At 61.1% G+C, this 56281-nt stretch carries 54 protein-coding genes and 1 tRNA gene (1 of these 55 only partly in view); 33 read left to right on the plus strand and 22 right to left on the minus strand.

The features are described 5' to 3' along the window. The 5 genes in view from ACLBXN_RS03025 to ACLBXN_RS03045 are tightly spaced (at most 14 nt apart) and all read right to left on the minus strand, a layout consistent with a single transcriptional unit that may run on beyond the window. Positions 1–611, minus strand: partial view of a pilus assembly protein gene (locus tag ACLBXN_RS03025; RefSeq protein WP_447611088.1) — the beginning only. 2776 nt of this gene lie to the left of the window's left edge; only the first 611 of its 3387 coding nucleotides appear in the window; its start codon is at positions 609–611; the stop codon falls past the left edge of the window. Between the two features lies 1 nt (position 612). Continuing rightward, on the minus strand, positions 613–1356 hold the full coding sequence (locus ACLBXN_RS03030) for a pilus assembly PilX family protein (protein WP_447611089.1): 744 nt from the start codon (positions 1354–1356) through the stop codon (positions 613–615). Between the two features lie 2 nt (positions 1357–1358). Next, positions 1359–2213, minus strand: a complete 855-nt coding sequence (locus ACLBXN_RS03035; RefSeq protein ID WP_447611091.1) for a PilW family protein — start codon at positions 2211–2213, stop codon at positions 1359–1361. 14 nt (positions 2214–2227) lie between these two features. Continuing rightward, positions 2228–2836: a type IV pilus modification protein PilV gene (gene pilV / locus ACLBXN_RS03040; RefSeq protein ID WP_447611092.1), complete on the minus strand. Its 609-nt coding sequence runs from the start codon at positions 2834–2836 to the stop codon at positions 2228–2230. After that, positions 2827–3321 (minus strand): GspH/FimT family pseudopilin, encoded by a 495-nt coding sequence (locus tag ACLBXN_RS03045; RefSeq protein WP_249334304.1) that lies wholly within the window; start codon positions 3319–3321, stop codon positions 2827–2829. Before ACLBXN_RS03045 ends, pilV begins: the two co-directional genes overlap by 10 nt. Before the next feature lie 665 nt (positions 3322–3986). Here ACLBXN_RS03045 and rpsO point away from each other — a divergent pair. From rpsO to ACLBXN_RS03155, 22 genes are all read left to right on the plus strand, one after another. Beyond that, positions 3987–4253, plus strand: a complete 267-nt coding sequence (gene rpsO / locus ACLBXN_RS03050; RefSeq protein ID WP_003057844.1) for a 30S ribosomal protein S15 — start codon at positions 3987–3989, stop codon at positions 4251–4253. A gap of 205 nt (positions 4254–4458) precedes the next feature. Continuing rightward, a complete protein-coding gene (gene pnp, locus ACLBXN_RS03055; RefSeq protein ID WP_447611093.1) occupies positions 4459–6702 on the plus strand; it encodes a polyribonucleotide nucleotidyltransferase in 2244 nt (747 codons plus the stop codon). 131 nt (positions 6703–6833) lie between these two features. After that, on the plus strand, positions 6834–7841 hold the full coding sequence (locus tag ACLBXN_RS03060) for an NAD(P)H-quinone oxidoreductase (RefSeq protein ID WP_447611094.1): 1008 nt from the start codon (positions 6834–6836) through the stop codon (positions 7839–7841). Further along, positions 7838–8584, plus strand: coding sequence for a triose-phosphate isomerase (gene tpiA, locus ACLBXN_RS03065; RefSeq protein ID WP_447611095.1), 747 nt, complete (start codon positions 7838–7840; stop codon positions 8582–8584). Before ACLBXN_RS03060 ends, tpiA begins: the two co-directional genes overlap by 4 nt. Before the next feature lie 57 nt (positions 8585–8641). Then, positions 8642–9025 (plus strand): preprotein translocase subunit SecG, encoded by a 384-nt coding sequence (gene secG / locus ACLBXN_RS03070; protein WP_447611096.1) that lies wholly within the window; start codon positions 8642–8644, stop codon positions 9023–9025. 119 nt (positions 9026–9144) lie between these two features. Beyond that, positions 9145–9229 (plus strand) — tRNA-Leu (locus tag ACLBXN_RS03075). A gap of 74 nt (positions 9230–9303) precedes the next feature. Further along, on the plus strand, positions 9304–9663 hold the full coding sequence (locus ACLBXN_RS03080) for an NADH-quinone oxidoreductase subunit A (protein WP_003057834.1): 360 nt from the start codon (positions 9304–9306) through the stop codon (positions 9661–9663). Positions 9664–9685: 22 nt separating this feature from the next. Next, positions 9686–10165, plus strand: a complete 480-nt coding sequence (locus tag ACLBXN_RS03085) for a NuoB/complex I 20 kDa subunit family protein (RefSeq protein ID WP_003057832.1) — start codon at positions 9686–9688, stop codon at positions 10163–10165. 9 nt (positions 10166–10174) lie between these two features. Then, entirely contained in the window at positions 10175–10786 is a 612-nt protein-coding gene (locus ACLBXN_RS03090) for an NADH-quinone oxidoreductase subunit C (RefSeq protein WP_003057831.1), read from the plus strand. 29 nt (positions 10787–10815) lie between these two features. Then, entirely contained in the window at positions 10816–12069 is a 1254-nt protein-coding gene (locus tag ACLBXN_RS03095; protein WP_003076498.1) for an NADH-quinone oxidoreductase subunit D, read from the plus strand. After that, entirely contained in the window at positions 12066–12557 is a 492-nt protein-coding gene (gene nuoE / locus ACLBXN_RS03100; protein ID WP_003057829.1) for an NADH-quinone oxidoreductase subunit NuoE, read from the plus strand. Before ACLBXN_RS03095 ends, nuoE begins: the two co-directional genes overlap by 4 nt. Further along, entirely contained in the window at positions 12554–13918 is a 1365-nt protein-coding gene (gene nuoF / locus ACLBXN_RS03105; protein ID WP_003057828.1) for an NADH-quinone oxidoreductase subunit NuoF, read from the plus strand. Before nuoE ends, nuoF begins: the two co-directional genes overlap by 4 nt. Positions 13919–13941: 23 nt before the next feature. Next, entirely contained in the window at positions 13942–16059 is a 2118-nt protein-coding gene (nuoG, locus tag ACLBXN_RS03110; RefSeq protein WP_447611097.1) for an NADH-quinone oxidoreductase subunit NuoG, read from the plus strand. Continuing rightward, on the plus strand, positions 16056–17132 hold the full coding sequence (gene nuoH, locus ACLBXN_RS03115) for an NADH-quinone oxidoreductase subunit NuoH (protein ID WP_447611099.1): 1077 nt from the start codon (positions 16056–16058) through the stop codon (positions 17130–17132). The genes nuoG and nuoH overlap by 4 nt, the downstream gene beginning before the upstream one ends. 11 nt (positions 17133–17143) lie before the next feature. Beyond that, the gene (gene nuoI / locus ACLBXN_RS03120) at positions 17144–17653 is read left to right on the plus strand and encodes an NADH-quinone oxidoreductase subunit NuoI (protein WP_003057824.1); all 510 of its coding nucleotides are present in this window, start codon (positions 17144–17146) and stop codon (positions 17651–17653) included. A 34-nt stretch (positions 17654–17687) separates the two neighbouring features. Further along, entirely contained in the window at positions 17688–18368 is a 681-nt protein-coding gene (locus ACLBXN_RS03125) for an NADH-quinone oxidoreductase subunit J (RefSeq protein WP_003057823.1), read from the plus strand. Beyond that, positions 18365–18673: an NADH-quinone oxidoreductase subunit NuoK gene (nuoK, locus tag ACLBXN_RS03130; RefSeq protein WP_003057821.1), complete on the plus strand. Its 309-nt coding sequence runs from the start codon at positions 18365–18367 to the stop codon at positions 18671–18673. The genes ACLBXN_RS03125 and nuoK overlap by 4 nt, the downstream gene beginning before the upstream one ends. Positions 18674–18703: 30 nt before the next feature. Continuing rightward, the gene (gene nuoL, locus ACLBXN_RS03135) at positions 18704–20740 is read left to right on the plus strand and encodes an NADH-quinone oxidoreductase subunit L (protein ID WP_003057818.1); all 2037 of its coding nucleotides are present in this window, start codon (positions 18704–18706) and stop codon (positions 20738–20740) included. A gap of 16 nt (positions 20741–20756) precedes the next feature. Continuing rightward, positions 20757–22232: an NADH-quinone oxidoreductase subunit M gene (locus tag ACLBXN_RS03140; RefSeq protein WP_019043772.1), complete on the plus strand. Its 1476-nt coding sequence runs from the start codon at positions 20757–20759 to the stop codon at positions 22230–22232. Positions 22233–22256: 24 nt separating this feature from the next. Beyond that, positions 22257–23750: an NADH-quinone oxidoreductase subunit NuoN gene (gene nuoN, locus ACLBXN_RS03145; protein WP_003057815.1), complete on the plus strand. Its 1494-nt coding sequence runs from the start codon at positions 22257–22259 to the stop codon at positions 23748–23750. Positions 23751–23806: 56 nt separating this feature from the next. Then, positions 23807–24112 (plus strand): DUF2818 family protein, encoded by a 306-nt coding sequence (locus ACLBXN_RS03150; protein ID WP_003057814.1) that lies wholly within the window; start codon positions 23807–23809, stop codon positions 24110–24112. A gap of 8 nt (positions 24113–24120) precedes the next feature. After that, positions 24121–24633 (plus strand): DUF1178 family protein, encoded by a 513-nt coding sequence (locus ACLBXN_RS03155; RefSeq protein WP_447611100.1) that lies wholly within the window; start codon positions 24121–24123, stop codon positions 24631–24633. A 33-nt stretch (positions 24634–24666) separates the two neighbouring features. Here ACLBXN_RS03155 and ACLBXN_RS03160 read toward each other — a convergent pair whose 3' ends face one another. From ACLBXN_RS03160 to ACLBXN_RS03170, 3 genes are read right to left on the minus strand one after another with little or no spacing between them, the layout of a single operon-like run. After that, positions 24667–25455, minus strand: a complete 789-nt coding sequence (locus ACLBXN_RS03160) for an anti-sigma factor family protein (protein WP_447611101.1) — start codon at positions 25453–25455, stop codon at positions 24667–24669. 11 nt (positions 25456–25466) lie between these two features. Then, positions 25467–25994, minus strand: a complete 528-nt coding sequence (locus tag ACLBXN_RS03165) for an RNA polymerase sigma factor (RefSeq protein WP_447611103.1) — start codon at positions 25992–25994, stop codon at positions 25467–25469. Next, positions 25995–26384 carry a COG4315 family predicted lipoprotein gene (locus ACLBXN_RS03170; protein WP_050872264.1) on the minus strand — a complete coding sequence of 130 codons (390 nt, stop codon included), beginning with the start codon at positions 26382–26384 and terminating at the stop codon, positions 25995–25997. A 319-nt stretch (positions 26385–26703) separates the two neighbouring features. Between ACLBXN_RS03170 and ACLBXN_RS03175 the strand changes: the two genes are divergently transcribed. From ACLBXN_RS03175 to ACLBXN_RS03210, 8 genes are all read left to right on the plus strand, one after another. Next, positions 26704–26907 (plus strand): hypothetical protein, encoded by a 204-nt coding sequence (locus ACLBXN_RS03175; RefSeq protein WP_447611104.1) that lies wholly within the window; start codon positions 26704–26706, stop codon positions 26905–26907. A gap of 195 nt (positions 26908–27102) precedes the next feature. After that, positions 27103–27873 (plus strand): ABC transporter ATP-binding protein, encoded by a 771-nt coding sequence (locus ACLBXN_RS03180; protein WP_447611105.1) that lies wholly within the window; start codon positions 27103–27105, stop codon positions 27871–27873. A 115-nt stretch (positions 27874–27988) separates the two neighbouring features. After that, positions 27989–28708, plus strand: coding sequence for an ABC transporter ATP-binding protein (locus ACLBXN_RS03185; protein WP_003064410.1), 720 nt, complete (start codon positions 27989–27991; stop codon positions 28706–28708). A 55-nt stretch (positions 28709–28763) separates the two neighbouring features. Continuing rightward, positions 28764–29960 (plus strand): ABC transporter substrate-binding protein, encoded by a 1197-nt coding sequence (locus ACLBXN_RS03190; protein WP_003064413.1) that lies wholly within the window; start codon positions 28764–28766, stop codon positions 29958–29960. A gap of 48 nt (positions 29961–30008) precedes the next feature. Continuing rightward, complete coding sequence (locus ACLBXN_RS03195; protein WP_003057801.1) at positions 30009–30893, plus strand: branched-chain amino acid ABC transporter permease; 885 nt, start codon at positions 30009–30011, stop codon at positions 30891–30893. 12 nt (positions 30894–30905) lie between these two features. Further along, complete coding sequence (locus ACLBXN_RS03200; RefSeq protein ID WP_447611107.1) at positions 30906–31898, plus strand: branched-chain amino acid ABC transporter permease; 993 nt, start codon at positions 30906–30908, stop codon at positions 31896–31898. Between the two features lie 222 nt (positions 31899–32120). Then, on the plus strand, positions 32121–34565 hold the full coding sequence (locus ACLBXN_RS03205; protein ID WP_447611108.1) for a membrane-bound PQQ-dependent dehydrogenase, glucose/quinate/shikimate family: 2445 nt from the start codon (positions 32121–32123) through the stop codon (positions 34563–34565). Positions 34566–34744: 179 nt separating this feature from the next. Then, positions 34745–35425, plus strand: coding sequence for a TetR/AcrR family transcriptional regulator (locus ACLBXN_RS03210; protein WP_050872276.1), 681 nt, complete (start codon positions 34745–34747; stop codon positions 35423–35425). On the opposite strand, the gene ACLBXN_RS03215 is transcribed toward ACLBXN_RS03210, so the two are convergent. The 9 genes from ACLBXN_RS03215 to ACLBXN_RS03255 form a co-directional block, all read right to left on the minus strand. Next, the gene (locus tag ACLBXN_RS03215; protein WP_447611109.1) at positions 35414–36586 is read right to left on the minus strand and encodes a lipocalin-like domain-containing protein; all 1173 of its coding nucleotides are present in this window, start codon (positions 36584–36586) and stop codon (positions 35414–35416) included. The two genes, ACLBXN_RS03210 and ACLBXN_RS03215, sit on opposite strands and share 12 nt — an antisense overlap. A 63-nt stretch (positions 36587–36649) precedes the next feature. Further along, positions 36650–37090 (minus strand): VOC family protein, encoded by a 441-nt coding sequence (locus ACLBXN_RS03220; RefSeq protein ID WP_043006309.1) that lies wholly within the window; start codon positions 37088–37090, stop codon positions 36650–36652. A gap of 87 nt (positions 37091–37177) precedes the next feature. Further along, positions 37178–39826: an FtsX-like permease family protein gene (locus ACLBXN_RS03225; protein ID WP_447611110.1), complete on the minus strand. Its 2649-nt coding sequence runs from the start codon at positions 39824–39826 to the stop codon at positions 37178–37180. Then, entirely contained in the window at positions 39823–40557 is a 735-nt protein-coding gene (locus ACLBXN_RS03230) for an ABC transporter ATP-binding protein (RefSeq protein WP_447611111.1), read from the minus strand. The genes ACLBXN_RS03225 and ACLBXN_RS03230 overlap by 4 nt, the downstream gene beginning before the upstream one ends. A 38-nt stretch (positions 40558–40595) precedes the next feature. Continuing rightward, positions 40596–41603, minus strand: a complete 1008-nt coding sequence (gene miaA / locus ACLBXN_RS03235) for a tRNA (adenosine(37)-N6)-dimethylallyltransferase MiaA (RefSeq protein WP_447611113.1) — start codon at positions 41601–41603, stop codon at positions 40596–40598. A 126-nt stretch (positions 41604–41729) separates the two neighbouring features. Continuing rightward, positions 41730–43052 (minus strand): sulfatase family protein, encoded by a 1323-nt coding sequence (locus tag ACLBXN_RS03240; protein WP_447611114.1) that lies wholly within the window; start codon positions 43050–43052, stop codon positions 41730–41732. A 16-nt stretch (positions 43053–43068) separates the two neighbouring features. Next, positions 43069–44067: a tripartite tricarboxylate transporter substrate-binding protein gene (locus ACLBXN_RS03245; protein WP_447611115.1), complete on the minus strand. Its 999-nt coding sequence runs from the start codon at positions 44065–44067 to the stop codon at positions 43069–43071. 116 nt (positions 44068–44183) lie between these two features. Continuing rightward, positions 44184–45359, minus strand: coding sequence for a multidrug effflux MFS transporter (locus ACLBXN_RS03250; protein WP_275054121.1), 1176 nt, complete (start codon positions 45357–45359; stop codon positions 44184–44186). A gap of 158 nt (positions 45360–45517) precedes the next feature. Next, positions 45518–46381: an alpha/beta hydrolase gene (locus ACLBXN_RS03255; protein ID WP_447611116.1), complete on the minus strand. Its 864-nt coding sequence runs from the start codon at positions 46379–46381 to the stop codon at positions 45518–45520. A 183-nt stretch (positions 46382–46564) separates the two neighbouring features. Here ACLBXN_RS03255 and ACLBXN_RS03260 point away from each other — a divergent pair, with 183 nt between their 5' ends. After that, positions 46565–47440: a methylglyoxal synthase gene (locus tag ACLBXN_RS03260; RefSeq protein WP_003057776.1), complete on the plus strand. Its 876-nt coding sequence runs from the start codon at positions 46565–46567 to the stop codon at positions 47438–47440. A gap of 16 nt (positions 47441–47456) precedes the next feature. On the opposite strand, the gene ACLBXN_RS03265 is transcribed toward ACLBXN_RS03260, so the two are convergent. The 4 genes from ACLBXN_RS03265 to ACLBXN_RS03280 form a co-directional block, all read right to left on the minus strand. Further along, positions 47457–47822, minus strand: coding sequence for a DUF5329 domain-containing protein (locus ACLBXN_RS03265; RefSeq protein ID WP_447611117.1), 366 nt, complete (start codon positions 47820–47822; stop codon positions 47457–47459). 125 nt (positions 47823–47947) lie between these two features. After that, positions 47948–49111: a GGDEF domain-containing protein gene (locus tag ACLBXN_RS03270; RefSeq protein ID WP_447611118.1), complete on the minus strand. Its 1164-nt coding sequence runs from the start codon at positions 49109–49111 to the stop codon at positions 47948–47950. A gap of 437 nt (positions 49112–49548) precedes the next feature. Next, the gene (locus tag ACLBXN_RS03275; RefSeq protein ID WP_447611119.1) at positions 49549–50001 is read right to left on the minus strand and encodes a cupin domain-containing protein; all 453 of its coding nucleotides are present in this window, start codon (positions 49999–50001) and stop codon (positions 49549–49551) included. A 178-nt stretch (positions 50002–50179) separates the two neighbouring features. Further along, positions 50180–51172: a Bug family tripartite tricarboxylate transporter substrate binding protein gene (locus ACLBXN_RS03280; RefSeq protein WP_447611120.1), complete on the minus strand. Its 993-nt coding sequence runs from the start codon at positions 51170–51172 to the stop codon at positions 50180–50182. Positions 51173–51238: 66 nt separating this feature from the next. On the opposite strand from ACLBXN_RS03280, the gene ACLBXN_RS03285 reads away from it, so the two are divergent. Further along, on the plus strand, positions 51239–51586 hold the full coding sequence (locus tag ACLBXN_RS03285) for a hypothetical protein (protein WP_447611122.1): 348 nt from the start codon (positions 51239–51241) through the stop codon (positions 51584–51586). Positions 51587–51604: 18 nt separating this feature from the next. After that, positions 51605–54310: an HAD-IC family P-type ATPase gene (locus ACLBXN_RS03290; RefSeq protein ID WP_447611123.1), complete on the plus strand. Its 2706-nt coding sequence runs from the start codon at positions 51605–51607 to the stop codon at positions 54308–54310. Between the two features lie 104 nt (positions 54311–54414). Here ACLBXN_RS03290 and gdhA read toward each other — a convergent pair whose 3' ends face one another. Further along, positions 54415–55761 (minus strand): NADP-specific glutamate dehydrogenase, encoded by a 1347-nt coding sequence (gene gdhA / locus ACLBXN_RS03295; protein ID WP_003076433.1) that lies wholly within the window; start codon positions 55759–55761, stop codon positions 54415–54417. Between the last annotated feature and the right edge of the window lie 520 nt (positions 55762–56281).

The raw sequence follows: 56281 nt of genomic DNA on the forward strand, positions 1-56281 counted from the left end.
CCCGTCAGGTTTCTGTCTCCATCAATATTTGTATTTGTGTTGCTGGTGGAGCTGTTCCAGCCACCATCCGTCATGAAAATATGGAAGGATTTCCGGCAAGAGAGTACATTGCCCAACCGGGTTCCGGGCACTTCTGCCCACGGGGAATCACTATTCAACGGTGTATTTTTTAAATAATCTCCGGCATTTCTTACCATCTGATGAGATGGAGTTCCATCCTTTGCAGTAAGCGTATCGACCCAAGTCAAGAAATTGGTGCGATGTGTTCCCTCCAGAACTTTCATGGAATTCCTGCTGCCACAAGATGTGCTGTTGCTAGGGATGCCATTGCATCGATTCATGGATTGCCATGCAATACGGAGTCTTTTATCTGGAATATTGCTTGCTGCAAATGTATCCTTTAATGCAGTTTTGAGTGCACTAATGCCAGAATCGCCCATACTTCCAGAGTCGTCAACCGAAATGATGACATTGGGTGCAGGTTCTATGCTTGCGCTGCCTGCTGGGTAGGTTGCAAAATTGAGTGGCGCTGCATTTGTGTAAATATGTGTGACAAGACCTGCGACTGCCAAAGAATAGGCGAGTTTCTTGATAATTATTTTTCTTTTCATATTATTCACCTTTAATCACAGGCATGGAGATGACTGTCTGGATTACAGCCATGGTAGGGGAATGGTCGCTAAAATCAGTGCTGCTGCTCGATCCCTTGATGCCAAAGGCCAGGGCTGTAATTCTGAAAATCATTTCTGCGTTTGTCGCTGGTGTTGCTGTGCCTTGCACTATTTTTCCGATATTCCCGCCGGGACTTAATCCAAGTGTCCCATATGGCATTGGCTCTATCCAATACCAAGCTCCCTTATTGGCGTCGGTCAATGCCAAAATTGGATTGGGAGGCGTAATCGTTTCCGAGCCGCTTTGGTTGGCTCCTGAAAATTGGCCATATCTCGCCCCTAGGCTAAGCATGGCTTGCAAGGTACTGGGGTCATTCCAGAAATCTTCTGCGATGGTTCGCCTCAAGCAAATGGCATTCTTGCATTGATTGGTTTGAGCTGCAAGGCTGTCACTCCAGGGTCCAAAAAAAACATCTTGGCTTCCAGGGAACTGCTGGGTGCTACCCGTTCTTAATGAGGTTTTGGTGCTGTCGTAAAGATGCCGATATATATCATCCTGAGCATCCTGAACCATTGCTTGTGCGGATTCCATGGCTCTTTGGTAATCAGCATCATTGCCAGCTACCAATTCATTGAAAATTGCTGAGCGAGAAGCCCAAAGAGCAACGAGCATGGATAATAGGATAAAAATTACAACAATATAGAGAGCGGCTCCATGTTGCAAATTTTTGTTTGATATCTTCATATTTAGCTGCTTGTTGGCCAGGCATGGCTACGAGAACGGAAAGTGTTTCTGAATACCATGCGTAAGCGATTTCCACGGGATACCGTTTCATTGCTGCAGTTGATATAGTTGGTGCCAACAGTGTCAATGTTGTCAGATCCCTCCAATTCAATACACACCTCTACCGACTGAACTTTTGACCAGGCCGTGTTGTCGGTGAATGCAGATGCGTTGGAGTAAGAAAATGTCGGATTGGTATAGCCTTGCTGGCTCACATAACGAACAATGAAATCCTTGACCTTTATATCGCTCGCCTGAGAGCCTCCAATAATGGGTTGTTTGGAGCTTGTTCCGGCGCAATAAAGAATATTGCTGTCCAGTTTGAATGCGCTTTGAAGAGCCTCTGGTGGAGAGTTGGATGGATTTTCTCCCAAGCAATTCCTCAGTAGCGAGCCTGTGCTTGCAGTTCCGTCTGCTGCAAGTGGATAAATTTTATCAATCGGAGCATTTTGATAGGTGACAGTCAATTTATATTCATTGCTTCCGGGGCTGTCCTTTCCTGAGATAGGCGGATAGCTTGCTATAGCTAGGTTATTGCGAAAATATGCGGATTCCAGATAGCTGGTGGATGGCTCCAAGGAGAGGCTGCCTGCTTGTCGAATCTGTTGTCCAATCACACGAAATGCATAAGCCGCTTGCTGCTGCATTGTTGTGCTGTCGCTGGTGGATATGCTTGCATTTTTTGAAGCCAGTAATGCGCCAATTGCAACTGCGACAGTTAGAAGTCCAATTGCAATACCTACCATCAACTCAACAAGAGTCACGCCTTGCTGTTGCAGGCGATTGGAGGTCCTAAAGAAATGAGGATCTTTCTGCATATCAATATTGGTGACTATTGTGAGCAGTAGGCTGTAGAGCCAACGGTTTGGCAGCGTTCATCAAGGCTGATATATTGCAGATGGCAACTCATATAAGGGCTCTGCGAGTTATTGGCATCGATCTTTGGGCATTGAACGGCTGTGCCGGTCGAGTCCGTGGCACTGGTTGATGAAGAAACCCCAGCAGCATCTTCATTGGAGCGCCAGGCAAGCATCACTCCTAGAGACTTCCCATCGGCGGTGGCGAAAATCCTTGCTTTCCCCAGCGGGAGTGCATTCTTTGCTGAGTTTAGCCAAATGTATTTGTCGTAAAGGGCGAGCTGTGTAGCTGTGCAAGAGGCCCCGCTCGAGGAGCAGTCCACCGATGGCGCCGTAATTGATTGAGTAAGGTCTGTCCAGGTGGTTGTGTATTGGCTGGAATTGGCTATGCCGCTGGTTTGATTCTTTATTCTTTCACTTAAATCATTGACCAAACGATTGCTTTGGGTTCTTCGCATGGTGTCTTGAGTGTTGGAAAGTGTGCGCATCTGAACACCCAATATGCCTAATATTCCAAGTGCCGTTAATAGGATTGCTATTAATGACTCAAGTAAGGTGAAGCCATTTTGTTTATTCAAGCGCATGGAGGGTCCCCGATTACTTGAATTCTGCCCCCGGAACTTGTGCATATGCCTTGAGCGGGTGGATTTAAGTTTCCTCCTGCAGGAAGTATGTATATGCCTTTTGCGTTAATTCCGCTCATCTTTCCCCAGCGATCTAAAGAGATAGTTCCACTACTGCTTTTTACTGTTACTTCTATCCCCTTTGGCGGGGGTATATTTTTAATGCTAATTGAGTTTCCTGCCGAGTCAGCATAAAAAATGCTCCAGCCGCATCCCCAGTCTTCGTTGGTGCTGGCGACCGTACAGCCATCGGTATTATTTGGGGTTTTCTTTATGGTGACCCCCCCGCCGCGTTTTATGGCTTCTGTGCGGGCCAAATACAATGTGCTCACCATGCTTTCAGTAGTCGATTTGACATTCCATCGCTGAATCATGGGTGTAAAACTGGGTGCGACAACTGCGGTAAGCACGGCCAGCACGGCAATCACGGTCAACAGTTCGATCAAGGTGAAGCCATGGGCTTGCCTTCGTAGGCGGGGGGGCTGACCTGAAAAATACGAAGAAAGGTGCATGCTTGCATGGTAGATTGATGCAGCACTTTGTAACCATGGGCGGGACTGACGGTTGATTTTGCTAGACCTGCGGTGCCTATCAGCGCCTTCCGGGTGGTGGTCTCTGTGTAAACCCCGCACATGCCCCGGAGTTAGGCCTTCCCTGGCATTCCCGGTACAGCCGTCTGTCGCGTTCGGCGGTGGTCTCCTGCGAACTGCTGCGGATGTTTTGGATCTTGACCTTGCCGCTTTGCTTTTTGGCTGCCTTGTGGCTGCGCTCACCGGATGCATTGGCGGCTAGCACTGGCAGGTTGGCAAATGCGACGGCTGTCAGGGCTGCGGTGCAGAGTTGGGCAAGCGAACGGCGTCTCAGAAATCTGGCCATGGCGCGTCCTTGGCTGGAGTGGATGGGCAGATTGTCCGGGTCAGCTTCAGGCATGGGCAAGCGGGTTTGCCTGCCTTGATCCAAAGGCTTGCCCTGCGGTTGTATCGGGAATAAATCGCCTCTTGATATAATCGCTAGGTTTTGCATGGTGCAAGACGCACGCTGAGGCCTTTCCAGTCTTGGCGCAAGTAACCAAGGTGCTCCTCGTCGAGTGCCAAATCCTAAGGAAAACAAAATGATCGCTGCCGATAAGAAGGCTGAAGTTGTCAAGGCCAATGCCCGTTCCGAAAACGACACTGGTAGCCCCGAAGTGCAAGTGGCTCTGCTGACAGCTCGCATCAACGAACTGACTCCCCACTTCAAGGCTAACGCCAAGGACCACCACGGTCGTCGCGGTCTGCTGCGCATGGTGAGCCGTCGCCGCAAGCTGCTGGACTACCTGAAGTCCAAGGACGCTGACCGCTACACAGCACTGATCGCCAAGCTGGGCCTGCGCAAGTAAGCACGGTGAAAGATCGAAACGCCTGAGTTAGATTACCTAGCTCAGGCGTTTTTTACTTCGGAGTTCGCAAAACAGAGCGAAGCTGTGTCATTCCAATGCTGCACTATTTGTAGCGCGTAGCGCAGCACTGGAATGGCATCGTGTTCTGTTTGCACTCCAAATCAAGACTGGATAAGCGCATCCAGCTATTCATAAAGGAGTCAATATGACCATGTTCAACAAAGTTACCAAGACCTTCCAGTGGGGCCAGCATACGGTCACCATGGAAACCGGCGAAATCGCCCGCCAGGCCTCCGGCGCCGTGCTGGTCAACATCGACGACACCGTGGTGCTGGCCACTGTCGTGGGTTCCAAGATCGCCAAGGCCGGCCAGGACTTCTTCCCCCTGACCGTTGACTACATCGAGAAGACTTATGCAGCCGGCAAGATCCCCGGCAGCTTCTTCAAGCGCGAAGCCAAGCCTTCCGAGCTGGAGACGCTGACCTCGCGTCTGATCGACCGTCCCATTCGTCCCCTGTTCCCCGAAGGCTTCTACAACGATGTGCATGTGGTCATCCACACCATCTCGTTGAATCCCGAAGTCGACGCCGACATCGCCGCCATGATCGCTGTCTCCGCTGCCTTGGCAGTGTCGGGCCTGCCTTTCAACGGCCCTATCGGTGCAGCCCGCGTGGGTTACATCAACGGCGAATACGTGCTGAACCCCGGTCAGACCCAGCGCAAGGATTCGCAGATGGATCTGGTCGTTGCCGGTACCGAATCCGCCGTGCTGATGGTCGAATCCGAAGCCCTGCAACTGCCTGAAGAAGTGATGCTGGGCGCCGTGGTGTTTGGCCACGAGCAAGGCAAGATCGCCATCGACGCCATCCATGATCTGGTGCGCGAAGGCGGCAAGCCCGCATGGGACTGGACTGCTCCCGCCAAGGACGAAGCGCTGATCGCCAAGGTGGTCGAGCTGGGCGAAGCCAAGCTGCGCGCCGCTTACCAGGAGCGTAACAAGCAGGTGCGTACCCTGGCTTGCCGCACGGCCTACGCCGATGTCAAGGCCGCCTTGACCGAGCAGGGCGTGGCGTTCGACGGCGTCAAGGTTGAAGGCATGCTGTTCGACATCGAAGCCGGCATCGTGCGTTCGCAGATCCTGGCGGGCGAGCCCCGTATCGACGGCCGCGACACCCGTACCGTGCGCCCCATCGAGATCCGCAACTCCGTGCTGCCCCGCACTCACGGATCCGCGCTGTTCACGCGTGGTGAAACCCAGGCCCTGGTGATCTCTACGCTGGGTACCGAGCGCGACGCTCAGAAGATCGACGCACTGGCTGGCGAGTTCGAAGACCGCTTCCTGTTCCACTACAACATGCCTCCCTTTGCCACCGGTGAAGTGGGCCGCATGGGCTCGACCAAGCGCCGTGAAATCGGCCACGGCCGTCTGGCCAAGCGCGCCCTGGCCGCTTGCCTGCCGACCAAGGAAGAATTCCCCTACACCATCCGCGTGGTGTCGGAAATCACCGAGTCCAATGGCTCCTCGTCCATGGCTTCGGTCTGCGGCGGCTGCCTGTCCATGATGGACGCCGGCGTGCCCATGAAGGCGCATGTGGCCGGTATCGCTATGGGTCTGATCAAGGAAGACAACAAGTTCGCCGTGCTGACCGACATCCTGGGTGACGAAGATCACCTGGGTGACATGGACTTCAAGGTGGCCGGTACCACCAACGGCATCACCGCCCTGCAGATGGACATCAAGATCCAGGGCATCACCAAGGAAATCATGCAGGTTGCCCTGGCTCAGGCCAAGGAAGCGCGCATGCACATCCTGGGCAAGATGCAGGAAGCCATGGGCGAAGCCAAGACCGAAGTCTCCAGCTTCGCGCCCAAGCTCTACACCATGAAGATCAACCCCGAAAAGATCCGTGACGTGATCGGCAAGGGTGGCGCCACCATCCGTGCGCTGACCGAAGAGACCGGCACCCAGATCAACATCGAGGAAGACGGCACCATCACCATTGCTGCCACCGACGGCGCCAAGGCTGAAGCTGCCAAGCTGCGCATCGAGCAGATCACGGCCGAAGTCGAGATCGGCAAGATCTACGAAGGCCCCATCGTCAAGATCCTGGAATTCGGTGCCCTGGTCAACCTGCTGCCCGGCAAGGACGGTCTGCTGCATATCAGCCAGATCGCCCACGAGCGCGTGGAGAAGGTCACTGACTACCTGCAAGAAGGTCAAGTGGTCAAGGTCAAGGTTCTGGAAACCGACGACAAGGGTCGTGTCAAGCTGTCCATGAAGGCGCTGACCGAGCGTCCCGCCGGCATGCCCGAGCGCGAGCCGCGTGAACCCCGTGGCGATCGCGAGTACCGCGAACGTGCTCCTCGTCAGAATCGCGAACCCCGCGAAAGCCGCGAGCCGCGCGAGAACCGCGCAGCCGCTGACGAGCAGCAACAACAGCAGCAGTAATGGCTGAGCAGGAGGTCGTCGTGAGGCGGTCTCCTGCTTTGTTGTTTGCTGGCTGATCCTGATTTTGTAGCTGCCAGCGCTTTCTGCATAAGCGTTCAAGCCTGATTTCTTTGATAGAGCAAAGCCTGACTATGGAAGCCAACACAATGCGAGCGGTGGAAATCACCAGCTATGGCGCGCCAGACGTGCTGCGCATGGGTGTACGTCCCATGCCGGTGGCGGCTGAGGGGGAGGTGCTGATTTGCGTTGCCGCGAGCGGCATCAATCGCCCCGATGTGCTGCAGCGCAAAGGTCATTACGCACCACCTCCCGGTGCCTCCGATCTTCCGGGGCTTGAGGTGGCGGGTGTGATCGTGGCGGGCGACGAGGCGGCCATGCGCAAGGCGGGCTTCAAGCTCGGCGACCGTGTCTGCGCGCTGGTGGCTGGTGGCGGCTATGCGAGTTTCTGCGCTGCGCCCGTGGACCAGTGTCTGCAGGTGCCGGAGGGCTTCAGCGACGTGCAGGCGGCGGCCTTGCCCGAGACCTTTTTCACGGTCTGGAGCAATGTGTTTGACCGGGGGGCTCTGCAGCCCGGCGAAACCTTGCTGGTGCAGGGCGGCAGCAGCGGCATTGGCGTGACGGCGATTCAGCTGGCCAAGGCCTGGGGGGCGACGGTCATTGTCACGGCTGGCAGTGATGCCAAGTGCGATGACTGCCTCAAGCTCGGAGCCGATCACGCCATCAACTACAAGACGCAGGATTTTGCGGCAGAGGTGCTGCGCATCACGTCGGGCGAAGGCGTCAACGTCATCCTCGACATGGTCGCCGGCAGCTATGTGGCGCGCGAAGTCCAGTGTCTGGCTCCTGATGGCCGCCTGGTCATCATCGCGGTGCAGGGCGGCGTCAAGGCCGAGTTCGATGCCGGTCTGGTGCTGCGCAAGCGCCTGACCGTGACCGGCTCCACGCTGCGCCCGCGCTCCGTGGCCTTCAAGGCGGCGATCGCCGAGGCGCTCAAGCGCAATGTCTGGCCCCTGCTGGAGTCCGGCAAGGTGCGCCCAGCCATTTATCGTGAATTCGATGCTGCTGACGCAGCGCAGGCTCATGCGCTGATGGAATCCAGCCAGCACACCGGAAAAATCGTTTTGACTTGGGAAACATGAAGCAAAAACTCATTGTTGGCAACTGGAAGATGAACGGCGGCCTGGCTGCCAATGCTGCTTTGCTGCAGGCCATCAAGCAGGGCTTGCCTGCGGACAACAAGGCGGGTGTAGCCGTGGCTGCTCCTGCTCCCTATCTGGCTCAGGTCCAGGCGGAACTTGCGGGTACTTCCATCGGTGTGGGCGCGCAGGATGTGTCCCTGCACGAGCAGGGTGCATTCACGGGCGAGGTTTCGGCCACCATGCTCAAGGAGTTCGGCGTGCGCTATGCGCTGGTCGGTCACTCCGAGCGTCGTCAGTATCATGGCGAGACTGATGCAGTGGTTGCCGCCAAGGCTCAAGCTGCCTTGGGCAAGGGCATCACGCCCATCGTCTGCGTGGGCGAGACCCTGGCGGAGCGTGAAGCCGGTCAGACCGAAGCCGTGGTCAAGCGTCAGCTGGCAGCCGTGATTCATCAGGTTGGCCACTGCGTGAGCGAGCTGGTCGTGGCCTACGAGCCCGTCTGGGCCATAGGCACCGGCAAGACCGCCTCGCCCGAGCAGGCCCAGCAGGTGCATGCCGTTCTGCGTGCGCAACTGGCTGCTGCCAGCGACAAGGCCGCTCGCGTGCCTGTGCTTTACGGCGGCAGCATGAATGCAGGCAATGCGGCACAGTTGCTGGCTCAGGCCGATATTGATGGTGGCCTGATCGGTGGCGCGGCTCTCAAGGCTCCGGATTTCCTCACCATTATTGCGGCAGCGCAATAATTCGTCTGCGCCGCACTCCGGTGCGGTGCGCAATGATTCAGACTTTTAGGTTTTGATATGAACGTCTTTTCCAGCGTCATTCTCGCGGTCCAGATGCTGGCCGCTCTGGGCATGATCGGCCTCATCCTCATGCAGCACGGCAAGGGTGCCGATATGGGGGCTTCCTTTGGCAGTGGCTCGTCGGGCAGCCTGTTTGGCGCCTCGGGCAGTGCCAACTTCCTGTCGCGTTCCACGGCGGCTCTGGCCACGGTGTTCTTTGTGGCGACATTGGCACTGGCTTATCTGGGCAATGCCCGTCCGGTGAGCTCGGGCAGCGTGCTCGAGGGCGCTCCTGTTTCGGCTCCTGCGCCTGCTGCCGCTGTGCCGCCTGCAACTACCGGTGATACCGCCGTACCTCCTGCTGCTCCTGCAGAGGGTGCAGCCCAGATTCCAACAAAATAAATTAAGAAAATCCTGAAGAACCCCGAAGAGTGGGGTTTTTCAGGCTAGAATCTAGGGATTGTCTGGGGATCAGAATCTTTGCAACGAAGGTTCCAGAGATTGCCAGACTTTGAGACGAAGCCGTCGTGGTGGAATTGGTAGACACGCTATCTTGAGGGGGTAGTGGCGAAAGCTGTGCGAGTTCGAGTCTCGCCGACGGCACCAACACATAACTAAAAACCTGCCCTGCTGATCAGGCAGTGATCGGTGAGGCATGTTTTCATAACAAGGCCCACTCGATGAACATCGATCAGTACCTTCCCGTTCTTCTGTTCATTCTTATTGGCATGGCTGTGGGTGTAGTACCCCTGGCTCTCGGCTACGTGCTGGGTCCCAACCGCCCTGATGCCGCCAAGAACTCTCCCTACGAATGCGGTTTCGAGGCGTTTGACGACGCTCGAATGAAATTCGATGTGCGCTATTACCTGGTCGCCATCCTGTTCATTCTGTTTGACTTGGAAATCGCATTTCTGCTGCCCTGGGCTGTCGCACTCAAAGATGTTGGCGGCGTGGGTTTTGTTGCTGTCCTGATTTTCCTGGCCATTCTGGTCGTGGGCTTTGCCTACGAGTGGAAAAAAGGCGCCCTGGATTGGGAATAAGCAGCTTTTCTGAGGAAACACGATGATCGAAGGCGTGATGAAGGAAGGCTTCGTCACCACCAGTTATGACACGGTGGTGAACTGGGCCAAGACAGGGTCGATCTGGCCCATGACGTTTGGCCTGGCCTGCTGTGCGGTGGAGATGATGCACGCAGCTGCTGCCCGCTATGACATCGGTCGCTTCGGCTCCGAAGTGTTCCGTGCCAGCCCCCGCCACTCTGACCTGATGATTGTTGCCGGCACGCTGTGCAACAAGATGGCTCCCGCGATGCGCAAGGTCTATGACCAGATGTCCGAGCCGCGCTGGGTCATCTCCATGGGCTCCTGTGCCAATGGTGGTGGTTACTATCACTACAGCTACTCGGTGGTGCGCGGTTGCGATCGCATTGTTCCCGTCGACGTCTATGTGCCTGGTTGCCCTCCGACAGCGGAAGCGCTGATCTACGGCATCATCCAGCTGCAGCAGAAGATTCGTCGTACCCACACCATCGCTCGCGTTTAAAGGGCTGAGATGACTGCAATTGCTATTCACCCCGAAAAGCTTCGGGATGTGGTTACGGCTGCCTTGGGTGACAAGGTGCGCTCTGTCACTCTGGCCTACGGCGAAGTGACGGTGGAAGTGTCTGCTGGCCAGTATCTGGACGTGATGCAGATCCTGCGCAATGCGCCGGACTGCCAGTTCGAGATGCTGCTGGATCTGTGCGGCGTGGACTACTCCACTTATGCGGAAGTCGGTAAGGACGGTCCGCGTTTTGCCGTGGTGTCTCACCTGATGTCCCTGACGCTGAACCAGCGTCTGCGTGTGCGCGTGTACTGTGCCGATGACGATTTCCCCGTGGTGGCTTCGATCAACCCGATCTGGAATTCGGCCAACTGGTTCGAGCGCGAAGCGTTCGATCTGTTCGGCATCGTGTTCGAAGGTCACGAGGACCTGCGCCGCATCCTGACCGACTATGGCTTCATCGGCCATCCGTTCCGCAAGGATTTCCCCCTGTCCGGTCACGTGGAAATGCGCTACGACGCCGAACAGCAACGTGTGGTGTACCAGCCCGTCACGATCGAGCCGCGCGAAATCACGCCGCGCATCATTCGTGAAGAAAACTACGGCGGAGGCCTGCACTAAAGGCGCACGTCGCCTTTTGACGGAAGACCATGGCTGAAATCAAGAACTATTCCCTGAACTTTGGTCCGCAGCACCCGGCAGCGCACGGTGTGCTGCGTCTGGTGTTAGAGCTCGATGGCGAAGTGGTGCAGCGCGCCGACCCGCACATCGGTCTGCTGCACCGCGCGACCGAAAAACTGGCCGAAAGCAAGACCTACATCCAGTCGCTGCCCTATATGGACCGCCTGGACTACTGCTCGATGATGAGCAACGAGCATGCTTACTGCCTGGCTATTGAAAAACTGATGGGCATCGAAGTGCCTATTCGCGCCCAGTACATCCGCGTGATGTTCTCGGAAATCACCCGCATCATGAATCACCTGATGTGGCTGGGTTCCTCGGGTAACGATGCTGGCAGCTCGACCATCCTGATCTACAGCTTCCGTGAGCGTGAAGCGCTGATGGACATGTACGAAGCGGTGTCGGGTGCGCGCATGCACGCGGCCTACTTCCGTCCCGGTGGCGTGTACCGCGATCTGCCGGACAGCATGCCCCAGTACAAGGCCAGCAAGGTGCGCAATGTGCGCTCCATGGAGGCCATGAACGAAGACCGCAAGGGCTCGCTGCTGGACTTCATCGATGCTTTCACGCAGCGCTTCCCCAAGTGCGCGGACGAGTACGAAACCCTGCTGACCGACAACCGTATCTGGAAGCAGCGTAATGTCGGCATCGGTGTGGTGTCTGCAGAGCGTGCCATCAATCTGGGCCTGACCGGTCCCATGCTGCGCGCTTCGGGCCTGCCCTGGGACATGCGCAAGACCCAGCCCTACGAGGTCTACGACAAGCTGGACTTCGATATTCCTGTGGGTGCGACGGGCGACTGCTACGACCGCTATCTGGTGCGCATGGCCGAGATGCGCGAGTCCAACAAGATCATCAAGCAATGCGTGGACTGGCTGCGTGTCAATCCCGGCCCGGTGATCACGGACAATCACAAGGTTGCGCCCGCCAGCCGTGAAGCCATGAAGTCCAACATGGAAGAGCTGATTCACCACTTCAAGCTCTTTACCGAAGGCTTCAAGGTTCCCGAAGGCGAGGCTTACGCTTCCGTCGAGCATCCCAAGGGTGAGTTCGGCATTTATTTGATCAGCGATGGCGCCAACAAGCCCTATCGACTGAAGATTCGTCCACCAGGATTTGCGCACATGGCTGCTCTCGATGAACTGAGCCGTGGCCATATGCTGGCTGACGCCGTGATGGTGCTCAGTACCCTGGACATCGTGTTTGGAGACGTTGACCGATGATTACCGAAGCGACCAGAGAACGCTTTGCGCGTGAGGTGGCAAAGTATCCGGCTGACCAGAAACAGTCTGCCGTCATGGCTTGCCTGTCTATCGTGCAGCAGGAGCAGGGCTGGGTCAGCCAGGAAAGCGAGGCAGTGATTGCCGAAGTCCTGGGCATGGCCGAGATTGCGGTGCACGAAGTCACCACTTTCTACAACATGTACAACCAGCAACCCGTTGGCAAGTACAAGTTGAATGTCTGCACCAATCTGCCATGCCAGTTGCGCGACGGCTACAAGGCCTTGCATCACCTGGAGCACAAGCTGGGCATCAAGATGGGCGAGACCACCAAGGATGGCCTGTTCACGCTGCAACAGTCCGAGTGCCTGGGCGCCTGCGCCGATTCACCCGTGATGCTGGTCAATGACCGTTGCATGTGCAGCTTCATGAGCAACGAAAAGCTCGACGAGCTGGTCGACGGTCTGCGCGCAGCGGAGGGCAAGGCATGAGCACGATTCTGAACAATCCTGCCGCCAATGCCGTGCTGGCCAAGTTCGCATCGACCGGCAACGAAACCTGCTTCCACGACCGTCACATCAACCCCCAGATCTATGCGGATCTGAACGGCAGCAACTGGTCCATCAAGGACTACGAAGCACGCGGCGGCTATCAAGCCCTGCGCAAGCTGCTGGGCAAGGATGGAGGCGAAGGCCTGACGCAGGATCAGGTCATCGCGACGCTCAAGGAATCCGGTCTGCGCGGCCGTGGCGGTGCGGGCTTCCCCACGGGTCTGAAGTGGAGCTTCATGCCCCGCCAGTTCCCCGGTCAGAAGCATCTGGTCTGCAACTCGGATGAGGGCGAACCCGGCACCTGCAAGGACCGCGACATCCTGATGTTCAACCCGCACATCGTGATCGAAGGCATGATCATTGCCGCTTTCGCGATGGGCATCAGCATCGGCTACAACTACATCCACGGTGAAATCTTCGAAGTCTATGATCGCTTCGAGGCGGCCCTGGAAGAAGCCCGTGCTGCCGGCTACCTGGGTGACAACATCCTGGGCAGCAGCTTCAGCTTCCAGCTGCATGCCCACCATGGCTTTGGCGCCTACATCTGCGGCGAGGAAACCGCGCTGCTGGAATCGCTGGAAGGCAAGAAGGGCCAGCCCCGCTTCAAGCCGCCGTTCCCCGCCAGCTTTGGTCTGTACGGCAAGCCCACGACCATCAACAACACCGAGACTTTCGCGGCCGTTCCCTGGATCATCCGCAACGGTGGCCAGGCCTATCTGGAATGCGGCAAGCCCAACAACGGCGGCACCAAGATCTTCTCGGTCAGCGGCGACGTGAACCTGCCCGGCAACTACGAAGTTCCCATGGGTACGCCTTTCAGCAAGTTGCTGGAACTGGCGGGCGGCGTGCGCACCGGTCGCAAGCTCAAGGCAGTGATCCCTGGCGGCTCTTCGTCGCCCGTGCTGCCTGCCGACATCATCATGGACTGCACGATGGACTATGACTCCATCTCCAAGGCGGGTTCCATGCTGGGTTCGGGCGCCGTGATCGTGATGGATGATTCGCGCGACATGGTCGAGTGCCTGCTGCGTCTGTCGTACTTCTATTCGCACGAGTCCTGCGGCCAGTGCACGCCCTGCCGTGAAGGCACGGGCTGGCTGTGGCGCGTGGTGAACCGTATTCAGCACGGCGAAGGCCGTCCGGAAGATATCGAGCTGTTGGACTCGGTATCCGTGAACATCATGGGCCGCACCATCTGTGCGCTCGGCGACGCGGCAGCCATGCCGGTTCGCGCCATGATCAAGCACTTCCGCCACGAGTTCGAAGCGAAGATCCAGAACGCTTCCAAACAGGCTGCATGAGCGCCTGATCGCGAGACAAGCATATGGTTGAAATTGAACTGGACGGAAAAAAGGTCGAGGTGACGGAAGGCAGCATGGTCATGCATGCAGCCGAGAAGGCCGGCACCTACATTCCTCACTTCTGCTACCACAAGAAGCTATCCATTGCGGCCAACTGCCGCATGTGCCTTGTGGATGTGGAAAAGGCTCCCAAGCCCATGCCCGCCTGCGCCACGCCAGTGACGCAGGGCATGATCGTGCGCACCAAGAGCGAGAAGGCCATCAAGGCACAACAGTCGGTGATGGAGTTCCTGCTCATCAATCACCCGCTGGACTGCCCCATCTGCGACCAGGGCGGCGAATGCCAGCTCCAGGATCTGGCAGTGGGTTATGGCAGCAGCTCTTCGCGCTACGAAGAAGAAAAGCGTGTGGTCTTCCACAAGAATGTGGGGCCGCTGATTTCCATGGAGGAAATGAGCCGCTGCATTCACTGCACACGTTGCGTGCGCTTTGGCCAGGAAGTGGCCGGCGTCATGGAACTGGGCATGATTCACCGCGGCGAGCACTCCGAGATCACCACGGTGGTGGGCGATAGCGTGGACTCCGAGCTGTCGGGCAATATGATCGACATCTGCCCCGTGGGCGCGTTGACCAGCAAGCCCTTCCGCTACAGCGCCCGCACCTGGGAACTGTCGCGCCGCAAGTCGGTGGCTCCGCACGACTCCACGGGTTCCAACCTGATTGTTCAGGTCAAGAACCACAAGGTCATGCGCGTTGTGCCCTTCGAGAACGAAGAAGTCAACGAATGCTGGATTGCCGACCGTGACCGCTTCTCCTACGAAGCGCTGAACAGCGACGAACGCCTCACCAAGCCCATGCTCAAGCAGGGCGGCGAGTGGAAGGAAGTCGACTGGCAGACTGCTCTGGAATATGTGGCCAACGGCCTGCAGCAGATCAAGAACAACCATGGCGCCAGCGCCATCGGCGCTCTGGTCAGCCCGCACAGCACGGTGGAAGAGCTGTTCCTGGCTGGCAAGCTGGTGCGCGGTATCGGCAGCGAGAACATCGACTACCGTCTGCGCAATGCCGAGTTTGCTGCCACGCAAGGCGTGCAGTGGCTGGGGCTGCCCATCGCCGCACTGAGCACTCTGCAGTCGGCTCTGATCGTGGGCTCCAACCTGCGCAAGGACCATCCGCTGTTCGCACAGCGCATCCGCCAGGCTGCCAAGAAGGGCTGCAAGGTCTTCGCCATCAACGATCGCGTCTATGACTGGGCCTTGCCCGTCAACGCATCGGTGGTCGCAGCCGGCGACTGGGCTCAGGCCCTGGCCGATGTGGCCGCTGCCGTGGCCGAAGCCAAGGGTGTCTCGGCTCCCGTGGCAGGTCAGGTCCATGACGAAGCCAAGGCGATTGCCGCCGCCCTGCTGGCCGGCGAGCAAAAGGCCGTGCTGCTGGGCAATGCCGCAGCGCACCATGCTCAGGCTTCCGCACTGCTGGCTCTGGCCAACTGGGTTGCCGAGCAGACCGGCGCCGCCGTGGGCTATCTGACCGAAGCCGCCAACACCGTGGGCGCGCAATGGGTCAAGGCCATGCCTGCTGGCAACGGTCTGAATGCGGCTCAGATGATTGATGGTGGCCTGAAGGCTGCCATCCTGCTGAACAACGAGCCCGAGTTCGACAGCGCTGCCGGCAAGGCCGCCATCGCAGGTCTGAACAAGGCCGAGATGGTGGTGACACTGAGCCCCTTCAAGGCCAACCTGGAATTCAGCGATGTGCTGTTGCCCATTGCTCCGTTCACGGAAACCTCGGGCAGCTTCGTCAACGCCGAAGGCCGTTTGCAAAGCTTCCATGCCGTGGTCAAGCCTCTGGCCGACACACGTCCCGCATGGAAGGTGCTGCGCGTGCTGGCCAACCTGATGGGTGTTCAGGGCGTGGACTATGAAACGTCGCAAGACGTGCTGGCTGAGGCCACTGGTGGCGCTGCCCAAGTGCCCGCCAATGTGCTGAGCAACACGGCCCAGGCCGTGAGCGCAGTGCCTGCCGGCTCTGTGACTGCGCCTGCAGTCGCCAGCATTTACCAGCTCGACAGCATCGTGCGCCGCGCTACGTCGCTGCAATTGACGGCTGACGCTCGTCAGGTTCGTGAGGGAGGCGCCGCATGATCGACGCATTGAAAGCCTGGGGCGCGGGCCTGTCCGCTGCTCCTTTCTGGATCGATGTGGCCTGGCCCCTCATCTGGATTCTGCTCGGCATCGTGGCCATCGTGGCTCCCCTGATGGGTGCCGTGGCCTACCTCACGCTGTGGGAACGCAAGCTGCTGGGTTTCATGCAAATCCGTCTGGGCCCCAACCGCGTGGGTCCTTCGGGTCTTCTGCAGCCTCTGGCTGACGGCCTGAAGCTGCTGACCAAGGAACTGATTCAGCCCACGGCAGCTGCCAAGGGCCTGTTCTATGTGGGTCCGGTCATGGCCATCATGCCGGCCCTGGCCGCCTGGGTGGTGATTCCCTTCGCTCCCGATGTGGCCCTGGCCAACGTGAACGCAGGTCTGCTGCTGCTGATGGCCATCACTTCCATCGAAGTCTATGGCGTGATCATTGCGGGCTGGGCTTCCAACTCCAAGTACGCCTTCCTGGGCGCACTGCGCGCCTCGGCTCAGATGGTGAGCTACGAAATCGCGCTGGGCTTCTGTTTCCTGGTGGTCATCATGGTCACGGGCAGCATGAATCTGTCGGCCATCGTGATGAGCCAGGGTCAAGGCCAGTTCGCATCCATGGGCATGAGCATCCTGTCCTGGAACTGGCTGCCTCTGCTGCCCATCTTCATCGTCTACCTGATCTCGGTCGTTGCCGAAACCAACCGTCACCCGTTTGACGTGGTCGAAGGCGAAGCCGAAATCGTGGCAGGTCACATGGTCGAGTACTCGGGCATGGGCTTTGCGGTCTTCTTCCTGGCCGAATACGCGAGCATGTGGCTGGTCTCCATCCTGGCCGTGATCATGTTCCTGGGCGGCTGGCTGCCTCCGTTCGACTTCCTGGGCTTCATCCCCGGTTGGATCTGGCTGGCGATCAAGACCTTCCTGGTGGTGTCGTGCTTCATCTGGATTCGCGCTACCTTCCCGCGCTTCCGTTATGACCAGATCATGCGTCTGGGTTGGAAGATCTTCATTCCCGTCACCCTGGTGTGGCTGGTGGTTGTGGGTGCTTGGCTGTACTCGCCCTGGAACATCTGGAAATAAGCGGAGTACGTATGTCTGCAGTAGCTGCAACACCTTTCTCCTTCAAGGATTTCCTCAAGAGCTTCATGCTCTGGGAACTGGCCAAGGGCATGGCCCTGACTGGCCGCTACACCTTCCGTCGCAAGATCACGGTGCAGTTCCCTGAGGAAAAAACACCTCAGTCGCCACGCTTCCGTGGTCTGCACGCCCTGCGCCGTTATGAAAACGGCGAAGAGCGCTGCATTGCCTGCAAGCTTTGCGAGGCCGTGTGCCCTGCCATGGCCATCACCATCGAGTCCGATGTGCGTGACGACGGCTCGCGCCGTACCACGCGCTACGACATCGATCTGACCAAGTGCATCTTCTGTGGCTTCTGCGAAGAAAGCTGCCCGGTGGACTCCATCGTGGAGACGCACATCTTCGAATACCACGGCGAAAAGCGCGGTGATCTCTACTTCACCAAGGACATGCTCCTGGCAGTGGGTGACCGTTATGAAGCCGAGATCGCTGCCAACAAGGCGGCAGATGCCAAGTACCGCTGAAGCGGCTCCTTGATCACTTGAAAAGATTCGATCCATGGACGCCAAAACTGGTTTTTTCTATCTGTTCTCGGTCGTGCTGCTGTTTGCAGCCTTCCGGGTTGTCACGGCCCGCAATCCTGTGCATGCCGTGCTCAATCTGATTCTGGCCTTCTCGCAAGCGGCTGCCATCTGGCTGCTGCTCAAGGCTGAATTCCTCGGCATCGCTCTGGTGCTGGTCTATCTGGGCGCTGTGATGGTGCTGTTCCTGTTCGTGGTGATGATGCTCGATATCCGTATCGACGCCATGCGCCGCGGCTTCTGGAAGCATTTCCCGTTTGCGGCCCTGATCGGTGTGCTGATCGCCTTTGAAATGGGCATGGTGCTGATGGGTGGCTTCGGCGACGTCGAAGACGCCAAGGCCGTCGGCACGACCATGGTCAATGCCGCCGGCCAGACCGTTCCCTACTCGAACACACAGGCTCTGGGCAAGCTGCTGTACACGGAATACCTGTATCCCGTGGAAATTGCAGCCGTGATCCTGCTGGTGGCCATGATTGCCGCAATTGCCCTGACGCTGCGCAAGCGCAAGGACAGCAAGGCCATGAACCCCGCAGATCAAATCCGTGTGCGCGCCTCCGACCGCATCAAGCTGGTCAAGGTCGACAGCACCAAGCCTGCACAAAAACCTGACGCTGAAGCTGCGGCTGCAGCGCCTGCTGTGGAGACAAAAGCATGACGCTGACTTTGGGCCACTTCCTGACGCTGGGTGCCATGCTGTTTGCACTCTCCGTGGTTGGCATCTTTCTGAACCGCAAGAACCTGATCGTCTTGCTCATGGCCATCGAGCTGATGCTGCTGGCCGTGAACATGAACTTTGTCGCGTTTTCCAGCTATCTGGGCGACATGCACGGCCAGGTGTTCGTGTTTTTCATCCTGACAGTGGCTGCTGCTGAATCGGCCATCGGTCTGGCGATCTTGGTGCTGCTGTTCCGTAACAAGACAAGCATCGATGCGGAAGATCTCAACGCCCTCAAGGGTTGAGTCCGCCGTAACTTGCAAGGTTCTCAAGAAATGAGTCAAACCCTTTCTGCATCCATGCTGCTTGCGGTGCCGTTGGCACCGCTGGTCGGCTCCGCACTCGCGGGTATCTGGGGCACGGCCTTTGGCGGCAACAAGATTGGTCGCACCGGCAGCAGCTCCCTGACGATTCTGGGAGTGCTCGTGGCCTTCGTTCTGTCGGCCCTCACGTTCCAGGCTGTCGTGTTCGACGGCGCAACGTTCAACGAGACCATCTACACCTGGATGGTCGTCGGCGGGCTGAAGATGGAAGTCGGTTTCCTGATCGACTCCATCACGGTGATGATGATGTGCGTGGTGACCTTTGTGTCGCTGATGGTGCACATCTACACCATGGGCTACATGGAGGAAGACGACGGCTACAACCGTTTCTTCTCCTATATCTCGCTGTTCACCTTCTCCATGTTGATGCTCGTCATGAGCAACAACCTGTTGCAGCTGTTCTTCGGCTGGGAAGCTGTGGGCCTGGTGTCCTACCTGCTGATCGGCTTCTACTACAAGAAGCCCACGGCCATCTTCGCCAACATGAAGGCCTTCCTGGTCAACCGCGTGGGTGACTTCGGCTTCATTCTGGGCATTGGTCTGATCGCTGCCTACACCGGCACGCTGAACTATTCTGAAATCTTCGCCAAGCTGCCCGAGATCCAGAACACCCAGCTGCCCGGCACGGGCTGGCTGCTTGTGACCGTGACTGCCATCTGCCTGTTCATCGGCGCGATGGGCAAGTCGGCCCAGTTCCCGCTGCATGCCTGGCTGCCGGACTCCATGGAAGGCCCCACGCCTATCTCCGCGCTGATTCACGCGGCGACCATGGTGACGGCCGGCATCTTCATGGTGTCGCGCATGTCTCCCCTGTACGAGCTGTCGGACGTTGCGCTGAACTTCATCCTGGTGATCGGCTCCATCACGGCGCTGTTCATGGGTATCCTGGGCATCATCCAGAACGACATCAAGCGCGTGATCGCGTACTCCACGCTGTCCCAGCTGGGCTACATGACCATCGCTCTGGGCGTTTCGGCCTACTCGGTGTCCGTGTTCCACCTGATGACCCACGCCTTCTTCAAGGCTCTGCTGTTCCTCGGTGCCGGCTCCGTCATCATGGGCATGCACCACAATCAGGACATCCGCTGGATGGGCGGCGTGCGCAAGTACATGCCCATCACCTGGATCACCTTCCTGCTGGGTAACCTCGCGCTGATCGGCACGCCTTTCTTCTCGGGCTTCTACTCCAAGGACGCCATCATCGAGGCGGTTCACGCTTCCAACCTGCCTGCAGCCGGCTTTGCCAACTTTGCCGTGCTGGCCGGTGTGTTCATCACGGCTTTCTACTCCTTCCGCCTGTACTTCATCGTCTTCCACGGCAAGGAGCGCTACGACCAGAATCCCGATGCGCACCATGATGACCACCATGGTCATGACGACCACGGCCACGGTCATGACGCCAAGCCCCATGAGTCGCCTCTGGTGGTGACCGGTCCCCTGATGCTGCTGGCCATTCCTTCGGTGGTGATCGGTGCGATTGCGCTGATGCCGATGCTGTTTGGCGACTTCTTCAAGGGCGTGATCCACGTCGATGGCTCCAAGCACGGTGCCATGGCCGAACTGGCCGAGCAGATTCACGGCTGGGTGCCGATGGCACTGCACGGCTTCACGGCCGCGCCGTTCTGGCTGGCTCTGGCCGGTGTGGTGGTGTCCTATGTGTTCTACATGGTCAAGCCCGAGATTCCTGCCGCCATCATGGCTTTCTCCAAGAAGATTGGTCTGTACCAGGTTCTGGAAGGCAAGTACGGCGTGGACTGGGTGTACGAGAACATCTTCGCCCGCGGCGCCCGTGCCTTCGGTACCTTCTTCTGGAAGGCCGGCGATCAGGCCATCATCGATGGCGCCATCGTCAATGGCTCCTGGAAGCTCATGGCCAAGTTCGGTCAGTGGGTGCGTGGCCTGCAAACAGGCTATCTCTATCACTACGCGTTGGTCATGCTGCTGGGTATCGTTGCCCTCATGACGTACTTCGTGTGGCTCAACAAGTAGTAGGGGAAAAACAAAAATGGGTTTGTTGAGTCTTTCTATCTGGGTGCCGATCGCTTTCGGCGCCCTCCTGCTGGCCTTCAGCAAAGAAGGGCAGGCCAACGCGGTGCGCTGGCTGGCCCTGATCGGCGCGCTGATCGGCTTTGCGGTGACCATTCCTCTGATCACCGGCTTCGACACCACGACTGCCAATATGCAGTTTGTGGAAAATGCACTCTGGATTGAGCGCTTCAACATCCACTACCATCTGGGCGTGGATGGCATCTCCATGTGGTTTGTGCCGCTGACAGCCTTCATCACCGTCATCGTGGTGATCGCCTCCTGGGCCAACATCACCGAGCGCGTGAACCAGTACATGGGCGCGTTCCTGATCCTGTCGGGTCTGATGATCGGTGTGTTCGCTGCCATGGACGGCATGCTGTTCTACGTGTTCTTCGAGGCAACCCTGATCCCGATGTATCTGATCATCGGTATCTGGGGCGGCCCGAACCGTATCTACGCGGCCTTCAAGTTCTTCCTGTACACCTTGATGGGCTCGCTGCTCACGCTGGTCGCACTGATCTATCTGTACACCCAGTCGGGCGGCAGCTTCGAGATCCTGGACTGGCACAAGCTGCCCCTGTCCGGCACCGCACAGACGCTGATCTTCTTTGCCTTCTTCGCCGCTTTTGCCGTGAAGGTGCCCATGTTCCCGGTTCACACCTGGCTGCCCGACGTTCACGTCGAAGCGCCTACCGGTGGTTCCGCCGTGCTGGCCGCCATCATGCTGAAGCTCGGTGCCTATGGCTTCCTGCGCTTCTCGCTGCCCATCGCTCCCGATGCGGCGCATGAGTGGTCGGGCCTGATGATCACGCTGTCGCTGATTGCCGTGATCTATGTGGGTGTGGTGGCTCTGGTGCAAAAGGACATGAAGAAGCTGGTGGCTTATTCGTCCGTGGCGCACATGGGTTTCGTGACTCTGGGCTTCTTCATGTTCAACAGCCTGGGCATTGCCGGCGGCCTGGTGCAGATGATCGCCCACGGCTTCGTGTCCGGCGCGATGTTCCTGTGCATCGGCGTGCTGTACGACCGCGTTCACTCGCGTGAGATCGCCGCTTACGGCGGCGTGGTCAACACCATGCCCAAGTTCGCTGCCTTTGCCCTGCTGTTCGCCATGGCCAACTGCGGTCTGCCCGCCACTGCCGGCTTCGTCGGCGAGTGGATGGTGATCCTGGGCGCCGTGCAATACAACTTCTGGATTGGTCTGGGCGCTGCAACCGCTCTGATCTTCGGCGCTGCCTACACCCTGTGGATGTACAAGCGCGTGTACCTGGGTGACGTGGCCAACGACCATGTGGCTGAACTCAAGGACATCAACTGCCGCGAATTCCTGGTGCTGGGCGTGCTGGCTGCGGCTGTGCTGGTCATGGGTCTGTATCCCAAGCCCTTCACCGATGTGATGGATGTGTCTGTGGCAGAGCTCATCAAGCATGTGGCTGTGAGCAAGCTCAACTGACCAGACTGAAACGAGAGACACGAGATGATTGACAACATCAGCTGGCTGGCGATCTACCCGGAGATCACTCTCCTGGTCATGGCCTGCGTCATTGCCTTGGTGGACCTGGGCATCAATAGTGCCCGTCGCACCGGCACCTATGTTCTGACCATGCTCACCCTGCTTGTCGTAGCGGTGATGCAGGGCATGTACGCCGCAAGCGGCAATACCTTCTACGGCTGGGGCAACATGGTTGTCTCGGACGCCATGGGCAACTGGCTCAAGTGCTTTGCCACTATCGCCATGATGATCACCATGGTCTACGGTCGCCCCTATGCGGCCGAGCGCGACATGCTGCGTGGCGGTGAGTTCTTCACACTGTCCATGCTGGCCCTGCTGGGCATGTTCATCATGATCAGCGGCAACAACTTCCTGGTTCTGTACCTGGGCCTGGAGCTGCTGACCCTGTCGAGCTATGCGCTGGTGGCTCTGCGCCGCGACCACACCGTGGCCGTCGAAGCCGCCATGAAGTACTTCGTGTTGGGTGCCATGGCTTCCGGTTTCCTGCTGTACGGCATGTCCATGCTCTATGGCGCCACCGGTTCGCTGGATATCGGCCAGGTCTTCAAGGCCATCAATTCCGGTGAAATCAAGCACCAGGTGCTGGTCTTCGGTCTGGTCTTCGTGGTTGCCGGTCTGGCCTTCAAGCTGGGCGTGGTTCCCTTCCACATGTGGGTGCCCGACGTCTACCAGGGCGCGCCTACGGCCATCACCGCCCTGATCGGCGGAGCGCCCAAGCTCGCTGCCTTTGCCATGACCATCCGCCTGCTGGTGGACGGCCTGCTGCCCCTGGCCATCGACTGGCAACAGATGCTGATGGTTCTGGCCGTCTGCTCGCTGCTCATCGGCAATCTGGCCGGTCTGCAGCAGACCAGCCTCAAGCGCATGCTGGCTTACTCGACAATTTCCCAGATGGGCTTTGTGCTGCTGGGCCTGATGTCGGGTGTGGTGGATGGCAAGGTCGATCCTGCCACCGTCGAAAACGCCTACAGCTCGGCGATGTTCTACATCGTGACCTATGTGCTGACCGCTCTGGCTTCCTTCGGCGTGATCCTGCTGCTGGCCCGTGAAGGCTTTGAAAGCGAAGAGATTGCCGATCTGGCCGGCCTGAACCAGCGCAGCCCGCTGTACGCCGGCGTGATGGCCATCTGCCTGTTCTCCATGGCCGGTATTCCTCCGCTGGTCGGCTTCTACGCCAAGCTGTCCGTGCTGCAGGCACTGGTCGCTTCGGGCAGCAGCCTGTACATCGGTCTGGCCGTGTTTGCCGTGATCATGTCGCTGATCGGTGCCTTCTATTACCTGCGCGTGGTCAAGGTCATGTACTTTGATGCTCCAATCACTGCTACCAGCGTGTCTGCTCCTCTGGATGTGCGCGTTGTGCTGACGATCAACGGTGCGCTGGTTCTGCTGCTGGGTATCCTGCCTGGCGGGCTGATGGCCTTGTGCGCTGACGCCGTTGTGCGTGCCCTGGCTTCCTGATAAGACGAACGTGATGAGGGCTTGATGCCCTCATCGCTTTTTCTAGGAATGGCTTTGTGTCTATAACCGCCTCTATCTGGCTCATCATCTTGGCTGCCCTTGTGGCAGCCAATTTGCCTTTTATCAACCAGCGTCTGGGCATTGTCGGCCCCGTCATGGCCGGTCGCAAACCGCTGTGGGTGCGCCTGCTGGAAATGATTGCCCTGTATCTGCTGGTGGGCGGCCTGGGCTTGCTGCTGGAGCGCCGCGCCGGCCAGATATCTCCCCAAGGCTGGGAGTTCTATGCCATCACTGCTACGCTGTTTCTGACGCTGGCATTTCCCGGCTTTGTTTATCGCTATCTGGTTCACCGCAAGGGTTGAGTGGCGCCATGAAAGTGCTTGATCTTCACTGCCCTGCAGGCCATGTCTTCGAAGGCTGGTTTGCTTCGGAAGATGATTTTCAGAATCAGCTGCAGCGCCAGCTGGTGCAATGCCCTGTTTGCGGCGACAGCGATGTGACCAAGCGCTTGAGTGCTCCCCGTCTCAATCTGGGCGCACAGCCGCCCAAAGCTGCCCAGGCTTCGCAACCGGCCCCTGCCGCAGCGCCGGCAGTTCCCACGGCCAGTCCCGAAATCAGCGCCGAGGCACGCGCACACCTTCAGTCCATGCAGGCAGCATGGATGCAGTGGTCGCGCAAAGTCGCGCAAAGCAGCGAGGATGTCGGCAAAAAATTTGCCGAAGAGGCGCGCCGCATTCACTACGGCGAAACCGAGGAACGCGCCATTCGCGGTCAGACCAGTGCCCGGGAGGCCATGGAGCTGATCGAAGAGGGTATTGGCGTCCTGCCCCTGGCCTTGCCCGAGTCGGCCAGCGGCGAAGGTGGCAGCGGCAGCCTGCAATAGGACAACCCGGCCTCCGGTCGGAGGCCTGCGGCATCAGTTCAGCTGCTGATAGACCGCGTTGGCCAGAGCCTGCAGGCGCTCGCGCGGCAGGGAAGCACTCAAGGCATAGCCTTGCCGGCCCTCTATCCAGTAAAAGCCATGGCTTGCGCCGTCGCTGCTCCACTGAAAGGAGGCAGGGGCGGAAGCTGCGGCCGTCTCGGGATTGAGCACCGAGACATACAGGGTGATGCGCTGGCCTGCCTGATCCTCGTACATGAACTGGGCGCGGGCCTGTCCGGTCTCTCCGGGCAGCAGCCGCCCGCCCATGAGATGAAAGCCCTGGGCTTCCAGCACCGGGGGCTTGAGCGCAACGCCCAGCCGCTTGGACAGCCACTGCACCAGATGCGCCTGCTGCTGCGCCGCTACCTCGACGGGGTGGCGCTGCTCGGGCACATAGACGGCATGGGCAGCGGCCGCCTCGCGCACAAAGCCCGGCAGCTGCGCAAGCGTCGCAGCGGGCTGCGAAACCGATGTCTGCCGACCTGCACCATAGCCCAGTCCCAGGCCCACGCTGAGCATGATGCCTGCGGCCAGCGCATGCGGCCAGCGCCACTGCAGGGCCGGTTTTTGCAGGGATCGGATGAGCCGGGGCGGTACCGGTTCTTCGAGCAATTGCGCATGCAGAGCCTGAAGGCCGGCGTTCTGGGCCTGAATGGCGGCCATGCGCGCTGCTTCATCGGGGTGTTCGGCCAGCCATTGCGCCACCGCCGCAGCGGCATCGGGCTGCAACTCTCCATCCACCCAGGCATGCAGCGTGGCTTCATCGGGGCGCTGGGGTGTCATTGCACTTTCCTTCATTTGACAGCCCTCAACACGGTCGTCGCGGGTCTTTCTCCTTCCATGAGGCGCCTGAGCTGCTCGCGGGCGCGCGAGAGGCGCGACATCACCGTTCCCACGGGAACGCCCAGCATCTGCGCGGCTTCGCCATAGCTGAACTGCTCCATGCCGATCAGCAGCAATACCTCGCGGGCCTGCGGCGTGAGATGGGCCAGGGCCCGCTCCAGATCCAGCTGCAGTGCCAGTCTGGGCATGGGGTCGTGGGGCGTGTCCTGGGCCTCGTCAAGCGCCACCGTGCGATGCCGGGAGGACTGCTGCCACTGATTGGCGTAGAGGTTGTGCATCAAGGTCAGCAGCCAGCTGAGCAAGGCCTTTTGCACCTGCTCGGCCGTAGCGGCGGCCGGCGGCTGCCACAGGGCCCACTTCTGGCAGGCGCGCTCGAGAGTGTCCTGGACCAGATCGTCTGCCAGCGCAGCATCGCCCGCCAGCGCGCGCGCATAGCGGCGCAGGCGGGGAATATGGACCAGAGCGGCGTCGACCTTCACTCAAGGCTTGGCGACATGCCAGCTATTGTTGAGGAAGCCGTCACCCGTCATGTCGCCGGGCTTGGCATCCTTGACCCAGTGATAGAGGGGGCGGCCCTTGTAGGCCCATTGCTTGCTGCCGTCGTCGCGCATCACCACGGTCCAGTCGCCGATCGGCGCCGCATTCGCAGGTGCCATCAGAGGCGGCCAGTTGGTGGCGCAGCCGCCGTTGCAGACGCTTTTTCCGGAGCCTGCGGCATCCTTGTCAAAGACGTAGAGCGTCATCTGGGTCGGTCCTACCAGCACGCCATTGAGGGTGGTGGCAGGGGACTTGGCCGGGGCGGCCGGGCCGGTCGAGCAGGCCGCCAGCAGGGCGGCAGAAGCGAGCGTCAGCGAAGCGATGCGAAACATGAGGTCTCTCCTTGTGGTTGACCAGCAGTAAACAGTTCTGCACGGGGTTTTATTCCATGCGTTTTCAGGCAGGAACTCAAGGGCAGCGCAGCCGGTTTTTCAGACATGCGCTTCTGCTTCGATGAAAAAGTATTTTGATAGCTGCTATCGAACGTCAGCTATGTATTTCAAAAATAAAGCCATGTGAAACTCATATAAATAAAGCGAAAGCAGCTTCTGAATCAATAGCGGAATGGCTGATCTTTGTCGTCCTGGGTTTTTGAGGGCGACAAATAGCAAGCATATTTGCGCGGATTGGGCTAGTAACCAAGTTACTCCAGTGGGCATTGAGAAACTCAGGGTTTACGGCATCAGGGGCAATCAGGGGAGCGCTGTGCTGCGGGCGCATATTCCATTTCGTCTCATTAATATTGATAGCGCAATACATATAAGGGATAAGCTTTTTGCAGCTTCCGAAGTGGATGCTGACATCCTTTGGATTGCCGCTGCCTCCAGTGCGACCGGTTTGCTGCCGGTATTTTGAAGTTTGTAATTACTCCTGTTTTGGATACTTGTTTTACAAGGGATTAGGGAAAGCATAAGTATCGCCGGGCACCACTCCTAGGAGTTTCCCGCTGCGGCACTGCAGCATGAAAGACCAAGATGCCGCTCAGGCAGAGGAAGCACGGCAAGGTGCTGCCCTCTTTGTTTTGCAGCATTCAGGACTGACGGCCAGCGCATGAGCGACCTTATTCTCGAAACCAGGCAACTCACCAAAGAGTTCAAAGGCTTTACCGCGGTCAGCAAGGTGGATCTGGCCGTGCAGCGTGGCTCCATTCACGCGCTGATCGGGCCCAATGGCGCGGGCAAGACTACTTGCTTCAATCTGCTGACCAAGTTTCTGGAGCCCACTTCCGGGAGCATTCAGTTCAACGGGGCAGACATTACCGGCGAGGCGCCGGCACAGATTGCGCGACGCGGCGTGATTCGTTCGTTTCAGATTTCCGCCGTCTTTCCGCATTGCACCTTGCTGGAGAACGTGCGCATCGGCCTGCAGCGCAAGCTGGGCACGGCCTACCAGTTCTGGACCAGCGAAAAGACGCTCAATCAGCTCAACGACCGCGCCATGGAGTTGCTGACCGAAGTCGGTCTGCAGGACCTGGCCGATGAAGTGACCGTGAACCTGCCCTATGGACGCAAGCGCGCCCTGGAAATTGCGACCACGCTGGCCATGGAGCCCGAGCTGATGCTGCTGGACGAGCCCACGCAGGGCATGGGCCATGAAGACGTGGACCGCGTGACCCAGCTCATCAAGAAGGTCTCGGCCGGTCGCACCATCCTGATGGTGGAGCACAACATGAAGGTGATCGCCACCATCGCCGATCGCATCACCGTGCTGCAGCGTGGCGCGGTTCTGGCCGAAGGTCGCTATGAAGAGGTTTCCCGCAATCCGCAGGTGATGGAGGCCTATATGGGGACCACGGACGGGCAGCTCCAGGGGGCGCATTGAATGCTCCCCTGTGCCGCTCACGCGGCTTCCCCCTGAGGGGGACGGCAGCCTCGGTGCGGGGCGGCCCTTCCTCGCTGCCTCTTTGATGGTTTCGTGCGTGATTTGAGTGATACGAATGAATAAGACAAGTACTCCGGCGCTGGAAATTTCGGGACTCAATGCCTGGTATGGCGAATCCCATGTGCTGCATGGCATGGATCTGGTGGTCAATCCCGGCGAGGTGGTGACCCTGCTGGGCCGCAATGGCGCGGGGCGCACTTCCACGTTGCGCGCCATCATGGGGCTGACCGGCTCGCGCAAGGGCTCGATCAGGATCAACGGCGTGGAAACCATTCACATGCCCACGCACAAGATCGCCCACCTGGGCGTGGGCTACTGCCCCGAGGAGCGCGGCATTTTCTCCAGCCTGTCCTGCGAAGAGAACCTGATGTTGCCGCCGCCGCTCAAGACCGGCGAACCGGGTATGAGCATCGACGAGATCTATCAGATGTTCCCCAATCTCTATGAGCGCAGGAACAGCCAGGGCACGCGCCTGTCGGGCGGCGAACAGCAGATGCTGGCCGTGGCGCGGATTCTGCGTACGGGTGCGCGCCTGCTGCTGCTCGACGAGATTTCCGAAGGCCTGGCCCCCGTCATCGTCCAGACCCTGGCTCGGATGATCACCACGCTGCGCGAGAAAGGCTACACCGTGGTGATGGTGGAGCAGAACTTCCGTTTTGCCGCCCCGCTGGCCGACCGCTTCTATGTGGTCGAGCACGGCCATGTCGCCCTGCGCTTCGGGGCCAGCGAGCTGGACGAGAAGATGTCCGTGCTCAACGAGCTGCTGGGCGTCTGAGCCTTCAAGCACCTCCCATTCGTTCACAACAGAGATCCAACCCGTGGAGATAAAGATGAAAGCAAAACTGAGCGTTCTCTCTTGCATGCTGGCCGTGGCCGGTCTGTCCAGCCCCCTGGCCCAGGCCCAGGAAAAGGTGAAGATCGGTTTCGTCACCGATATGTCCAGCCTGTACGCAGACGTGGAGGGCAAGAACGGTGCGGTCGCCATGCAGATGGCGATCGACGACTTCGGCGGCAAGGCCCTGGGCCAGCCCATCGAGCTGGTCAGCGCAGACCATCAGAACAAGGCCGACATCGCTGCCTCCAAGGTGCGCGAATGGATTGATACGCAGGGTATCTCCATGGTCTTCAGCGGCACCAACTCCGGCACGGCACTGGCGGTTTCCCAGATCGCCAACGAGAAAAAGCGCGTTCACTTCAACAGCGGCGCGGGCTCTTCCGCGCTGACCAACGAGCAGTGCAACCCCTATACCGTGCACTACGCCTACGACACCGTGGCTCTGGCCAAGGGAACGGGCGGTGCCGTGGTGGATCGCGGCGGCAAGGACTGGTTCTTCCTGACGGCCGACTATGCCTTCGGCCAGGCGCTGGAGGCCGACACCACCAAGGTCATCAACGCCAAGGGCGGCAAGGTGCTGGGCTCGGTCAAGCATCCGCTCAATGCTTCTGACTTCTCGTCCTTCCTGCTGCAGGCGCAAAGCTCCAAGGCCCATATCCTGGGTCTGGCCAATGCGGGTGGCGACACCATCAATGCCATCAAGGCTGCCAAGGAGTTCGGCATCAACAAGACCATGAAGACCGCCGGTCTGCTGGTCTTCCTGACCGACATCCACAGCCTGGGTCTGAAGAACACCGAAGGCCTGCTGCACACCACCAGCTGGTACTGGGACATGAACGACGAATCGCGCAAGTTCGCCAACAAGTTCTTTGCCAAGACCAAGCGCATGCCTACCGATGTGCAGGCCGCCGACTACTCGGCCGTGATGAACTATCTGAAGGCCGTCGAAGCGGTGAAGACCACCAATGCCGACAAGGTGATGGCCCACCTCAAGAGCACGCCCATCAACGACTTCTACGGCAAGGGCGTGATCCGTCCCGACGGCACGTTCGCCCACGACATGTATCTGGTCGAAGCCAAGAAGCCCAGCGAGTCCACCAAGCCCTGGGACTACCTCAAGGTACTGACCAAGCTGCCTGCCGAGACGGTCTGGACGACCAAGGCCGAAACCAAGTGCGCGCTCTGGAAGTAATGGCACTACCGGTTTGATGCAGACCTCACCCTCACCAGCGTATCTCTCATGGAAATCTTCGGCGTTTCATTGCCCGGCCTGATGAGCCAGCTCCTTCTGGGGCTGGTCAACGGTTCGTTCTACGCAATTCTGAGTCTGGGCCTGGCCGTGATCTTCGGCCTGCTCAATGTCATCAACTTTGCGCATGGCGCCCTGTTCATGTTGGGGGCCATGTGCACCTGGATGGCCATGAGCTATTTCGGCATCAACTACTGGGTGATGCTGATCCTGTCGCCGGTGCTGGTGGGGATTCTGGGGGTGTTGATCGAGCGCTTTTTGCTGCGCTGGATCTACAAGCTCGATCATCTCTACGGCCTGCTGCTGACGCTGGGGCTGTCGCTGCTGATCGAGGGGGTGTTCCGCTCCGTGTATGGCGTCTCGGGCCTGGGCTATGACACGCCCGAGCTGCTCGAAGGCGCAACCAACCTGGGCTTCATGATCCTGCCCAATTACCGTGCCTGGGTGGTCGTGGCTTCCATTGTGGTGTGTGTGGCAACCTGGTTTGTGATCGAGAAGACGCGCATCGGCGCCTATCTGCGTGCCGGCACCGAAAACCCGCGTCTGGTCGAGGCGTTCGGCGTCAACGTGCCCGTGATGATCACGCTGACCTATGCCTTCGGTGCCGCGCTGGCCGCCTTTGCGGGCGTGCTGGCGGCTCCGGTCTACCAGGTCACGCCGCTGATGGGGCAGAACCTCATCATCGTGGTGTTTGCCGTGGTGGTGATCGGCGGCATGGGCTCCATCATGGGCTCCATCCTCACCGGTCTGGCGCTGGGCGTCATCGAGGGACTGACCAAGGTTTTCTGGCCCGAGGCCTCGTCCACCGTCGTGTTTTTCATCATGGTGATTGTTTTGCTGATTCGCCCCGCTGGCTTGTTCGGTAAAGAAAAATAAGAGGGGCACGACATGAAATCCAAGACGCTTGTTCAACGCATTGCCCCCGTGGGCTACGGCCTGCTGCTGCTGGGCCTGATCGTCGCGCCCTTCCTCGGTGCCTATCCCGTTTTCGTCATGAAGCTGATGTGCTTTGCACTGTTTGCTTCGGCCTTCAATCTGCTGCTGGGCTATACGGGGCTGCTGTCCTTCGGCCATGCGGCTTTTCTGGGCGGTGCCGCCTATGTGGCGGGCTACAGCATCAAGGCCTGGGGCTTCACGCCCGAAGTCGGCATGCTGCTGGGCACCTTGGTCGGCGGTCTGCTGGGCCTGATCTTTGGCTGGCTGGCCATCCGTCGCCAGGGCATTTATTTCTCCATGATCACGCTGGCGCTGGCCCAGATGCTGTTCTTTGTCGCACTGCAGGCCAAGTTCACGGGCGGCGAAGACGGCTTGCAGGGCGTGCCGCGCGGCAAATTGTTCGGCGTGATCGACCTGAGCAGCGATATGGTCATGTACTACGTGGCTCTGGTCATCGTGATGGCTGCCTTTCTGCTCATCGTGCGCACCATCCATTCGCCATTCGGGCAGGTGCTCAAGGCCATCAAGGAGAACGAGCCGCGCGCCATCTCGCTGGGTTATGACGTCAACCGCTTCAAGCTGCTGGCCTTTGTCATCTCTGCGGCCCTGACGGGTCTGGCCGGCTCTCTGAAGACTCTGGTGCTCGGCTTTGCGACCTTGTCCGATGTGCACTGGACCACCTCCGGGCATGTGATTCTGATGACGCTGATGGGTGGCCTGGGCACGCTGTCGGGTCCGCTGCTGGGTTCGGCCGTCGTCGTGGCGCTGGAAAACAAGATCGGCGAGTTCGGTACCTTTCTTGCGCACATCACGGGAGTGGAATGGTTTGGCACGCTGGGAGAATCGGTCACCATCGTCACCGGCCTGATCTTTGTGCTGTGTGTGCTGCTGTTCCGCAAGGGCATCATGGGCGAGCTGATCGCCTGGCTGCAGCGTCGCAAATAAGGCGCTTTATCCTCTCTCCAAAGGCCGCATCCGCGGCCTTTTTTGTTGCCTTGAATCCTTAGTAAAAACGGAAATTTCAGAGATTCCTGAAATTGCTGGTACACGTTTGCAAGCGATGGACTTTATTTCTCACAACAATGGACTTTTTTTCTCATTCCAGAAAATGCCTAGCTGCGACCGGATGTCGGTGCGCACGCGGGCTCATACAGTTCGAGGTTCGATATGACACATCAGGAGCAGGCGCAGCCCTTGGCTGCGCGCATCTGGCTCTGGGTACTGGGGGCGGCGCTGGCGCTTGCCGGCCTGTTCTTCTTGATAGGCGGTGGCAAGCTCATCAGCCTGGGCGGCAGCTGGTACTTCCTGCTCGCTGGCCTGGGACTGCTGCTGTCCGGCCTGCAACTGATTCGCCGCCGAGCGAGCGGTGCATGGTTCTATCTGGCCACTTTCGCCGCCACCGTGCTGTGGGCGCTGGCTGAAGTCGGCCTCGATTACTGGAGCCTGATTTCGCGGCTGCTGGCCTTGACTTTTGCCGCCGTGGCGGTACTGGCCAGCATGCCTTTGCTGCGCAAGGCTGGGGGGCCGATCAATGCCCCGACCAGGAAGGCGCCGTTTGTTGGCGCAGCGGTCCTGCTTCTGGCTGGCATGGCGGCCTTTGTGTCCATGTTCCAGATCCACCCCGAGGTGCAGCCCCAGTCTGCCGTGACCCGCAAGCCCGTGGATGCAGCCAGTGAGCAAAAGGACTGGAGCCATTACGGCAACAGCAGCAACAATGACCGCTTTGCCGCGCTGGATCAGATCAACGCGGACAACGTGAACCGTTTGCAGGTGGCCTGGACTTTCCACACCGGCGACGTTCCCCAATCCACGGGTGCTGGCGCCGAAGACCAGACCACGCCGCTGCAGGTGGGCGACAAGGTGTTTGTCTGCACGCCCAGCAACAATGTGATTGCACTCGACGCCGATACCGGCAAGCAGCTGTGGCGCCATGACACCAACTCCCATGTGGGCGGTGTGTGGGAGCGTTGCCGCGGCCTGGCCTACTTTGATGCGGATGCAGCACTGGCCCAGCCCAGCGTGCCGGGATCGACTCCCGTGCAGGCAGTGAGTCTGCCAGCCGGCGCAGCCTGCAAGCGCCGCATTCTCATGAACACCATCGACGCGCGCCTGTTTGCCATCAATGCAGACAATGGCGAGCTCTGCGACGAGTTCGGCGATCACGGCGTGGTCGACCTCAAGCAGGGCGTCGGCACTATTTCCAATCCCGCGTTCTACACCCTGACATCGGCCCCCACGGTGGCAGGCACCACGGTGGTGGTCGGTGGTCGCGTGGCCGACAACGTGCAGGTGGACATGCCTGGCGGCGTGATCCGCGGCTTCGATGTGGTGAGCGGTGCGCAGCGCTGGGCATTCGACTCCGGATCGGCCACGCCCAATGAAGTGCTCAAGCCTGGCCAGACCTACACCCGTTCCTCGGCCAATGTCTGGGCAGGCACGACCTACGACCCCGGCTCCAACACCGTCTACCTGCCCATGGGCTCGCCCTCGGTGGACCTGTATGGCGCCACGCGCTCTGCGGTGGACCTGAAGTACGGCGCCTCCATCCTCGCGCTGGATGCCGCCACGGGCAAGGAAAAATGGGTGTACCAGACCGTGCACAACGATCTGTGGGACTTCGACATTCCCATGGCGCCCACGCTGATCGACTTCCCCCTGCAGGACGGCACAAGCACCCCCGCGCTGGTGGTCGGCACCAAGGCCGGTCAGATCTTCGTACTGGACCGCCACAGCGGCAAGCCGCTGACCAAGGTGGAAGACATTGCCGTCAAGCCCGGTCATATTCCCGGCGAAAAATATGCTCCGACCCAGCCTCTTTCCGTGGGTATGCCGCAGATCGGCACCAAGACCCTGACCGAAGCCGATATGTGGGGCGCGACGCCGGTGGATCAGCTGATCTGCCGCATCAAGTTCAGGTCCATGCGCTATGAAGGCCTGTTCACTGCGCCAGGCACCGATGTGTCGTTGAGCTTTCCGGGCTCGCTGGGCGGCATGAACTGGGGCGGTCTGTCTGCGGACCCCGGCAACAACCTGATCTTTGTGAACGACATGCGCCTGGGTCTGTGGGTGCAGATGATGCCGCAGCAGAAAAAGGACAAGCTGTCCGACGGCGGCGAGGCGCCCAACACCGGCATGGGCCAGGTACCGCTGGGCGGCACTCCCTATGCGGTGATCAAGGATCGTTTCATGTCGCCGCTGGGTATCCCTTGCCAGAAACCCCCGTTCGGCACGCTGACCGCCATCGACATGAAGACCCAGCAAGTGGTCTGGCAGGTGCCTGTGGGCACGGTGCAGGATCAGGGTCCCATGGGCATCAAGATGCGCATGCCCATGCCGGTGGGCTTGCCCACGCTGGGCGGTACGCTGGCGACGCAAGGCGGCCTGGTGTTCTTTGCCGGCACGCAGGATTACTATCTGCGCGCCTGGGATAGCGCCACTGGCCGGGAAATCTGGAAGAGCCGTCTGCCTGTGGGCAGCCAGGGCGGCCCCATGACCTACAAGTCGCCCAGAACCGGCAAGCAGTACGTGGTGATCTCGGCCGGCGGTGCCCGCCAGTCGCCCGACCGCGGTGACTATGTGATTGCCTACGCATTGCCCGATAGCGGCAAATAAGCGACGCAGGCATTGAACCGAAAAGCCATGGCTCGTCAGAGCCATGGCTTTTTTCATCGCCGTGCAGCCCCAAGATGAAAAGCGCCTCCTCTCGGAGGGGCTGTGACCACACGCCGTGGGAAGTGTGGGGGGCCTTTTTTCATGTACGCTGGCGCGCTTGAGTCAATGGAGATGTGGTCGTGAGCGAGCAGCAAGGTCCTGAAAATTCACTGAGCCAGCAGCCTTCGGCAGACGAGGCCTCGGCCGATATGCGCCAGGCCCTGCTGGACGCGGGCAAGACCGAGTTTGCCAACTACGGCTATGACGGGGCGCGGCTGGAGCGCATTGCCGCCAGGGCGGGCTGTGCCAAGCGCATGCTGTATTACTACTTCGGTAACAAGAAGGATGTGTATCTCGCAGTCATAGAGCAGAGCTATTCGGATATCCGCGAGTCCGAGGAGCTGCTCAATCTCGATGCGCTGGAGCCCTTGCAGGCGCTGCATGCGCTGGCGCGCAAGAGCTTCGAGTATCACGAGCAGAACCGGGAGTTCACGCGTCTGGTGCTGCAGGAGAATTTCCAGAGCGGAGAGATGCTGGGCCAGATCTCCAAGACCGAGCTGTTGCGCAAGGCGGCGCTGGAGCCTATCGAGCGCATCCTGCAGCGCGGCGTGGCGCAGGGCCTGTTCAGGGAGCAGCCGACCGCTGTCGATGTCCACTATCTGATTTCGGCCCTGTCCGGCTTCCGCGTGGATCATGCCGCGACCTGGCAGAGCCTGCTGCAGGTCGACCTGCTGGGGGAGAACTTGCGCGAGCGCCATCTGCAGCTGCTGCTCGATCAGCTCGGTGCTCTGGTGTGCAAGTCCCAGGTTCTAAAGCCGTAGCGCGTTCGCATAGCCTGTCATCTCCAGGTAGCCCTGGCCCACGCGACGGCTTGTGCCATCGGCGCCTATGCGGCGCAGCTCGCAAAGGCCCTCCCAGTAAATGGCGCCGGTGCTGGCGCGGCTGTCCAGTTCCTGGTCGTCTACCAGGGCCTGAACTTCGAAACGGCCCGCCGGTGTCTGCACGCTCCAGGCCACGGGATAGCTGGCCTTGCTGTGCGGGCTGCTCCAGTGGCGCAGCGGCTCGAACCGTACCTGATCGGCGCCAAAGATTTGCGCGCTCCGGTTCGGTGCGCGAAATGAGCCGCCTGCCCAGAGTGCCGATCCATTGCGTCGGCGCAGATGAAAGGCAGTGAGGGCGCTGCCGTCATCGAGATTCATGCCTATCCAGTCCCAGCCCTGGGCTTCCGGGTCCATGATGGCCGCGCTGCATTCATGGTCGAGCCAGGCGCGGTTGTGTGCGCTGGCTTGCACAGGCAGCGACTGGCCGGCCACGGTGATGGAGCCGCCGACCTTGAGCTGGGGCTGGCTGTAGTAATAGCTGGCCTGTTCCTCTCGTGGGCCTTTGCGTGACAGACCGTTCAGGCCCTGCAGCAGCAATGGCTGCGTGCTGTCAAACTCAAGATCCAGTGTGAAGTCCTTGGTTGCCAGCAAAGCCTTGTAACGGCTGGTCTGCGCGGCGCTTTGGCCTTGCACGGGGCGACGCTGCAGATACCAGTCTCCTATATGCACATCGGTATCGCTCTCGCTGGCTCCGGCCAGGCCCAGGCCCGCGCGCGCCATGCGTTGGTCGTGGAGCAGCTTGTGGCCCTCGACATCGCACAAGGCCGCATGGGCAAAGATCAGCTGCTTGGCCGCGAGTGTCGATTGCAGGCTTTGGGCGGCTTCGATGCGTGAGCGAAAGAAGGTCAGCTGAAAGCCCCAGGGCCTGCCGCCGGCCTGCAGCCGGCCGGTGATGTACCACCATTCGGTCTGCAGCTCGGGGTGGCTGCCGAAGTCGCGCGGAAACTGCAGGGTCTTGAGCGGCAAAGCCGAGGCTGGCAGAGGCAGGCCCAGGCCGGCCCACCCCAGACCGGCTGCAGCCAGCGTCTGCAGGGACTGCCTGCGTGACAGGGCACGAGACGACGGTTGCGGGAGCTGGGAGGTCGCGGGCTGGTAAGGCATGGCCCATTGTCGCCCAGCCGATCAGCGCAAAGCCATGGCCCGAAGATCCTGCTTTGCGCGGCCTCAGCCTATATCGACCAGGGGAACGATCACCATCCAGCTGACCCCGAAGCGGTCGGTCACCATGCCAAAACGGCGTGCAAAAAATGTGGTGTCCAGCGCCATCTGTACCTGGCCGCCCTCGCCGATGGCAGCAAAGATACGATCGGCCTCATTCTCGCTGGGCGCGGTGATGGACAGTGAAAAGCCTTTGAAGTCCGGCTTGCCGCCGTTCATGCCGTCGGATGCCATGATCTGCGTCTCGCCAATCTGGATATTGGCGTGCATGATTTTTTCGGGATCCATCTGTCCCGGGCCACAGCCTTGCTGGCTCGATGACTCGGGTTGCGGCGGAGCATCCTTGTAGCGCATCAGCATGGTGATCTCTGCCCCCAGAGCGGCCTGGTAGAAATCCAGGGCCTCTTCGCAGCGGCCATCGAAAAAGAGATAGGGCTGAATCTGCATACGAACTCCTCGCAGCGGTTAAGGTTTGATTGTGCGCTGCGCCATGGCGCAATCGTGTGAAAAACGGTGACAGGGGTGCAGGTATAGCTACCAGTCCTCCTTGACGGCCAGCACCGCATCGGCACTGGCGGCCCGGCGCCCGGCCAGCCACGCGGTGACGACGCCGGCCAGCACCACGGCAGCGCCCAGTGCCAGCAGGCGCAGCATAGGCAGGCGAAGCTCCATGGTCCAGTGAAAGCTCTGCGGATTGACCACATGCACCAGGATCACCGCCACGCCCAGGCCCAGCAGCGTGCCGGCGATGGTGCCCAGCAGGGTCCAGGCCAGACCCTCGGCGGCAACCACGCTCAGCACATTGCGCCGTGTCAGGCCCAGATGGGCCAGCAGCCCGAATTCCTTGCGTCTGGCCAGTACCTGGGCGCTGAAGCTGGCCGCAATGCCGAACAGGCCTATGCCTATGGCCACGGCCTGCAGCCAGTAGGTGACGGCAAAGCTGCGATCGAAAATGCGCAAGGAGCGCTCGCGCAGCGCCTGGCTGCTGACAAATTCCAGCGCTGGGGGCGGCTGCCCCGGCGTGCCGAGGGCCTGCTCTATCGCCGCTTGCAGATCGGCACCAGACAAGGGGCCAGGGGTCTCCGGCCAGATGGCAATCTCGCTGATCTGCGCCGCATTGCCTGCTTTGCCCACCAGCGCCAGATAGTCCTGCCAGTCCAGGGCGACGGCACCGAACTGACGCACATAGTCGCGCCACACGGATGCTATGTAAAAGGAAGCTGCTGGCGATTGCTGGTCAAGGGTTTGATGGCTGAAAGCCTTGGAAAGCAGCGGCCAGGTGTCGCCGGGCTTCAGGCCATAGAGCTGGGCCACGGCTTCGCTGATGTGCACGGCAATGCCCGGGCGCGTTTCCTGGATGGGGCCCTCGACCCAGGGCAGCTGCATGGCCTGCTCGCCCCGTAGCGGGCGAATCAGCAGACTGATGGCCGGGCGCTCGGGGCTTAGTACCAGCTGGCTGCTGCGCATGGCTTGGGCACGCGCTATGCCGGGCAGCTGCTCCAGGCGCTGCGCCGCATCGGCCGGCAGCAGGGCAGCATCGACACGGCTGGAGCCGCCTGCCGCGCGTACATACAGGGGAGCGGGCAACACGGCATCCAGCCACTCCATCATGCTGCCGCGAAAGCTGGTGACCATCACCGTCAGGGCTACGGCCAGGCTCAGGCTGGCCACCACGCCGCCTACGGCCACGGTGGTGGCGTGGCGCATGCGCCGCGCTCGCTCCAGTGCCAGCATGGCCAGCGGCTGGCGTGAAAAGGCATTGGGTACCAGTGCCAGCACCGCACCCAGCAACCAGGGCAGGGCTGACATGCCGCCCAGCAACAGCAGGCCCACGGCCACATAGGCGGCCAGCGGGACACCTGCGACCGGCGGCATAAAGGCCAGCGCCAGGCTGGCTGCGAGCAGTGTGACAGCGGGCCACAGGCGCGGAGCGCTCTCGTGCGTGCTGCCCAGCCCCTTGAGCGTGGCCGCGGGTGGCAGGTCCATGGCGGCGCGTGCGGGCCACCAGGCGCCGGCCAGCGTGGCGGCAAGGCCCAGCAGACCGAAGATCAGCGCTGCCGCAGGACTCCAGTGCAGGGCGGGCTGCACGCCGGCAAAGAATCCGCCGCCCAGATCGCCGCCCAGCACCTGCAGCGCCAGCCAGGCCAGTGCCGTACCCAGCGCAATACCGGCCAGGCTGCCCAGAGTCCCCAGCGCCAGCGCTTCCAGCAACACCAGTGCCATGCGCTGGCCCGGCGTGGCACCCAGCACGGCCAGCAGCGCAAACTGCGGCGCGCGCTGAGCCACGCTGAGCGCCAGTACCGAGAACACCAGAAACGCTCCCGTGAACAAGGCCACCAGCGCCAGCACCGTGAGGTTGACGCGGTAGGCGCGCGACATCTCGCCCACGCGCTGCTGATCGTCGCTGGGCTGCTGGATCAGTATCTGGTCTTGCCAGGCCGCCAATGCGTGCAGGGCGACGCTTACCTGGCTGCGGCTGGCGCTGTCGGTCAGCAATAGATCCAGCCGGTCGATGCGGTCAAACAGGCCGAGCTTCTGCTGTAGTGCGGCAATGTCCATGACTGCGACCGGTGCGCCGCTGGCGGCGACCGTGCCCGCAATGCGCAACTGCTGGGCCTGGCCGTTGAGCAGCCAATGCATGGGGGCGTTGACGGCCTGCTCAGGACTCAGTCGCAGGGCCTGCAAGGCGGCGGCATTGAGAAACACGGCGTCGGGAGCAAACAGATCGAGACGGTCACCGCCCTCAAACAAACGCGGCATCAGTGCCGGGGCGACAGGGGCTAGCTTGAGGGCATCGCTGCCGAGCACGCGCAAGCTCACGCCCTGCACTGCCCCTTGCGTGCCGCGCGTCTGCGGGTCTGCGCTGCTGCCGGGCAGCAGCACCGTGGTTTCGACCCAGGGCACGGCGCTGGCGACGCCCGGGGTCTGCGCCACCTGGGGGTAGAGCGCCAGCGGCAGGCCGCCCTGCATGGCGTGCAGCTGCAGATCAGGCTGGCCGTTGACGCTGCGCACCGCCCTGGAGAATTCGTCCAGTGCCGACTGGTTGATCACATGGACGGCAAAGCCCAGCGCCACGCCCAGCATGATGGCAATCAGCGCCGTGGCCGTGCGCCAGGGGTGCTGGCGCAACTCCTGCCAGGAGAAGCTGGTCAGCAGCAACAGAAGCGGGGCGCGTGAAGTCACAGGCTTAGCGCGCTTTGCTGCGATGTCGAGAGCTCGGCCTGCATGCCGCCGGCTGTCAGCCGCAGCACGCGGTCGGCTCGTCTGGCCGCTTCTGCGGAATGGGTGACGAGCACTAGCGCCGTGCCGTTGTCGCGGGTTTGCTGCAGCAGCAAATCCATGATCTGCTGAGCAGTGGACGGGTCCAGATTGCCCGTGGGCTCATCGGCCAGCAGCAGAGGCGGTGAATGCACCAGGGCACGTGCAATGGCTACGCGCTGCAGCTGGCCGCCGCTGAGCTGCTGGGGCAGGCGCTGGCCCAGACCTGCAAGTCCCACGGCTTGCAGTACCTGCTGCACGCGCTGCAGACCCTGGTCATCCATGCGACCCAGCAGCATCAGGGGCAGGGCAATGTTCTGCGCCACATCGAGATGGGGCAGGACATGAAAGGCCTGGAACACAAAGCCCAGATGCGCGCGCCGCCAGATGGCGCGCCGGGCTTCATCGAGCGTGGACAGATCCGTGCCGCTGTGCAGAACCCGGCCTTGCTGCCAGCTGTCCAGCCCGGCCAGGCAGTTGAGAAAGGTGGACTTGCCCACGCCGGAGTTGCCGACGATGGCGACAAATTCGCCGGCCGTGATCTCGCAGCTCACCTGGGCGAAGACCGTGGTCTGGGCCTCGCCCTCGCCATAGCGTTTGGCAAGGTCGCTGACCTGCAACAGCGGATGGGCGTGGGATGAGTCGGTGGCAGTCATGCAGCGATCTTAACGATGGACGCTGCTGCGGAAGGTCCTCAGCCTGCGGCCTGCTGTGCTGCGTCAATGGCTGCCATGGCAGCATCCAGCAATTGCTGCTGGGCGCTGGGCGCATCGCAGGCAATGGCATGGCGCTGGGGCATGGAGCGCAACCAGGTGATCTGGCGCTTGGCCAGCTGGCGTGTAGAGGCGATGCCGCGCTCGCGCAGGCCTGCCATGTCCAGCGGTTTGCAGGGATCGGCCTCCAGCGCGTCCAGCACTTCCCAGGCCTGGCGATAGCCCACGCAGCGCATTGAGGGCAGGTCCAGATGCAGATCGCCGCGCGCGCGCAGGCCGCGCACTTCGTCGAGGAAGCCCTGCTCCAGCATCAGATCAAAGCGCAGTGCAATGCGCTGGTGCAGCCAGGCTCGCTCTGCAGGCTCCAGAGAGAAAAGCGTTGCAAGTCCCATCTGTTCGGCAGGGCCCGACTTTTTCATGGTCGTATGAAAGCTTGAAAGCGGTTTGCCCGAGACATGCCAGACCTCGAGTGCGCGCTGGATGCGCTGGCTGTCGCCGGGGGCCAGGCGTGCTGCCGTGACGGGGTCCACCTCGGCCAGTCTTGCATGCATGGCGGGCCAGCCCAGCTCGGCGGCCTGCGCGTCCAGCATGGCGCGCACTTCGGGGTTGGCTGCGGGCATATCGTCCAGCCCGTCCATCAGCGCCTTGAAGTACAGCATGGTGCCGCCCACCAGCAGAGGTATGGCCTGGCGGGAGCGGATTTCGGCAACCAGGGTCTGCGTGTCCCGCACGAACTCGGCCGCACTGTAGGCCTGCAGCGGATCAATGATGTCGATGAGGTGATGCGGGACGGCGGCCAGCTCTGCCGCCGTGGGCTTGGCCGTGCCGATGTCCATGCCTTTGTAGACCAGGGCCGAATCCACGCTGATGATCTCGGCCTTCTGACCGCGTTGCGCCAGCCGCTCGGCCAATGCCAGCGCTGCCGCAGTCTTGCCCGAGGCAGTGGGGCCGGCAATGGCGATACAGGGCAGGGCGTGGGCAGCAGTCATGGGGCGAAATCCGTACAGGTCAAAGCACAAGAACCAATGACCGTCGGTCATTGGTTCTTGCTGGTTGTGAAGGATAACGCAGCCTGCCGCCTTGCGGCTGCGGCGGGACTTAGTGACCTGCCAAGCCTAGCCCTGGCTCAGCCGTGCCGGCACATAGCGGTCGGCCTGAATATCGGGCGAGAGGCCGTGGCTGTAGCTTTCGGCGCTGATCGGCAGCAGCTGCTCGTTCCACTCCTCCCATTGCCTGCGCAGATTGGCAAAGATCTCAGGCTGATGCTCCTTGAGGTTGGCGCGCTCGCGGGCGTCCTCCTCCACATTGAACAAGAACTCGTTGTCGTTGATCTTGAGGTATTTCCAGGGCCCCTGGCGCACGGCACGCTGGGCCTGTGATTTGTAGCGCCAGAACAGGCTGCGCTCGGTGTGGGCAGCATGGCCTTCCAGTATGGGCAGGATGTTCTGGCCGTCGCTGGGGAAGTCGGGATGCGGCCTGGCACCTGCCGCGGCCAGCAGCGTGGGCAGCCAGTCAAAGCTGGCGGTGACCTGTTCCTGAACCTGGGGCCGGATGCGGGCGCTCCAGCGCAGCAGCGTAGGTACGCGGATGCCGCCTTCCAGCAGCTCGGTCTTCTGGCCCGTGAAGGGCCAGGTCTTGGAAAAGCGTTCGCCGCCGTTGTCGCTGGTGAAGATGACGATGGTGTTGTCGGCCTGGCCGGTGTCATCAAGCGCCTGCAGCACCTGGCCCACGGCCTTGTCCAGGGCCTCGACGATTTCGCCATATTTCTTCAGGCTGCCGCCGTCGTAGTGGAAAAGGTCCTTGATGCTGTGCGCGACATGCTCGTCGTCGGGCCCTTCCCAGGGCCAGTGCGGCGCCGTGAAGTGCAGCGACAGGAAAAATGGCTTGTCCTGGCCCTTGCGCTCCTGCACATAGCGTGTGGCTTCATCCCCCAGGATGTAGGTGTAGTAGCCCGTGCGCTCCACGGGCTCGTTGCCTTGCCAGAGGTCGGGGCTGAACTGCTCGCCCACACCGGGCTTGTGCGTGAAGTAGTCGATGGCACCGCTGTGGTTGCCAAAGAAATAGTCGTAGCCGCTGCGCTGCGGGCCATAGGCGGGCGGCTTGCCCAGGTGCCATTTGCCTATCAGTGCCGTGTCGTAGCCCGCTTGCTTGAGCAGCGATGGCAGCGTGGGGTGATCGGCCGGCAGGCCGAGTTGCCCGCCATGGCGGGCCAGCGGTTCTTCAAGCCCGGCCTGCAGCCGGTACTGATAGCGCCCGGTGATCAGCGCGATGCGTGTGGCCGAGCAGACGGCCGAGTTGGCATAGGCCTGATTGAAGCGCACGCCCTGAGCGGCGAGGCGGTCCAGGTGCGGGGTCTTGAAATCGGTGGCGCCATAGACGCCCAGGTCGGCCCAGCCCAGATCGTCGGCCAGGATGAAAACGATATTCGGAGCGGTCATGAGTCGGTCGTTCTGCTTATTCGATGGTAAAGCCGGAGTTGGTGATCACGGGACGCCACTTGGCGACTTCGGCCACGCGCAACTGCTCCAGCGCCTGCGGCGTGCGCGGGTCGGGCTGCAGGGACAGTTCGGCCCATTTGGGTTGCAGCTTTGGGTCCAGCAACGCGTGGTTGACGGCGCGGTTGACGGTGGCAATGGCTTCGGGCGAAGTGCCTTTGCGTGCCCACAGGCTGTACCAGCCGCTGCCTGTGGCCTTGGGGTAGCCGGCTTCGGCAAAGGTCGGCACATCGGGCAGTTCGCGGCCGCGCTGGCTGCCGAAAGTGCCCAGAATGCGGACCTTGCCTTCCTTGTGCAGCGGCGCCAGCTCGCTGGTGGTCTGGATGGCGGAGGCCAGCTGGCCGCTGATCAGATCGGTCATCATGGCCGGGCCCCCCTTGTAGGGCACATGCACGATATTGACGCCGGCCGCTTCGCCCAGCAGCAGACCGAAGAAATGCGGCAGGCTGCCCACGGCTGGGCTGCCGAAGTTGGCTTTTTCAGGGTTGGCCTTGAGCCAGGCCACATATTCCTGAATATTGCGCGCCGGATGCTTGGCGGGGACGGCCAGCCCGAACTGGAAATGCGCGAGCAGACCCACCGGAGAGAAGTCGCGAGCAGGATCGTAGCCGGGCTTTTTGTAGACGATCTGCGAGAGCACCGGGGTGATCAGCGGTGCGATCAGATAGGTGCTGCCGTCACTGGGGGCGTTGAGCAGCGTCTGTGCGGCAATCTGGCCGTTGGCGCCGGGCTTGTTGTCCACCACCACATAGTGGCTCTTGCCCAGCTGTGCGGCGATGCTTTCGGCCAGCACACGTGCCAGCAGATCGATGCCACCGCCTGCGCCAAAGCCCACCAGAATGCGGCTGGCCTGAGGAACGGCGGAGCTCTCGGCGGCCTTGGCCAGAGAGTTCAGGGAAAAACCAGCAGAGCTGGCGGCGAGCAGCGATTGCTGCAGAAAGAAGCGGCGGGAATGCATGGCTGGAGATCACGGAAGTGCGGCGCGTTGGCCAGTCCAGGCATTCTCAAAAAATCTCTATAAAAAGAAAAATAATAAAAATTGGTTTTTAAATAACCTAAACATCTTATTTCAAATCATGATTTGCTGATGCCAAAACGCTGTACCAGCGTCCATGCCGTGATGGCCGTGCAGGCCGACCAGAACCAGATGCCGAAGGCCAGCGGCATGGTGGAATCCGCATCCAGATTCAGCCCCAGCCAATGTCCCATGGCAAACGCCATGAGCATCATCACCAGGCCGTTGATCGCCGAGGCCGTACCCGCTGCCTGGGGGAAAGGCGCGATGGCATTGCTTTGTCCGCAGGGCATGTGAATGCCGTGGGCGATCTGGTAGAGACAGAAGGGCAGGGCATAGGCCCAGATGCTGCGCAGATCGGCCAGGGCCGCCAGGCCCATGATGGAGCCGGCCGTCAGCGACAGCACCCCCGCGACGGCCACGGCGCGCCGCACGCTCATGCTGCGCAGCAGACGGCGGCAGGCAAAGGTGCCTGCGATATAGCACAGCGCGTTGCCGCCCAGCATCAGTCCGTATTGCGTACGGTCCATATGCAGCACGTTGATGTAGGTGAACGAAGAGGCCGCCAGATTGGTGAACAGGCCCGCATAGCTGAAGCAGGTCAGCAGGTTGTAGGCCTGGAACATGGGGTTGCGCACAATGCGCGACCAGGTGCGCAGCAGATTGCCCGCTTGCAGCGCCTGCGGGTTGCGCTGGGGAATCGATTCCCTGAAGCGCAGCACCACCAGCAGCCAGGCCAGGCAGCCCATGAAGGCCTGGGCCAGCATGGTGGAGCGCCAGCCCAGCCAACCCACGAGCAAGCTGCCGCTGATGGGCGCCAGAAAAGCCAGCACGCCCAGGCCCGTCAGTGCCTTGGACATGACTTGAGCGCCCATATGCGGGGCATAGAGATCGCGAACCACGGCACGCGCGCACATCACACCGGCGCCCAGGGCTGCGCCTTGCAGGCTGCGCCAGGCAATCAAGGCTTCCATGCTCTGGGCGCTGGCGCAGCCCAGAGCGGCGATCACATAGCCGCTGATGCCCAGCAGCAGGACGGGGCGGCGGCCCAGCCGGTCAGACAGCGGGCCCCAGAGAATCTGCGAGCAGCCAAAGGCCAGCAAAAAGCCGGTCAGTGTCAGCTGGGCCTGGGAGACATGGGCGCCAAAGCCTTGCTGCAGCTGAGGCAGGGCGGGCAGATAGAGATCGGTTGCCAGCGGCTGAAGGCCTAGCAGCAGCCCCAGTGTGAGAATCACGAAAACTGCAGATTCAGGAGCACTCTTCGCTTGCTCATCAAGGGATTGAGCGGGATTTGGCTGTGAATTAAGGGCAGGCGGAGCAGACATAGCCAGACAGACTATCAGAGCCTGTCGATTGATCCGTATGCTGACGAGACAGTATGTGGCGATGTCGCTCAGCGCGGATTCAGGCCGAACAGCTCATGCAGTGCCTGGCGATATTGCACCAGTGCCCTGGACTGGGTGTTGTGATGGCTGGCGCCCTCGACCAGGATCAGGCGCTTGGGCTCGCGCGCCGCATCGAACAACTGCTGGCCCAGCCGGGCCGGAATCAGCGGGTCTGCCGTGCCGTGCACGACCAGCAGCGGCGAGCCGATGTCCGCCACCCTGTCGACCGAATTGAAGCGCTGCGTGATCAACCAGTTCACGGGCAGCCAGCCCCAGCGCATGGAGTCGAAGACATCGGGAATGCTGGTGAAGGTGGACTCGACCAGCACCCCGCTTTCGTCCTTGACGGAGCTGGCCAGATCGATAGCGACGGCGCCGCCCAGCGAGTGGCCGAAGATATAGCGCGGCCTGCCTGCGGCCTTGCGGCCCAGCCAGTCCCAGGCGGCACGGGCGTCCTCGGCGGCCGAGGCCTGCGAGGGCAGGGCCGCGCTGCTCTTGCCAAAGCCGCGGTAGTCCACGGCCAGCACCGAAAAGCCCATGGCCTGCAGGCGCCGTATGCGGGGCGAGGAGCCCGTCACATTCCAGCGCGCTCCATGCAGAAACAGCAGCAGCGGGGCACGCGCATCGCTGGATGGCATCCAGAGGGCGTGCAGCCTGGCGGCGCTGCCGTCGCGGCTGCGAAAGTCTATCCATTGCTCCTGCATGCCGGCCGTGTTGGCACCGGGCCAGCTGCGGTCGCTGGGCTGAAAAATCCAGACCCGCTGCCGGGCATCGATCTCGCGCATGCCCCAGATCGCGAGCGCCAGCAGCAAGGCCAGACCGAGTGCTGCCGCGAGGCGGCGGGGGCTGCAGAAGCGTGGGGTCTTGGACATGGAAGGAGTGCGACGGAAGAGGGCGGCTGTCAAGTGCTGTGCAAGTATGGCTGTCTGACCTGGCCCCAGTCATCTGGAGTGCATGAATTGGCGATATTCTTGCGGGTGTTTCAAACCGCAAATGCATAGCTGGTTGCGCAGAGTTTGCGAGCGTTTGAAGCCTGTTTGAAGGATTAGTTCACTATGTCGATCTGCCTGGGTCTTGCCGCCAACAAACTCCACCACCAAACCGAGGACGCCGCGCTGTTTGCCCTGCTGCGCGCTTGCGAGGCCGGAATTCGCGAGCTCAAGCTGGGCTTCCATACCGTGGGTCGCACCTATGACGCCATCACGGCGGCCAGCATGCTCCAGGGCTACAGAGGCCTGGTGCGCTACCCCTATGGCCGCGAGGGCGGTCTCATGAGGCTGGTGGCCGAAGTGGTCGGCATGGAGGGTGACGAGCGCACTCTCGATGGCGCCATCTACCTGATGGACCCGGTGGACCCGTCGTCCATCTTCCCCGAAGCCCTGGCCTTGAAGCGCCAGTGCGTGATTCACGGCAAGCCTTTTCTTTCCACCGTCGCCTCCACGCGCGACTGGATCGAGATGGAGCGCATTCACGCCGGTCTGGCGCGTGACCGCAATGCCGACCGTTTTCACGACTATGAGAGTCAGACGCTGGCGCTGATTGCCCACGATGCCATGAAGCCCACGATGCTGGACTTTGCTGCGCGCAATTTCGAGCTGCTCAGCCGCTACCGCCGCCGCGTGGGCACGGGCACCACGGGTCAGAAGCTCAACGAGATGGCCTGGAGCAAGGGCTGGCCTGCCGACAAGCCCTGGGTGGATCGTTACAACAGCGGTCCGCTGGGCGGCGATGCGCAGATTGCCGATCTGGTGCTGGAAAAGCGCTGCCATCGCGCCATCTTCTTCGAAGACCCGCATGTGGCACGCCAGCACGAAGCCGATATACAGCTGCTGGAGCGCGCCGTGACAACGGTCACGCACGATGCCGTCTGCAGTACCTCGCCCCAGGTGGCGCAGCGCTGGTGCGATGCGGCCGTCAAGCGTGCGGGCTGAGGCGGGTTGCTGAGCGCTACTGGCGGCTGCGGTAGCGCTTGAGTTCGGCCTGCAGCCAGCTGGCGCTGGATTCAGCTTCCTTGCCGCTGCAGCGCACCAGATAGGGCTTTTGGCTGATGCTGCTTTGCGTGCCTGCGCGGGCAATGAAGTCCTCGGCCGTCTCCACCCAGCCCTTTTTGAGCAGATAGTCGTATTTGCTGCGCAGATGCTCGGCGGCCTTGTTGCTGTCATGCCAGCTGCCGTTGCGCTGGAACTCGCAGCCCGAGTTTTTGAGATGGCCGATCAGGTGCTCGATCTCCTGATTTGCCCCAGGTGCGGGCGATGCGGCAAGGCTCAAAGCGCTGGCTGCAGACAGCAGCAAGGCGGTAATGGTGTGCTTCATGGAGCAGATCGTACAAAAGTCCGGAAGGCACCAGGCTTGCAATAGCGGGCGGCAGCTTTTGGCGTCACTTCACTTTCGTTGGTGCATCGCCGGACTTTCGTTTTTCTGGCAGGGCTCAGGAGGCATCAGTGCCTTAGTCCGGCTGGGAAAGGGGTGAGCTCCATCCGGTCCCGTCCCTTTCGTTTCGATGCGTAGAGCGCGTCATCGGCCCGCTTGAGCCAGTGCGACAACTCCATGTCGGGCTGATCGAACAAGGACGCGCCTATGCTCAGGGATACCGGCTCCGGTGTCGCGAACATCGTGCGCGCCTGCTGCGCGAACGCCTCGCGCAAGTCCTGGCCCAGTGCCTGCGCGGCGGCTCCCGAGATGCCGCGCAGCAGAATCACGAACTCGTCCCCGCCCAGCCTGGCGGCTAGCGAGCCGTGGGGCAGCGCGCCGCGAATGAGGTCGGCGAGGGTCACCAGCAGCCGGTCGCCGGCGTCGTGCCCGTGCAGGTCGTTGACCTGCTTGAAGTGGTCTATGTCTATCAGCAGGAGGGCGCCAGGACTGGCCGGTGAGGCCTGCTTCAGCAGCTGCGGTGCGCCCAGATAGAGCGCGCGACGGTTGTCCAGCGCGGTCAGTGGGTCGCGGGCGGCGATCTGGGCAATGCGTTCCTCGCGGCGATGGCGCTCGGTGCCGATCATGGACATTGCGAGCAGCATGATCGCCATCGCGCCTTCCACCAGTGACACCAGAATGACCGTGCCGCGGAAACCGGCCAGGTTGACAAAAGTGTCCAGCACCACGGGCGAGGCGGCCTTGGCGAGATAGAACAGTCCGTGTGCCAGCAGCACGAAGCGCAGCTGCGCCGCCCCCACGCTCAGGGCTCCGCCCTGCGGGCGCAGCAGCAGGCCGGCGCGCAAGGTGATGATGGCAATGAGCAGCGACTGGATGCCCAGCATCGCCCTGGACCACCAGGGCCCCTCGGGCAGAAACAGCATCGCCAGCCAGACGACGGCCAGCAGCCACCAGGCGCGCGGCAGCCGGACGCGTGTGAATCGGGCGACGCCTGCCAGGAACAGCCAGTGGGCGGCGATCAGCATGCCGTTGGGAAACCAGATGCCGAACAGCACATAGCCGCGGGAGCGCAGCAGTGCCAGCACACAGCCCACGGCGATGATGGCAAACCCTGCGCCCCAGAGCAGCAGCGAACGTTCGCGAACGCTGCTCCATTCGGCGGCCAGGTACAACGCCGAGGCGGCAGCCATGGCCGAGGTGAGGACGAGCAGGGTGAAGGGGTCGAGAGCCATGGACGATGAATGTATCGACGCAGGCGGCTCCGTGTGAGAGCCGACTGGCCAGGAGCAATGCACGGCAGCGGATCCGCTGCTCGACGATGGTCGGGGCCGTGGCACTGCAATAGAGCGGCGCCGCATGCGCGGCGAATTGTCGCAGGATGCGGATTTTCTGGCATCCCCTGTGGGCCGGGCCGGCAGGGTATATCGGATCGAGGCAGGCTGTCTGACGCGCAGCTGCGGCTATCGGCAGGCCTTTCTCGCCGAGCAGCCGCATCAGGCTCTGCCGCCTGAGCTCGCCATGGCGGCAGCATATTCACCGCGCCTGCGACCGATTCGGCGGAGGCAGTCCAATCATGCAGGTCTGACCCCGCTCATGCAGCCAAAGCCTTGGCCATGCGGGAGGCCGGAAGTGCTGCGCCGTTCCGCCGCCGGGCACCGTCGTTCGGCGCTCAGGGGGCCGGCGTGGCCAGCGGCTTGCCCTTCTCCACCACATACACGCCAATCAGCTTGACCGTGCCATTGCTGGCATTGTGTGCGTCATGAATCACGCCAGCCGGCACGACAAAGCTCTCGCCGGCCTTGAGCGTGCGCGGCGGCTGGCCGTCGATCAGCAGATCGACCTCGCCCTCGCTGATATAGCTGATCTCGTCGCCGGGGTGGGTATGGCGGCCCGCGCGCGAGCCGGGGGCTACCTCCACCTTGGCCACAACGGCTTCGCGGCCCGGTACCGACACATCGGCCTTGCCGACCATGGTCCGGGACAGGCCTCCGGTTTGGGCCGCACCTGGCTGGGCCGCATTCGGCTGGGGCATACCCGCCTGGGCCAGGGCGCTCTGGCTGAACAGCATGAAGGCGCTGCTGCAAAGCAGGCTGGAAAAGCTGGCGCGGCGAATCAAGGACATGAAATTACCCTCCAAGGTTTTTGACGGAGACAGGTGGTGAAACCTGTCACTTGTACCGGGAAGGCGTGCAGCCATGCCATGGGGGCAGCCCTAGTCGAAGGGCCGCCGAAAACCAGCCCGGGTGCCATTACACAAAAGCATCCGGGCGGGAAGGCGCTTGGCGTCGCAGGCCGCTGCCTTAGTTGTCGGCCGTGATCTTGGCGAACTTCACCAACTCGGCGTATTTGTCCATGTCTGTGCGCATCACTTGGGCAAGGCTCTCGCTGCCCTTGGCAGGCGGGGTTCCCGCAGCTTCCAGCTTCTGGCGGATGGCCGGGTCCGCAAGACCTGTCTGTATCGCTTTTTGCAGCTTGGTCAGAACTTCCGGAGGCAGACCCTTGGGGGCGGCCAGGGCGAACCAGCCGCTCAGGGCATAGCCCTTGAGCGCGGGATGTTCTGCCAGCGCCGGAATCTCCTTGAGCGTGGCGATGCGGGTGGCCGTGGTGGCGCCCAGAATCCTGATCTTTCCGGACTGCGCCAGCGGGGCGGCAGCGGTGGGCGAGAGGATGGCGAAGTCCAGATTCCCGCCGCCCAGATCGCTGGTCATGGCAGGAGAGCCCTTGTAGGGGATGTGAACCAGGTAAACGCCCGCAGTCTTCTTGATCAGTTCGCCCGAGAAATGCGGTGTCGAGCCAATGCCGGGGCTGCCGTAGCTGTATTTGCCGGGATGGGCCTTGGCCAGCTTGACGAAGTCATCCACGGTCTTGACGGGGACATGCGCTCCGGCCACCCACAGATTGGGGGCCATGGCGGTCAGGCTCACCGGAGTCAGGTCCGTTGCCGGATCGTACTTTTGCGCCGCATTCACAAATTTGGTGCCCGCCATTTCGTTGCTGGAGCCGGCCAGCAAGGTGTAGCCATCGGGCTTGGCCGAGACCACGCGCTGCGCTCCCACCACGCCCGCGGCACCCGGCACGTTCTCCACCACGACGGTGGCGTTCAACTGCCTGGCCAGTATGTCCCCGACCACGCGGCCGACCATGTCGACCGAGCCGCCCGGAGCATAGCCAATCACGATGCGGATGGGTTTGCTGGGATAGGCATCCTGTGCCTGCGCCGCGACGGTGAACAGGCTGGTCATGGCACAGGCGATGCAAAGACGGCGGGAAAGAAAGGCGCGATCTGGATTCATGGGGTTCCACAGAAGTGTGGCTGAGGTTGATTCGGTGATTGATGTTGAATTGCTCAACAAAATTAAATGAATTGTCATGAAATCGATGCCAAGAAAGAATCCATGAAAACCAGCAGTTCGCATGATTTCCAGCTCGTGCCCGGTGCCGCAAAGCCTGATCCGGGAGGCTTGCAAATGCAGAATTCGCGGCCGCTGCCCTGGGCGGTGAAGCTCTGGTCAGCAGTCGAGCCGCCCTTCAGAACCGCCAGAAAACCAGCCCTTGCAACCGTGCTGGCAGGCGGCACGAGACAGTCCCAGGCAGCCATCGAGCTATCGAAAATCCTGCATATAGTCGGTTGCAAAGCGTTTCAAGCGCATACCATGCAAGCGTCAAGCCAACCGGGCGCAGATCCGGCTCACAAGCGTTTCAGTTGAATCGTCAGGGAGTCTCAGATGCAGGAACAGACCCGCGTTGCCGCCTGGCACGCGTTGCCGACCGATGCCGTACTCACTCAATTGCAATCGACTGCCGCCGGACTGAGCTCCGACCAGGCCCGCGAGCGCTTGCAGCAGCAGGGCCCCAATGCCTTGCCCGCCGCCGCTTCACGCGGCATGCTGGCCCGCTTTCTGTCGCAATTCAACAATCTGCTGATCTATGTCCTGCTGGGCTCGGCCGTCGTTACCGCACTGCTGCAGCATTGGGTCGATACGGGGGTGATCCTCGCAGTGGTGCTGATCAATGCGGTCTTCGGATTCGTGCAGGAAGGCCGCGCCGAAAAGGCGCTGGACGCCGTGAAGGCCATGGTTTCCAGCCGCGCCAATGTGCTGCGCGACGGTTTGCGCATGGCGGTGCCTGCACAGGAGCTGGTCGCCGGCGACTGCGTGCTGCTCGAAGCCGGCGACCGCGTCCCGGCCGATGTGCGGCTGCTGCGCGCCAGCAGCCTGAAGTTGGACGAAGCCATGCTGACCGGTGAATCGGTTGCCGTCGACAAGTCGGTCGATCCGGTGGCAGCCGATGCCGCTCTCGGTGACCGCTTCTCCATGGCCTATTCCGGCACCCTGGTGGCTGCCGGACAGGGCCTGGGTGTGGTGGTTGCCACCGGCCCGCGCACCGAGCTGGGCCTGATCAGCACCATGCTGGGCTCGGTGCAGACACTGGCCACCCCGCTGACGCGGCTCATGGACCGCTTCGCGCGCCAGCTCACCATCACCATACTGAGCCTGTCCGCGCTGATGTTCTGCTTCGCACTATGGGTGCGCGGCTACGACACAGCCGACGCCTTCATCGCCGTGGTGGGTATTGCCGTATCTGCCATCCCTGAAGGCCTGCCCGTGGTCATGACGATTGCGCTGGCCATTGGCGTGCAGCGCATGGCCGCACGCTATGCCATCGTGCGCAATCTGCCGGCGGTGGAGACACTGGGGGCCGTCTCCGTCATCTGCTCCGACAAGACCGGCACTCTGACGCGCAATGAAATGAGCGTACGTGCCGTGGTGCTGCCCGGGGCCAGCTTCGACATAGATGGCGAGGGCTATGCACCCCAGGGGCGTTTCAGCCTGAAGGGCGAGGAGACCGAGCCTGCACGGCATCCGCAGCTGCTGCACTTCGCCACAGGCGCGGCGCTTTGCAACGACGCCCATGTCAGACATGCCGAAGGCAAGGTCTGGGCGGTCGAGGGCGACCCCATGGAGGGGGCTCTGGTGACGCTGGCAGCACGGGCCGGCCTGGATGTCGATCAACTGCGCCAGGACTGGCATCGGCTCGACGAGGTGCCGTTTGATGCCCTCCACCGCTATATGGCCACGCTGCACCGGCCACTGGCTGCTGCTCCCGTGGTGTTTGTCAAAGGGGCTCCAGAGCAGGTGCTGGCCATGTGCCGAGACCAGCAGGGCGCCGAGGGTGTGCAGGCGCTGGATACTGCCTACTGGCTGGAGCAGATCGATGCCCTGGCTGCCAAAGGCTATCGCGTGCTGGGACTGGCCAGTCGTGTCCCGGCAGACGGCAAGGACAGCGTGGACATGGCCGACATCAAGGACCTCAGCCTTCTTGGCGTGCTGGGCATGATAGATCCGCCGCGCGACTCGGCGAAGACGGCCGTTCGCGAATGCCGTAGCGCCGGCATTGCCGTGAAGATGATTACCGGCGACCACGCCGCCACTGCCGCCGCCATTGCCCGGGAACTCGCGCTGGCAGACACCATCCGCGTCACCTCGGGCCATGAGCTGGACGGGCTCAACGATGCCCAGCTGATCGATGTGGCCCGTGCCTCCACGGTATTCGCGCGCACCAGTCCCGAGCACAAACTGCGCCTGGTGCAGGCCCTGCAGGCCGATCGCAGTGTCATCGCCATGACCGGTGACGGCGTCAACGACGCACCGGCGCTCAAGCGGGCCGATATCGGCGTGGCCATGGGCATTACCGGCACGGCCGCGGCCAAGGAGGCCGCAGGCATGGTGCTGGCCGACGACAACTTCGCCACCATCGTCGCCGCCGTCAAGGAAGGGCGCACCGTCTACGAAAACCTGCGCAAGGTCATTGCCTGGACCTTGCCGACCAACGGCGGCCAGGCGATCGTCATCGTCGTGGCGATTCTGCTGGGCCTGTCCCTGCCCGTCACTCCGGTGCAGATTCTCTGGGTCAATCTGGTCACTGCCGTGGCTCTGGGACTGACGCTGGCCTTCGAACCACCCGAGGCCACGCTGATGCAGCGCAAGCCGCGTTCGCCGGACGAGCAACTGCTGCAGCCCTATCTGCTGTGGCGCGTCGCCCTGGTCTCGGTGCTGTTTGCCCTGGGCTGCTTCGGCATGTTCGAGTGGTCGCTGCGCCGTGGCGACTCGGTCGAGCTGGCTCGCACCATTGTGGTCAATGCGCTGGTGATCATGGAGATCTTCTATCTGTTCAGCGTGCGCTACACGCAGGGAACCTCGCTCAGCCTGCGCGGCGTTCTGGGAACCCCGGCGGTGCTGCTGGGTGTGGCCGGCGTCACCCTGGTGCAACTGCTGTTCACCTATACCGCGCCCATGCAGGCGCTGTTCGACAGCCGTCCTGTGGACCTGGCGGCCGGACTGCTGGCGATAGGGCTGGGTGTTGCCCTGCTGCTGTTGCTGGAGGTCGAGAAGCTCCTGGTACGCTGGATGAGACTGGGCGTGAGGGCCTAGAGCGCTGTGCACGCAAGGCATTCAAGCGGTCGCTTCACGGCCTGGCCGAGGGCATGAAAAAAGGCCCCGAAGGGCCTTTTTGGTGAGTGCTGAGCGCTTGGCGCTTAGATCACGCCTTGTGCCAGCATGGCGTCGGCCACCTTCACAAAGCCGGCGATGTTGGCGCCGTCGATGTAGCTGATGGTGCCGTCTTCGCGCTTGCCGTGCTTCACGCAAGCCGCGTGGATGCTTTGCATGATTTGCAGCAGACGGGCGTCCACTTCTTCGGCAGGCCAGGACAGGCGGGCCGAGTTTTGCGACATTTCCAGACCCGAAGTGGCCACGCCACCGGCGTTGGATGCCTTGCCGGGTGCGTACAGCACGCCGGCAGCTTCGAAGGCGCGGGCGGCTTCGTTGGTGGAGGGCATGTTCGCGCCTTCAGCCACGCACAGCACGCCGTTGGCGATCAGGGTCTTGGCATCGGCTTCGTCCAGCTCGTTCTGAGTGGCGCAAGGCAGGGCCACGTCCACCTTGATGGACCAGGGGCTCTTGCCGGCCAGGAATTCCACGCCGGAAACCAGCTTGGCGTAGTCGCTGACGCGGCCGTACTTGTGGTTCTTCACATCCATCAGGATGGCCAGCTTTTCGGTGGTGAAACCGGCGGCGTCATACACGGTGCCCGAGGAGTCGGACACGGTCACGACCTTGGCGCCCAGCTCCATGGCCTTTTCCACGGCGTACTGAGCCACATTGCCCGAACCGGACACGGACACGGTCTTGCCTTCAAAGGACTGGCCGCGAGTGGCCAGCATTTCACGGGCGAAATACACAGTGCCGTAGCCAGTGGCTTCGGGGCGAATCAGCGAGCCGCCGAAAGACAGACCCTTGCCCGTGAACACGGAAGCCGCAGTGTTCGACAGCTTCTTGTACATGCCGGCCATATAGCCCACTTCACGGCCGCCCACGCCGATATCGCCTGCGGGCACATCGGTGTCGGGACCCACGTGGCGGAACAGCTCGGACACGAAAGCCTGGCAGAAGCGCATGACTTCGGCAGGGCTCTTGCCCTTGGGGTCGAAGTCCGAGCCGCCCTTGCCGCCGCCCATGGGCAGAGTGGTCAGCGCGTTCTTGAAGGTCTGCTCGAAAGCCAGGAACTTCAGCACGGACTGGTTGACCGATGGGTGGAAGCGCAGACCGCCCTTGAAGGGGCCGATGGCCATGCTGTGCTGGATGCGGAAGCCGCGGTTCACTTGCACCTGGCCCTTGTCGTCAGTCCAGCTCACGCGGAACTGGATGATGCGCTCGGGCTCGACCAGGCGCTCCAGCAGGGCGTGCTCGGCGTACTTGGGATTCTTCTCGATGAAGGGCCACAGGCTTTCCATCACTTCGGTGACGGCTTGCAGGAATTCGGGCTGACCGGGGTTGCGTTGTGCCACTTCTTCCAGGAATTGGCCTACGGACTCGTACTTCATAGAGAACTTTCTGACAGGGACAGGGGAATGCGCTGAAACTCGCGAAACCAAAATTATGCCAAAAAGTTATGCCGTCATGCATGGATTCGGTGCATGAGAGCGCAATTGTGGTGCGTACATGCCCGAATTTGGAGCGCTTCTTCTGTATTTGTTCTTAGTTTTCAGGCACTTGGATGGTGCATTTGAAGTAAAGGATTTTTCATTCTGGTGTCGTAAAAACATTTTTGCGGCTTGTCACACAAGTGTTTTTCTTCCGTGACGTCCGCTTCATCCGCCCGCAATGTCTTATCTGTGCTAGCACCATCGTGGTGCGTGTGATTTCAGGCACGAAATCTGCAATCGTGAAAACTGATTTTCATGAGCCCGGGCGCACGACTTAGCAGGTGGACTGCGAGTCGGCGTCAGGGCCTGGGTAAATCTGGATTTGAAATTTAAATTTCATATTATTTAATAAGAAAACTTAATTTCAATCGGCTTGCCGGCCCAGCGCCAGGCCAGCCCTCAACCATGAGGAGGTGGA

It is taken from the genome of Comamonas sp. C24C, from assembly GCF_053345995.1.

What these genes read in the sequence shown, in the direction of transcription:
- nuoF (WP_003057828.1), top strand. Translation starts at nt 12,554, where the DNA reads ATGAGCACGATTCTGAACAATCCTGCCGCCAATGCCGTGCTGGCCAAG.
- ACLBXN_RS03260 (WP_003057776.1), top strand. Translation starts at nt 46,565, where the DNA reads ATGTCGATCTGCCTGGGTCTTGCCGCCAACAAACTCCACCACCAAACC.
- ACLBXN_RS03230 (WP_447611111.1), bottom strand. Translation starts at nt 40,557, where the DNA reads ATGACTGCCACCGACTCATCCCACGCCCATCCGCTGTTGCAGGTCAGC.
- ACLBXN_RS03280 (WP_447611120.1), bottom strand. Translation starts at nt 51,172, where the DNA reads ATGAATCCAGATCGCGCCTTTCTTTCCCGCCGTCTTTGCATCGCCTGT.
- miaA (WP_447611113.1), bottom strand. Translation starts at nt 41,603, where the DNA reads ATGACTGCTGCCCACGCCCTGCCCTGTATCGCCATTGCCGGCCCCACT.
- pnp (WP_447611093.1), top strand. Translation starts at nt 4,459, where the DNA reads ATGACCATGTTCAACAAAGTTACCAAGACCTTCCAGTGGGGCCAGCAT.
- ACLBXN_RS03155 (WP_447611100.1), top strand. Translation starts at nt 24,121, where the DNA reads ATGAAAGTGCTTGATCTTCACTGCCCTGCAGGCCATGTCTTCGAAGGC.
- nuoG (WP_447611097.1), top strand. Translation starts at nt 13,942, where the DNA reads ATGGTTGAAATTGAACTGGACGGAAAAAAGGTCGAGGTGACGGAAGGC.
- ACLBXN_RS03090 (WP_003057831.1), top strand. Translation starts at nt 10,175, where the DNA reads ATGACTGCAATTGCTATTCACCCCGAAAAGCTTCGGGATGTGGTTACG.
- ACLBXN_RS03160 (WP_447611101.1), bottom strand. Translation starts at nt 25,455, where the DNA reads ATGACACCCCAGCGCCCCGATGAAGCCACGCTGCATGCCTGGGTGGAT.
- ACLBXN_RS03035 (WP_447611091.1), bottom strand. Translation starts at nt 2,213, where the DNA reads ATGCAGAAAGATCCTCATTTCTTTAGGACCTCCAATCGCCTGCAACAG.
- ACLBXN_RS03125 (WP_003057823.1), top strand. Translation starts at nt 17,688, where the DNA reads ATGGACGCCAAAACTGGTTTTTTCTATCTGTTCTCGGTCGTGCTGCTG.
- ACLBXN_RS03095 (WP_003076498.1), top strand. Translation starts at nt 10,816, where the DNA reads ATGGCTGAAATCAAGAACTATTCCCTGAACTTTGGTCCGCAGCACCCG.
- ACLBXN_RS03270 (WP_447611118.1), bottom strand. Translation starts at nt 49,111, where the DNA reads ATGGCTCTCGACCCCTTCACCCTGCTCGTCCTCACCTCGGCCATGGCT.
- nuoL (WP_003057818.1), top strand. Translation starts at nt 18,704, where the DNA reads ATGAGTCAAACCCTTTCTGCATCCATGCTGCTTGCGGTGCCGTTGGCA.
- ACLBXN_RS03140 (WP_019043772.1), top strand. Translation starts at nt 20,757, where the DNA reads ATGGGTTTGTTGAGTCTTTCTATCTGGGTGCCGATCGCTTTCGGCGCC.
- ACLBXN_RS03245 (WP_447611115.1), bottom strand. Translation starts at nt 44,067, where the DNA reads ATGCATTCCCGCCGCTTCTTTCTGCAGCAATCGCTGCTCGCCGCCAGC.
- nuoI (WP_003057824.1), top strand. Translation starts at nt 17,144, where the DNA reads ATGTCTGCAGTAGCTGCAACACCTTTCTCCTTCAAGGATTTCCTCAAG.
- nuoE (WP_003057829.1), top strand. Translation starts at nt 12,066, where the DNA reads ATGATTACCGAAGCGACCAGAGAACGCTTTGCGCGTGAGGTGGCAAAG.
- ACLBXN_RS03220 (WP_043006309.1), bottom strand. Translation starts at nt 37,090, where the DNA reads ATGCAGATTCAGCCCTATCTCTTTTTCGATGGCCGCTGCGAAGAGGCC.
- ACLBXN_RS03215 (WP_447611109.1), bottom strand. Translation starts at nt 36,586, where the DNA reads ATGCCTTACCAGCCCGCGACCTCCCAGCTCCCGCAACCGTCGTCTCGT.
- nuoH (WP_447611099.1), top strand. Translation starts at nt 16,056, where the DNA reads ATGATCGACGCATTGAAAGCCTGGGGCGCGGGCCTGTCCGCTGCTCCT.
- ACLBXN_RS03190 (WP_003064413.1), top strand. Translation starts at nt 28,764, where the DNA reads ATGAAAGCAAAACTGAGCGTTCTCTCTTGCATGCTGGCCGTGGCCGGT.
- secG (WP_447611096.1), top strand. Translation starts at nt 8,642, where the DNA reads ATGAACGTCTTTTCCAGCGTCATTCTCGCGGTCCAGATGCTGGCCGCT.
- ACLBXN_RS03060 (WP_447611094.1), top strand. Translation starts at nt 6,834, where the DNA reads ATGGAAGCCAACACAATGCGAGCGGTGGAAATCACCAGCTATGGCGCG.
- nuoK (WP_003057821.1), top strand. Translation starts at nt 18,365, where the DNA reads ATGACGCTGACTTTGGGCCACTTCCTGACGCTGGGTGCCATGCTGTTT.
- ACLBXN_RS03285 (WP_447611122.1), top strand. Translation starts at nt 51,239, where the DNA reads ATGAATTGTCATGAAATCGATGCCAAGAAAGAATCCATGAAAACCAGC.
- pilV (WP_447611092.1), bottom strand. Translation starts at nt 2,836, where the DNA reads ATGCGCTTGAATAAACAAAATGGCTTCACCTTACTTGAGTCATTAATA.
- ACLBXN_RS03180 (WP_447611105.1), top strand. Translation starts at nt 27,103, where the DNA reads ATGAGCGACCTTATTCTCGAAACCAGGCAACTCACCAAAGAGTTCAAA.
- ACLBXN_RS03185 (WP_003064410.1), top strand. Translation starts at nt 27,989, where the DNA reads ATGAATAAGACAAGTACTCCGGCGCTGGAAATTTCGGGACTCAATGCC.
- ACLBXN_RS03085 (WP_003057832.1), top strand. Translation starts at nt 9,686, where the DNA reads ATGATCGAAGGCGTGATGAAGGAAGGCTTCGTCACCACCAGTTATGAC.
- ACLBXN_RS03170 (WP_050872264.1), bottom strand. Translation starts at nt 26,384, where the DNA reads ATGTTTCGCATCGCTTCGCTGACGCTCGCTTCTGCCGCCCTGCTGGCG.
- gdhA (WP_003076433.1), bottom strand. Translation starts at nt 55,761, where the DNA reads ATGAAGTACGAGTCCGTAGGCCAATTCCTGGAAGAAGTGGCACAACGC.
- ACLBXN_RS03265 (WP_447611117.1), bottom strand. Translation starts at nt 47,822, where the DNA reads ATGAAGCACACCATTACCGCCTTGCTGCTGTCTGCAGCCAGCGCTTTG.
- ACLBXN_RS03240 (WP_447611114.1), bottom strand. Translation starts at nt 43,052, where the DNA reads ATGACCGCTCCGAATATCGTTTTCATCCTGGCCGACGATCTGGGCTGG.
- ACLBXN_RS03030 (WP_447611089.1), bottom strand. Translation starts at nt 1,356, where the DNA reads ATGAAGATATCAAACAAAAATTTGCAACATGGAGCCGCTCTCTATATT.
- rpsO (WP_003057844.1), top strand. Translation starts at nt 3,987, where the DNA reads ATGATCGCTGCCGATAAGAAGGCTGAAGTTGTCAAGGCCAATGCCCGT.
- ACLBXN_RS03275 (WP_447611119.1), bottom strand. Translation starts at nt 50,001, where the DNA reads ATGTCCTTGATTCGCCGCGCCAGCTTTTCCAGCCTGCTTTGCAGCAGC.
- ACLBXN_RS03290 (WP_447611123.1), top strand. Translation starts at nt 51,605, where the DNA reads ATGCAGGAACAGACCCGCGTTGCCGCCTGGCACGCGTTGCCGACCGAT.
- tpiA (WP_447611095.1), top strand. Translation starts at nt 7,838, where the DNA reads ATGAAGCAAAAACTCATTGTTGGCAACTGGAAGATGAACGGCGGCCTG.
- ACLBXN_RS03200 (WP_447611107.1), top strand. Translation starts at nt 30,906, where the DNA reads ATGAAATCCAAGACGCTTGTTCAACGCATTGCCCCCGTGGGCTACGGC.
- ACLBXN_RS03255 (WP_447611116.1), bottom strand. Translation starts at nt 46,381, where the DNA reads ATGTCCAAGACCCCACGCTTCTGCAGCCCCCGCCGCCTCGCGGCAGCA.
- ACLBXN_RS03080 (WP_003057834.1), top strand. Translation starts at nt 9,304, where the DNA reads ATGAACATCGATCAGTACCTTCCCGTTCTTCTGTTCATTCTTATTGGC.
- nuoN (WP_003057815.1), top strand. Translation starts at nt 22,257, where the DNA reads ATGATTGACAACATCAGCTGGCTGGCGATCTACCCGGAGATCACTCTC.
- ACLBXN_RS03195 (WP_003057801.1), top strand. Translation starts at nt 30,009, where the DNA reads ATGGAAATCTTCGGCGTTTCATTGCCCGGCCTGATGAGCCAGCTCCTT.
- ACLBXN_RS03205 (WP_447611108.1), top strand. Translation starts at nt 32,121, where the DNA reads ATGACACATCAGGAGCAGGCGCAGCCCTTGGCTGCGCGCATCTGGCTC.